The following is a 52,582-nucleotide window of genomic DNA, read 5'->3' on the forward strand; positions in this document are numbered from 1 at the left end:
GCGCGGCCAGCAGCCCGACCGCCGCGCTCGCGGCGGTCGGGCTGCTGGCCGCGCTGGCGATCCCGGTGCCGCAAAGCGCGCTCGCCCCGGCGGAGGTGGTGGCCGCGCAGCCGCGGGTCGTCGCCGCGCCGATGGACGGGGTGATCGCCGAGGTGCACGTCGCCCCCAACCAGTCGGTCGAGGCCGGGCAGAGACTGTTCACGTTCGACGCCACGGAGCTGCGCAGCCAGGCCGCCGTCGCCCGGCGCGCGCTGGCGATCGCGCAGGCGGAGCTGCGCCGGGCCAGCCAGGGCGCGTTCGCCGACCGGGAGGAAACCGCCAAGCTGCGCGTGCTGGAGACCAAGCGCGATCTGCGCGCGGCCGAACTGGCGCAAGCGGAGGACCGGCTGTCCCGGGTCACCGTCACCGCCGACCGGCCCGGCGTCGCGATCTTCACCGACCCCAACGAATGGATCGGACGGCCGGTGCGCACCGGCGAGCGGGTGATGCAGGTCGCCGATCCAAGCGAGACGCGCCTGCGCATCGATCTGCCGGTCGCCGACGCGATCCAGCTCAGCCCCGGCGCCCGGGTCGCGCTGTTCCTGGACGTAGCCCCGCTGCAGCGGATCCCGGCCGAATTGGCGCAGGCGAGCTACGAGGCCACGACCACCCCGGACGACGTGCTCGCCTACCGCGTCTACGCCGACTTTCCGCAAGGGACACCGCCGCGGCGCCCGGGCCTGAAGGGCACGGCCAAGCTGTACGGCGCGCAGGTGCCGCTGGCGCTCTACCTGTTCCGCCGGCCGGTCTCGGCCGCGCGGCAGTGGCTCGGGCTGTGAGCCTGGCGTCGGCCGGCCCGGCGACGCCCGCCGGCGGCGCGGCCGCGGGCGGTGCGCAGCTGCCGGACGCCCTGCCGGCGCTGCGCCCGGACCTGGAGCTGCTGGCGGCGCCGCGGGCAGCCGACGGCAGTCCCAGCTGGACGATCCACGACCCCGTCCGCAACAGCTTCTTCCGGATCGGCGACGCGGCGTTCCAGCTGCTGGCGCACTGGGACCTGGGCGACCCCAAGAGCGTCCTGGAGCGGGTCAATGCCGCCACCCCCGTGCGGGTCGACGCCGGGCAGCTGCAGCAGCTGTTGCGCTTCCTGGCCGCCAACCAGCTGATCCAGACGGGCGGCCAGGCCGGCCTGCAGGACCACCTGGCGCGCCTGGCCCGCACCAAGCGCAGCCCGTGGAGCTGGCTGCTGCACCGCTACCTGTTCTTCCGCATCCCGCTGGTCCGCCCCGACGGTTTCCTGGCCGCCACCCTGCCCGCCGTCCGGCCGCTGATGCGCCGCGGCTTCGTGCGGCTGTGCCTGCTGTTGGGCGGGCTCGGCATCCTATTGGCGCTGCGGCAGTGGGAGGCGTTCACCCACACCTTCCTGAGCTTCCTGACCTGGCAGGGCGCGCTCGCGTTCGCGGCCACGCTGGCGGTCACCAAGGTGCTGCACGAACTGGCGCACGGCTACATGGCCAAGGCCTACGGCTGCCGCGTGCGCAGCATGGGGATCGCGTTCCTGGTGTTCTATCCGGTGCTGTTCACCGACACGACCGACGCCTGGCGGCTGGTGTCGCGCCGGCAGCGGCTGTTGATCGGCGCGGCCGGCATGCTGGCGGAGGTGATGCTGGCGCTGCTCGCCACCTTCGCCTGGTCGTTCCTGCCCGACGGCCCGCTGCGCTCGGCCGCCTTCCTGCTGGCGACCGTGACCTGGACGATGACGCTTCTGGTCAATCTGAACCCGTTCATGCGGTTCGACGGCTATTATCTGCTGTCCGATTGGCTGGGGGTGCAGAACCTGCAGGCGCGCGGCTTCGCGCTGGGCCGGTGGAAGCTGCGCGAAGCGCTGTTCGGCTTCGGCGAGCCGGCGCCGGAAAAGTGGGACCGGCGCACCGCGCGGCGCCTGCTGCTCTACGCGTATGCGACCTGGATCTGGCGGTTCTTCCTGTTCCTGGGCATCGCGATCCTGGTCTATCACTTCTTCTTCAAGGTGCTGGGCCTGTTCCTGATGGCGGTCGAGCTGGCCTGGTTCATCGGCCGGCCGATCGCCCTGGAACTGGCGCAGTGGTGGCAACGGAGACGGGCGATGCGCGTGAACCGCAATACCGGGATAACCCTGGCCGCGCTTGCCGGGCTGATCGTCCTGCTCGCCTGGCCGTGGCAGAGCCGGGTGGCCGTCCCGGCGGTGCTGCAGGCGGGCGATCACGCCGCCCTGTTCCCGCCGGTGTCCGCCCAGGTGGTCGAGGTCGCGGCCCGGAACGGCGCGCAGGTGGCCAAAGGCGCGCTGCTGTACCGGCTGGACGCGCCCGACTTGACGCACGAACTGCGCCAGACGCGGCGGCGGATCGATCTCGCCGAACAGCTGCTGCGCCGCCAGGCGGCGAGCGCGGCGACGCTAGAGCGCCTGCCGGTGCTGGAACAGGAGCTGGCGGCCGACCGCACCCGGCTGGCCGGCCTGCAGGCCCAGCAGGCGCGCCTGACGGTGCGCGCCCCGATCGCAGGGCGGTTGAGCGACGTGCCGCCCGAACTGGCGGTCGGGCAGTGGATCGGCCGGCAGCAGGCGCTCGGCCGGGTGATCGGTCGGACGCCGGCCCGCCTGCGCGGCTACGTGCGCGCAGGCGACGTGACGCGTTTCGCGGTCGGCGCGCCGGGGCGCTTCTATCCCCAGGACCCGGCGCGCGCGCCGGTCGAGGTGCGGGTCAGCGCGCGCGAAACGGTCAACACCAGCCGGCTGGAGATCCCCTACCTCGCCGCGGCCCACGGCGGTGGGATCGACACCGAACGCCGGCGGACCCGCGACGCCGCCGCGGAGATCGCCGGCACCGGCCTGGTGCCGCACACGCCGGTCTACCGGGTCGACATGACGCCGCTGGAGACGCTTGCCGCGCCCGCACAGGTGGTCCCCGGCACGGTCATGGTCGACGGCGCGGCGCGCAGCCTGATCGGCCGGGCCTGGCGCAGCGCGGCCGCCGTGCTGATCCGGGAAAGCGGGTTCTGAACGCCAGCCGCGCCGCGGCAGTCGTTACCGCCGCGCGATGATCCAGACGGCGTGCACGATCCCGGGGATATAGCCGAACAGCGTGAGCAGGATGTTGAGCCAGAAGTGCCCGCCCAGGCCGACCTGGAGGAACACGCCCAGCGGCGGCAGCAGGATGGCGAGGATGATGCGTACGAGGTCCATGCCAAGGTAAATGTAGACGCCCGCCGGGCGCTTCAAGACGCGCCGCGCCGCCGCACCGCGGGGATTCACTCGTTTGGGCTCCAAATCGCTGCTTGCACCGGGACGGCGCGGGCGGGCACCGTTGCGATCCGGCGTCGCGCCGGCCACGGGGTTTCGGCGGTCCGTCCGGTCTCCGACCTCGCCGGCCGGTGCCGCGCGCCCTATGTCACCGCCCACGGCACGGACGCGCGATCCGCGCGGCCGCCGCAGCTTGATCATCCGACTGCCCAGGAGCCGGCCATGACCGACCATGCCGGGCCGCGCACGGCTTCGACCGACGCGCCCAGCCCCGCGACGCAGCCCCCCGATACCGACGTCAGCCAGCCCTGGGAGGACGACAACCAGGCCTGGTGGGACTGGTACGTCTCGCTGGCGGAAAACGAAGATACGCCGGGCGAACTCCAGCAGCTGGACCCGCTGCCGGATCTGGACCTGCCGGATGACGAGGCGGTCGCGCGCGAACTGCGCGCGCCCTACGAGCTGACCCAGGCGGACCGGGACTATTTCGCCGCGAACGGCTACATCAAACTCAAGGGCGTGATGTCGCCGGGGGTGACGCTGCGCCTGCGGTACGAATTGGTCCGGATCCTGGCGGAGACGTTCGAGACCCAGCTGGACGGCGGGGCCGAGAACCGCTTCCTGAGCGCGGAGATGGTCTGGCTGGACAATCCGCTGATCCGGGAATACGTGCTGAGCCCGCGGATCGCGCGGATCTGCGCCGAGCTGCTGAACGTCGACGGGGTGCGGCTCTACCACGACAACGTGTTGTCGAAAGAGCCGGGCTGCGGGCGCACGCCCTGGCACTACGACGACCACCACTTCCCGCTCGACACCCACGACGTGGTGACCGCCTGGGCGCCGGCGCAGGCCATTCCGATGGCGATGGGCCCGCTCGCGTTCGCCAAGCCGATCGACGTCTACAAGCTGGTCGAGGCGGTGCAGTTCGACAAATCCAACACCAGCTACGACCGCAAGGTCGCCGAGGTGTTCCGGGACAACAACGTCGCCGTCGACGACAGCCCGTTCGAGCTCGGCGAGGTCAGCTTCCACCACAACCTCAGCTTCCACACCGCCAAGGGCAATCACACCACCCGCAGCCGGGTGATCCTGGCCAACACCTATTACGCCGACGGGGCGCGCGTGGTCGATTCCCCGACCATGGTGTCCGGCGACTGGCAGAAGTTCATGCCGGGCGTCGGCCCGGGCGAGGTCGCGGCGAGCGAGCTGAACCCGGTGTGCTGGCCGGTCGACGGCCGGGCGCGGGGCGGACCGCGGCGGCGATGAACCAGACCTTCGAACGCTCCTGCCACCACTGGAGCGAAGCCAAGCGCGCCGAGATGGAGGCGTTCTACGCCCTGGCCACCGCGGACTACCGCGTGCTCGCGGAGGCGATGGACTGGCGCGCCTGGCTGCAGGCACGCCAGGCGGCGGCCGGCGACCGGCCGCTGCGGCTGCTCGACGTCGCCTGCGGCTCCGGCAAGTTCCCGGTCGCGCTCGCCGAGCATGGCGGTGTCGGCGACGCGGCGATCCAGCCGGTCGCCTACTCCCTGCTCGACCCGTCCGCCTTCTCGATCCAGGAAGCCCGCGCCGCCCTGCCCCACCCGTTCACCGCCGACCGGACGTACGAGACGGCGCTGCAGCAGCTGGACTGCCCGCGCGGGGCGTTCGACGTCGCCTGGGCGACGCACGCCCTCTACGCCGTTCCGCCGGCGGAGCTGGACGCGGCGGCCGGGCGCTTGCTGCACGCACTGGGCGATAGCGGGGTCGGCGTGATCGCTCAGTCTGCGGCAACCGGGCACTACATCCGCTTCCACATAGATTTTCTGGCGGCGTTCGGCGGCGACCCGGCGCAGCTTTACAGCAGCGCGGAACAGCTGCGCGGCGCGCTGGAAGCCCGCGGGGCGACGGTCGAAACCCGGGAGATCGCCTACGAGAACGGCGTGCCCGACAGCGCGCGCGCCCAGGTCGAGGGGTTCCTGCAGCGCTGCGCCTTCGACGACCGCTTCACGCTGGCGCAGATGCGCGCGACCGAGCCGCTGGCGAGCTACCTCGCCCCCTGTCTGCGCGACGGTCACTGGCGCTTCCCGCAGCGCGTCCACCTGATGTTCGTCACCCCATGAGCCGCGTGACCGACCGCAGCGGCGCCGACCGGCCGATGCTGGACACCGCCTGGACGCGCAGCCTCGCCCGTGGAGAAGCGCCCGACGGGGCCAGCCTGCAGGACCACCTGCTGGCCGTGCACGGCGCCAACGCCGGCTTTACCGAGGCCTGCGCCAGCCGCTGCCAGGACGATCGCGGACGCAGCAGCTACGCCTGGCTGGCCGAGGCGATCGATCCGGCACGCCACCGCGACGTCCTCGACCTCGCCTGCGGCAGCGGGCCGCTGCTGGAACTCGCGCACGCGCGCCATGGCGGCCGCCTGCGCCTGACCGGGGTCGACATGAGCGACGCCGAGCTGGCGCTGGCCCGCGCGCGGGTGCCGGACGCCGGGCTCTCCCTGCGCCGCGGCGTCGCGCAGGACATGGCGTTCCTGGCCGACGCCAGCCAGGACGCGGTGCTGTGCCACTGGGCGCTGACGCTGATGGACCCGGTCGCCCCGGTGCTGCAGGAAGTCCGCCGGGTGCTGCGGCCGGGCGGCACGTTCGCCGCGATCGTCGACGGCGAGATCGACGACGCGCCCGGCTACCGCGCGGTGCACGACCTGATCTACGGCTGGGTGCAGCGCGCCTACCCGGCCTACGGCCGGTTCGACCTGGGCGACGTGCGGGTGCGCGACACCCAGGCGCTGGCCGCGCTCGCCCGGGAGACGTTCGACGACGCGCAGGTGCGCATCGAACCATCGGTGCTGTACCTGAGCGACCCGCCGGAGACGCTGGCGCGCGAGGCGGCCGGCTTCTTCTACGCCGCCTTCGTGCTGTCGGCCGAGGCGAACGCGGCGATGCTGGCCGACCTCGCCCAGCTGCTGCGGGAGACCGGCGGCGCGCAGCCGACCTTCGCCATGCCGATCAATCGGCTCGTGGTGACCCGGGCGCCGGACTAGAGCAAGATGCTGAGAGGTGCAGCCACTTTTCAGCTGAATCTTGCCCTCTCTTCAAGCCGTTAGAGCAAAATTCAGTAACAGGGGCAAAAGCCCGGGCAGTTGACGACCTGATTTGAGTTGGGGTCGCGGCGAGGGTGTATCTGATGACGAGGGTTTGCGGGCTTAGGAGGGGGCGCGCGCTCGGATCAGATCGGGCAACGGTTCGACCGGCTGGCTGCCTGGGATGCCCAGGCGACCGCCGAGGTACTGCCAGGCCGACACCCCGAGCTTGTCGCAGGTCCTGAACACGCCCAGGAAGCCATCGCGACAGTCGCGTCCGCGATCGCTGCGGGTGCCCCCGGAGATTTTCCGCCGGATCACCTGGCTGCGGATGTCGTTCTCCGAGGCGTTGGTGTGCAGCGGCACCTCGGGTCGTTCGAGGACCATCAGCAGGGCGTCCTGGTGGGCGAGCAGCCGTTGCAGGAGACGGTCGAGCGTGGCGACCCCGGTGCGCTGGTTGAACAGCCGCGCGAACCGCGCCTTGAGATCGGACTTGCGCTGGCTCGACGGGGCTGCGGCGTAGGCTTTCAGGTCGGCGTACAACCACCAGATCCGCTGACGGATCCGTGCGACCGCCTGACGTTGCGCGGCGGTGAAGGTGGCCAGGCCGTGAACCAGGCGCTCGGCGTGACCCCAACACAGCACATGTCTGGCGATGCGGAACTGCCTGGCGCCGTCGCTCAGAACCACCGTGCCGCCCAGTAGCCCGTGGTGCGTGATGGCGCCGTAGACTGCGCCCTAGGTGGCGATCCGTACGGGATCGGGATGCACCTTCAGCCGATCCAGGCCGAGCTGCGCCAGATGCGCCTGCCAGCTTTCGCTGTCCGGGAAATCCGCCTGACCCGCGGCCAACATCGCGGTCACCTCTTTCGAGAGGCCGCGCCTGGCCATGTAGGCGAGCGCCCCCGGGGGTGATCACATAGTCGCCGTGACCGGCGCGCAGGATCTCCAGGAAGTTCAGCCAGCTCTTCGTGTTGGTGGTCGCGAACGCGGTAAAACGATCGTCGCCGGTCTGGGTGCAGTCGCCGTTGCGTGCCTGATGCCGGGCACCGGTGTCGTCGACACGCACCCAGGCCGCCGTGGCGACGCCGGCGCGCAGCACGTCCTGCGCTGCTTGCACAATCCCGCCCGTCCGCCCTTCGCCATGACCCAACAGAATCACGCCCCCATACCGGATGCACCCAAAGATGAGTCCCAACACCCCCAGATGCCCGGTGTTTTGCCCCGGTTACTGAGCAGCCGCCGACAGGCGGCGTGTCGAAGCATGCCTGACGGGGGCTGAAGCGCAAGCGCTCTACCCCGCCGGCTGGCCGTCGTCCTCGGAGCTGGCGTGGTCGCTGTCGAGGCCGCCCTTGAAGACGCGGCTGGCGTAGATGTCGGGGGCGTCGATGGTCGACAGGGCCGCGGCGTCGAGGGGGCCCTCGGCGGTTTCGAACAAGCGCATGGCCTGGCGCAGGCGCGCGCGGTCGAGCGCGTTGCGCACGCTGCGCGCGTTGGCGAAATGCGGCTGCGCCCGGCGCTTGGCGATGTAGTCCTTGAGCGCCTGTTCGCCCGCCTCGGTCAGCTGATAATGCTGCTCACCCAGCATCAGCTTGGCGATCTCCAGCAGCTCGTCGTCCTGGAAGTCCGGGAAGTCGATGTGGTGGGCGATCCGCGAGCGGAAGCCCGGGTTGGACTGGAAGAATTTCGCCATCGCACCGGTGTAGCCGGCCAGGATGACCACCAGGTCGTCGCGGTGGTTCTCCATCACCTGCAGCAGGATCTCGATGCACTCGTGGCCGTAGTCGCGCTCGTTCTCCGGGCGGTAGAGGTTGTAGGCCTCGTCGATGAACAAGACCCCGCCCATCGCCTTCTTCACGACCTCCTTGGTCTTGGGCGCGGTATGACCGATGTACTGCCCGACCAGATCGTCGCGCGAGACGTTCACCACGTGCCCGCGCCGCAGGTAGCCCAGCCGGTGCAGCAGGTCGGCCATGCGCATCGCGACCGTGGTCTTGCCGGTGCCGGGGTTGCCGGTGAACGACATGTGCAGCGTCGGCGTCTCGTGGGTCAGGCCCATGCGCGTGCGCGCCCGCTCCACCAGCAAGAGCGCCGCCGTCTCGCGGATCCGGCGCTTGACCGGCTGCAGGCCGATCAGCTCGCGGTCGAGCTCGTCCAGCACCTGCTGCACGCCGGCGTTCTGCCACTCGGCGTTCAGGTCGACGGTGTCCGGCGCCGGGCTGGGCGCGGGTTCCGCCGGCTGCTGAGCCTGGTCGCCCGGCGCACCCGGCTGCTCACCGCCGCCGGGCCCCTGGTTGCGCGGCCGGCGGCTCGGGCGCTGCGGATCGAAGTCGTCGGCCATGGGTGTGGTCCAAATCTCACCTGAGTGATCCCCCTGCTCCACTGGGAGGCGGGGTTAGGGGAGGAGGTTGCCGCAGACGCTGATGCCGCGGGCATCCTCCTCTCCCGGCCCTCTCCTCCCATTCGAGGAGAGGGGTGACTTGGCGCTCCGTTCGAAACGCGCCCTACCCGCTTAGCGGTAGCGCTGGCCTGGCGGGTGGGCGCTGGCGTAGGGCTGCAGGGTGTACTGCTGCCGGCGCTTCTCGGTCTCCGTGCGCTCCAGCCGGAAGCCGGGCTCCTCCGCCGGGCGGTGGGCGATGAAGGACAGACGCGGCGCCTCCCAGCCGTGGCTGTTATCGAACGCCACCACCCGGATGTAATAGGTCGCCAGCTGCGCGCGGGCTTCCTTCAGCTCCTCGATCAGGGCCTGGGCGTCGGGATTGTCGAACATCGGCCGGTTCCACATCTCCCAGTAGGTGTTCCGGGGATGCGGATCGTCGGTGTACTCCAGGCTGACCGCCCAGCCGTTGTCGATGCAGTACTGCACTTGCCGGTAGATCTGGTCGTCGCTCAGGTCGGGCAGGAAGGAGAAAGTGCCCTGGGTCAGTCGCATGATGCTCCTCCGCGAGCTTTCGCGTGGCGGTTACGCCCGTGTCCGCGCGTAGCCGTCAGGCGGTTGTCGGCGTGGTGACGTAGTCCGGGCTGTCGGTCGAGGCGTAGTCGAACGTGACGTCGCCCCAGGTATCCAGCGCCTTCTGCAGCGGCGTGCACCACTTGGCCGCCTCGCGCAGGATTTCCGGCCCTTCGTTCCAGGTGTCGCGGCCTTCGTTGCGCGCCAGGATCATCGCCTCCAGCGCGACGCGGTTGGCGGTGGCGCCGGCCTCGATGCCCATCGGGTGGCCGATCGTCCCGCCGCCGAACTGCAGGATCGTGTCCTCGCCCAGATAGTGCAGCAGCTGGTGCATCTGCCCGGCGTGGATGCCGCCGGAGGCGACCGGGAAGGTCCGGTTGAGCGAGGCCCAGTCCTGGTCGAAGAACAGGCCCTTCTCCAGGTTGCGCGGATTATGCTCTTCCCGGCAGACGTCGTAGTAGCCCGCCGTGGTCATCGGGTCGCCCTCCAGCTTGCCGACCACCGTGCCGGCGTGGATGTGATCGACGCCGATCAGACGCATCCACTTGACGATCACGCGGAACGACACGCCGTGCGTCTTCTGCCGGGTGTAGGTGGAGTGGCCGGCCCGGTGCAGGTGCAGGATCATGTTGTTGCGCCGGCACCAGTTGGCGAGCGACTGGATGCCGGTGTAGCCGACCACGAGGTCGACCATGACGATCGGCGAGCCGAGCTCCTTGGCGAACTCCGCGCGCTCGTACATCTGCTCGATGTCCGGGGCGGTGACGTTCAGGTAGGTGCCCTTGACCTCGCCGGTCGCCGCCTCCGCCTTGTTGACCGCTTCCATGCAGTACAGGAAGCGGTCGCGCCAGTGCATGAACGGTTGCGAGTTGATGTTCTCGTCGTCCTTGGTGAAGTCGAGCCCGCCCTTCAGCGCCTCGTAGACCACCCGGCCGTAGTTCCGGCCCGACAGGCCCAGCTTCGGCTTGACCGTCGCGCCCAACAGCGGCCGGCCGAACTTGTCCAGCCGCTCGCGCTCGACGACGATGCCGGTCGCCGGGCCGTTGAAGGTCTTCACGTAGGCGACCGGGAAGCGCATGTCCTCCAGCCGCAGGCCCTTCAGCGGCTTGAAGCCGAACACGTTGCCGATGATCGAGGCGGTCACGTTGGTGATCGACCCGGGCTCGAACAGGTCCAGGTCGTAGGCGATGTAGGCGAACCACTGGTCTTGCGTGCCCGGCACCTGCTCGACGTGGTAGGCCTTGCCGCGGTACTTGTCGTAGGCGGTCAGGCGGTCGGTCCAGACCACCGTCCAGGTCGCGGTCGAGCTTTCGCCCGCCACCGCCGCGGCCGCCTCGATCGGATCGACGCCGTCCTGCGGGGTGATCCGGAAGACCGCCAGGATGTCGGTGTCCGCGGGGTCGTAGTCCGGGCGCCAGAAACCCATGTCGCGGTAGTTCAGGACGCCTTCCTTGTAGCGCTCCTTGGTGCTGAGCGGCTGGTTCGAGGAGCCTTCCATCGGTGTTCTCCCTTGCGTCGGTTCTGGGCGCGGGCGGCTGAGCGGCCCGCGTGCGGCGCTTCGCCCTGGCCGGCTCAGTGCGCGCGCCGGGCGCGTTCGACCAGCCGGCGGATCATCGGCGTCAGGATCAGCTGCATCGCCAGATCCAGCTTGGAGCCCGGGATCACGATCGAGTTCGCGCGGCTCATCCAGCTGCCCTGAATCATCGAGATCAGGTAGGGGAAGTCGATGCCGCGCGGATCGCGGAAGCGGATCACCACCAGGCTCTCGTCCGGGGTCGGGATCCAGCGGGCGACGAACGGGTTGGACGTATCCACCACCGGCACGCGCTGGAAGTTGATGTCGGTCTGGGTGAACTGCGGGCAGATGACGTTCACGTAGGAGTGCATCCGCCGCAGGATCGTGTCCGCCACCGCCTCGGTGGTGTAGCCGCGCGCGGCGTGGTCGCGGTGGATCTTCTGGATCCATTCCAGGTTGATCACCGGCACCACGCCGATCTTGAGGTCGGCGTGCCCGGCGATATTGATGTCCTGCGTCTTCACCGCGCCGTGCAGGCCCTCGTAGAACAGCAGGTCGCTGTCCGGATCGAGCTCCTCCCAGTCGGTGAAGTACCCGGGGTCGACGCCGTACCGCTCGCTCTCCTCGGCGGAGTGGACGTAGTGGCGGGTCCGCCCGGTCCCGGTCTCGCCGTAGGACCGCAAGCTCTCCTCCAGGTCCTTCAGCCGGTTCGCCTCGATCGAGAAGTGGCTGAAGGTATTGTCGCCTTCATCCGCCCGGCGCTGCAGCTCGGCCTTCATGTCGAAGCGGTTGTAGCGGTGGAACGCGTCGCCCTCGATCGACGCGGCTTTCACGCCCTCGCGCCGGAAGATCTGGTCGAAGGTGTGCTTCACGGTGGAGGTCCCGGCGCCCGACGAGCCGGTCACCGAGATGATCGGATGGCGGATCGACATCGCCTATCCTCCCGTCTCTTTTTTGTTGGTTAGCTCCGGAACAGCCCGCGCTCGGCGAACAGCGGCGACTGGGTGCGCTCGAAGCTGGGATCGGTGTAGTACTTGGCGACGCGCTCCACCTTGGTGAGCGATCCGATCACCAGCGGCGTGCGCTGGTGCAGTTCGACCGGGGTCTTGTCGAGGATACGCTCGGTCCCGTCGGTCGCGCCGCCGCCGGCCTGCTCGGTCAGCAAGGCCATCGGCGCGGCCTCGTAGATCAGCCGCAGGCGGCCATTCTGGTAGCCGCGGCGCTGGTCGTTCGGATACAGGAACACGCCGCCGCGCATCATGATGCGGTGCACCTCCGCGACCAGCGAGGCGACCCAGCGCATGTTGAACTTCTTGCCGCGCGGGCCGGCCTCGCCCTCCAGCAGGTCGTCGACGAACGCGCGGATCGGCGGATACCACTCCTTGTAGTTGGAGACGTTGATGGCGAACTCCTTGGTCTCCTGCGGGATCGCGATGCCGCGTTCGACCAGGCGGAACTGCAGCGTCCGGGGATCCAGGACGTAGGGGTCGGTCCCCTCGCCCAGCGTGATCATCAACGAGGTGTGCGGGCCGTAGACAAAGTAGCCGGCCGCGATCTGCTCCCGCCCGGGCCGGAAAAGAGACGACTCCGCGCCGCCCTGCGAGGTCGGGTAGACCGAGAAGATGCTGCCGATCGAGACGTTGAGCTCAATGTTCGACGAGCCGTCGAGCGGATCGACCGCGACCGAGATCGGCGCCGCGGGATCGAGCTTTTGAACCTGCTCGTCCTCCTCGCTGGCGTAATAGGCGACCGGCGCCTTGCGCAGGGCATCCAGCAGCAACTCGTTGGCGGTCACGTCGAGCTTTTTCTGCGTGTCGCCGGCGGCGTTCTCGCCGTCCATTTCCCCGGCGATCTGGCCGCCCAACGGGCCCCAGCCGATCTGTCGGGAAATCTCCGCGGCGGCGTTGCACATCCGCTGGATCGTCTCCGCGGTGGCGCGGCGCTGTTCGTCCTGCCCCGCCCAGCGGTTCAGGTAATCCTCCAGCGTCGCGCGCGTCTGGGCGGCTGTGACCTCGGGCTCGCTCGCCATGTTCGTCCCTCCCGTCTCGTGTGGCGTCCGGTCGGCGTGACGCGCACGGGTCTGCGCGCCGCCTCCACCTGTGGGAGTGCGCCGACACGCCCGTCGCGCGCAAGCCTTTCGCACGCCGCGGCACGCCGTGCGACCAGGAAGCCCAGGGCCCAGCGCCGCCCTTTCGATCACGCGGGCACTTTGGCGCTTTGCCTTACAAAACAAAATTTAATAATCTAGAAGCCACATTAAGGGGAACTAATGGCCGACCTACGCAGCCTATCGCTCCGCCAGCTCCGCGCCTTCGCCGCGACGATCCGCAACGGATCGGTGACCGCCGCGGCGCACGAGCTGTGCGTCACCCCGCCCGCCGTGACCACCCAGCTGAAGATCCTGGAACGCAGCGTGGGCGCGCCGATCTACACCCGCGACCGGGACGGGCTGGAGGCCACCCAGATCGGTCTGGAGATCCTGGAAGCGGCCAACGACATGGACGCGGTGGTGGAACGCTGCCGCAGCCGGATCGAGGCGCTGCAGGCGGGGGCCACCGGGGCGGTCACGCTGGGGGTGGTGTCGACCGGCAAGTACTTCGCCCCGCGGCTGGTCGCGGCGTTCATGCAGGCGTATCCCAACATCCGGGTGCACCTGTCGATCGGCAACCGCGACGACATCATCTCCGGCCTGGAACGCCGGCAGTACGACCTGGCGATCATGGGCCGGCCGCCCAAGCACGTCGAGGTCGCGCAGGACACGCTGGGCGACCACCCCTACGTCCTGATCGCGCAGCCGGACAGCTGGCTGCTCGAAAAGGACGCGGTCACGGCGCAGGACCTCGCCCAGTGCACCTTCCTGACCCGGGAGGAGGGCTCGGGCACGCGCACGCTGATGTGGCGCTTCCTGGACCGGCTGGAGAGCGAGCGGCCGTTCCACGTCTACGAGATGGGCACCAACGAGACGATCAAGCAGGCCGTGATGGCCGGGCTGGGCATCGCGATCATCTCCGCCCACACGGTTCATACCGAACTCGCGGAAGGTAAGCTCGCCAGCGTCAAGGCGCCGGGCCTGCCGGTCAAACGGCAGTGGTACCTGATCCGCCGGGCCGACCGCGACCCGACCAATACCGCGCGCGTGTTCCAGGACTTCGTGCTGTCCCGGCGCGGCGACTTCCTGCCCAAGACGCCGGTGGCCGACGGCTAAAGCAAGACCCGCGCACACAGCGCTCGCCGCCTCAACACCAGCCGCCTACCCGGCTGCCCCTGGGGCGGAACCGGCGTGCGCGCTGCCCGCACACCCAACACCCCATCACCGACGCCCCGAACCGAGAGGAGGTCACCCGTGCCCTTCGACGACCTGATCCGGATCGCGCCCGGCGAGCTCTTGACCGTCGTCGCGACCGCGCTTGCGATGTACGCGGTGGTGCTCGCCTGCGCGCGGCTGGCCGGCGTGCGCAGCTTCGCCGAGATGTCGAACTTCGACATCGCGATCACGATCGCGATCGGCTCCACGATCGCGACCACGGTGGTCGCGGACAGCCCGGCGCTGAGCCGCGGAATCGCGGGCATCGTCGCGCTCTACGCGCTGCAGCTCGCGGCCTCGGCGCTGCGCGGCCGCTACCGGCTGGCGGAGATGGTGCTGGACAACCGGCCGATCCTGGTGATGGGCCCCGGCGGCCGGCTTCTGCCCAGCAACATGGCGGTCGCCCGGATCACCGAGGACGACCTGCGCGCCACCCTGCGCAGCGCCAACGTGCACAACCTGACCCAGGTTCAGGCGGTGATCATGGAGGGTACCGGCGACATCCACGTGCTGCGCTCCGACAGCGATGCGCCGGTCGACCGCTGGTTGCTGCAGGGCGTGCGCGATTACGAGCCGCGCGGCGGGCTCGACGCGGTCTGCCGGCCTGCCGAGCGCTGAGCCGCGCGCCGACGGGCACGTGGCGCCTCAGGCGTGCCCGGCTGGCGTCGCGGCTCGGCTGCGCTTGGCCCAGCCGACGAAGTCCGCCGCACGCCCGCGAAAGCGCTGCACACCGGATTCCGCCAACTCCACGTCGACCGTGCGCGGCCGCACGTCGTCCTGGGTCACGACGACATGCGCCTCGGGGGCGTCGGCATCTGGTTCGTCCGCGCCGATCAGATCGAGCCTGACCCCGTGTTCGGCCGCGGCGCGCACCAGGCTGGTCGCCAGGAAGCCGGCGTTCAGCCAAGTCTCCGGCTCGAAGTCGGCGTCGCCGGCGCGCGCCCCCCGGCGCGAGCGAATGCGCCGCGATCGGGTGCCACAGCTGGCGGCAGCCCTTGATCGCGGCGTCGATCATCAGCGCCAAGTTGTGCGGTCCGGCGACCTCGCCGACCAGGCGGTGGGTGTCGTGGCGGCCGTGGACGTCGATCCTGGTGGCGGTCAAAACCGGTCGGGTCTCCTGATCCGGTGGGTGGGCTCGCCTGCGCTTGCTCCAACCTGACGCCCGCAGCGGGCGCGGACGCACGCGAACGGCGACTGGCGCCAGAACGGCGTGTCGGCCACGCTGCCCACGCCGTCCACGGGATCGCAACACCCCGTCTGCCGTTGCGCTTCGCGGCCAGACGAGAGCCCGTCGGGGCCGCGCCAAGGCGAGGCGCCGAAAGCCACGGCCACGTGCGAAACCGCTCAGAGCCGAAAACGCTTGTATAGAAACACCTTTCACGCGACGCCGTACGCGCACCTATGCTTCAGGCGCATATTTGGCATTAAAAAAAATCCGAGCGCCTATACGGAAGTATACACCGATCACGACTGCCAATCGGGCCGCGGACCAGCGACAAGCGCACTTCCGATGACCCAATTCGACGCGTACTAGCCTTCCGTGCATTTGACGATAAGCAACGATTTCTAAACCATGCGAGTGCTAAATCGCAGCCGCACAACTGGAAAGACATACCCAATGGCCGGCCGACAGACCTCGTCCAAGCACGCGATCCTCAGCAACCTGGACGATTCCGCGCATCCGACCTCGACCGGCGGGATCGACGCCAATGCGCTCAGTGCGTGTGAACGCGCGATCTTCGACCGGTGGGCGGACCGCAACGGTCACGTGGCCGACCGCGACATCGACACGCTGCTGCGCCAGAACCTGATTCTCCGCCGTTTGATCGCGGACCTGGTCGCCAGCGCCGGCCGGCCCAAGCCCGGCCAGCGAGCCGCCGGCTATATCGCCGAGGTTCCGACCGATGTGATCGAGCAAGTCGGCCAGCACGGCGACTTCAGCCACATCGAGGACATCGAGACGGCCTGCAAGAGCTGGTACTAGAGCAAGATGCTGAAAGGTGCAGCCACCTCTCAGCATCTTGCTCTCTCTTCAAGCAGTTAGAGCAGAATTCACGATCAAGGTCGACTCGACCTTGATCGATTTTGCTCTAGAGCTACGTTCGGTTTGTCGAAGATAGAGCGGAGAGCGATCGGCGGTCAGCGCCCGTCGACCACCAGCCGCAGGCCCAGCAGCGCCAGGAAGCCGCCGCAGGTGCGGTCGATCCAGGCCTTCGCCCGGGCGTAGCCCCGGCGCAGACGCGGCACGCCGAAGGCGTAGGCGACCCCCGTGTACCAGCCGACCTCATTGGTACAGACGATCGCGATCACCGCGGCCTGGACCCAGGGCGACGGATCGGCGGGCAGCAGCGTCACGAAGATCGACCCGAAAAAGACCGCGACCTTCGGGTTCGCCAATTGCGTCAGCAGGCCCAGCCGCACGGCCGCGCGCGGCCCCTGCGCGGCCCCTGGGCCGCCGTCGCCGTCGGTCGCCAGCGTCCCGTCGATCGCAATCGGTTCGCGCGCGTGGCGCCACATCATCACCGCGATGTAGAGCAGGAAGGCCGCACCCGCGATCTTCATCCCGGTGTAGAGCCAGGGTGCAAGCGCGAACAGCACGCCCAACCCGAACAGCGCGGCGAGCGACCAGACCAGCGTCCCCAGTCCGAGCCCGCAAGCGACCCGCGTGCCCTGCCCGCGCGATCCGGCGATCGCACTGCGCACCACCACGAGCAGACTTGGCCCCGGAGAGATCACGGCCAGCAGATGCACGAACCAGAGCGTGGCGAGCGCGGCCAGCGTTTCCATACCCGAAGTTTCCAATCGCGAACACGCGGACGCGGGAGGCGCCCGGCAACGGACCGCGCTTATGCCGCGCGGATCGGTGTCTGTCGAGCCGGTTCGATCCGGTAGGACGAACCGCGGGCGGATCAGCCGGCGCTGTTGCCGGTCTCGGCGACCTGGGTCGGCGTGTCCTGCACAACCAGACAGTCCATGCCGCGGCGCTTCAACCGCGTGCACGCCCGTTCCGCCGCCCCAACGGTGAGGCCGACGACGCGCGCCCGGTACAGATCGTCTCCGCGCAGATGCGCCACCCGCCGGATTCCCCCGGCCAGCGCCTGACGCGCCTCTTCCAGCGCGCGCTTGGCGATCCGCTCGGCGGCCGGCTTGCTGGAGAACGCCCCGACCTGCACGGCGTAGCCGCCGCGTTCCGGTTTGGCGTGCGGCACCGGCGGCATCCGCGCCGGCAGCTGCTTGAAGCCGGCATCCAGCAGGTGCGCCACCCGACGGTCGCGCGCAGCCGGGCTGCGCCCGCCCAGGGCCACCGCGATCACGCGCCGGCCGTTACGCTTGGCGGAAGCCACAAGGTTGTAACCCGACGCGTCGATATAGCCGGTCTTGATCCCGTCGACCCCGTCGTACCGGCCCAGCAGGTTATTGTGGTTGCGGTAGACCCGCCCCTGGTAGCGCATCCGCTCGATCGAGAAATACTTGTAATAGCCCGGAAAGTCGTCGATCAGGGCGCGCGCAAGCTGCGCCATGTCTTCCGCCGTGGTCACCTGATAGGGATGCGGCAGGCCGGACGCGTTGCGGAACTTGGTATCGTCCAGACCGAGCCGCCGGGCCGTGGCCGTCATGTCCATGGCGAAGTCCCACTCGGTGCCGGCCAGATGCTCGGCGATCACCACCGCGGCATCGTTGGCCGATTTTGTCACCAGCGCCTTGATCGCGGTTTCAACGGTGATCCGGTCGCCGGCGTGCAGGCCAAGCTCGGTCGGCGGCATCTCCTGGGCGTGCGGGGAGACGTACATCTTTTCGTCCAGCTGCAACTCGCCCGCCGCCAGCGCGTCGAACACCATGTAGAGGGTCATCATCTTGGTGAGCGAGGCTGGATAGTGCTGCATCTGCGGCCGGTGCGCCTCGATGACCGCCCCGCTCGCCGCGTCGACCACGATCCAGGCGCGCTCCGCCGCGCTCGCCGGCCGGGTCGCCAGCACACCCGTGAGCAGCACGCCCGCCACCAACGGCACCGACACGGCGAGAGTCCGCGCGGCCCGCTTCAACCCATTTTTCAAAACCGCCCCCGAAATGCCTGTTTACCCCACACGATTACTGGATACATCATCCTTATCAGACCGACCACGCCGATGGCCAGCGGCAACCCAGCCAACCGGCGACCGGACAGCGGCGCGGGGGTATACCGCATGGGGCGGGTTTGACCTGCCGGCCCGGGTGCGCGATACCGCCGGTATGAACGCGAAACGTCCGCCCGCGCGGCCGCCGCGCGCGGTGCTGCTGCTGACCGGCCTGCTTGCCGTCGCGCTGACCGGCTGCGCCAGCGACTCGCTGATGATGCGCGGTGGCGGCGGGCCGATCGAGGTGCTGCAGAACCTGTGGGCCTGGTTCACCGAGGCCGGCCGCTGGAACGGCAACGACGGTATTCCCAACCGGGTGGTCGAGCATCTCTATTACACCGTCGTCTCGCTGGCGATCGCGCTGGCGATCTCGCTGCCGGTGGGGATCGGGCTCGGCCACCTTGGCAAGGGCGGACTGTTCGCCATCAACGTGTCCAACATCGGGCGTGCGGTGCCGGAGTTCGGGATCGTGATCCTGGTGTTCATCATCGCCGGCTACGGCGAGCTCCCTGTGATCGTCGCGCTGGTCGCGCTCGCCATGCCGCCGATCGTCACCAACAGCTACGTCGGCATGCGCGACGTCGACCGGCAGGTCACCGGTGCGGCGCGCGGCATGGGTATGACCGGCTGGCAGCGGCTGACCCAGGTCGAACTGCCGCTCGCCTCGCCCGCGATCATGGCCGGCATCCGAACCTCGACCGTGCAGGTGATCGCGACCGCCACGATCGGCGCCTACGTCGGACTGGGCGGGCTCGGGCGGTATATCATCGACGGCCTGGCCCAGCACCGCATGGACAAGGTGCTGGGTGGGGCGGTGTCGGTCGCGGTGCTGGCGATGGCGGCGGAGCTGTCGCTGGCGGGCCTGCAGCGGGTAATCGTGCCCAAGGGCATCCGCACCATGCGCGCCGGGGCCACGCCGTAGCGTTGGCGGCCGGCGGTTTCGTTGACAGCGCGCAACGCCACGCCACCTTTCCGGTGACACACCGCAACAGACCGGGGCAGACTGCGCCTGCGCGCGCGCCAGCCAATGACCAGCACGCGGGCCCGGCGGTCGGTTGCCGGTTAACTCGGCACCGGTCGGCGGACCTAGCGCAAAATCGATGAAGGTCGAATCGACCTTCATCGTGAATTTTGCTCTAACTGCTTGAAGAGAGAGCAAGATTCAGCTGAATGGTGGCTTCACCTTTCAGCATCTTGCTCTAGAACGACGGCCGGGCTAGCAAACAAGATTTACCGCCAACAGGGAGGCCTTCCATGACCCGCCTGACTACGCTGACCCAGCGTCTGCTGGGCCGCACGCTGCCGGCGATCGCCGGCGTGGCCGCCATCGCCGCCGGGACGCTCGCCGGGGCCGGCACGGCCAAGGCCGACGACACGCTGATCGTCGGCTCCACCAACTTCCCCGAGCAGCTGATCCTCGCCAACATGTACGAGGACATCCTGGAGGCGCGCGGCATCGTCGACGTCGAGACGCGCCTGAACCTGGGCTCGCGCGAGATTGTCTTCCCGGCCCTGCGCAACGCCGAGATCGAGGCGCTGCCGGAGTACACCGGCGCCCTGCTCGCCCATCTCACGGCCGGCGAGACCCAGGCGCGCACGCCGGAGGCGGTGCTGGCCCAGCTGCGCAAGCACCTGCCGGAGGGAATCGTCGCGCTCGAGCCGTCGCCCGCGCAGGACAAGGACGCGCTGGTCGTGCGCCCGGAGACGGCGGAGAAATACAACCTGACCACCGTCTCCGATCTGGCCGACGTGGCGGGCAAGTTGATCGTCGGCGGGCCCCCCGAGATGAAGACCCGCGAGGCCGGCCTGCCGGGCCTGAAGGACGTCTACGGCATCGAGTTCGCGGAGTTCCGCTCGCTCGACGCCGGCGGACCGCTGACCAAGAACGCGCTGAAGAACGGCGATATCGACGTCGCGCGGATGTTCACCACCCAGGGGGCGATCGACGAGAACGGCTGGGTCGTGTTGAAGGACGACAAGAACCACATCCCAGCCCAGAACCTGATCCCCGTGATCCGGTCGGACGCCCTGACCCCGGAGATCGCGGCGGCCCTGAACGAACTATCCGCCGCGCTGTCGACCGAGGCGCTGACCAAGCTCAACGCCAAGGTCGGGGTCGACAAGATGGACCCCGAGGTGGTCGCCGAACAGTGGTTGAAGGCCGAGGGCCTGATCTAACGGCTTTAAGAGAGAGCAAGATTCGGCTGAAAGGTGGCGTCACCTTTCAGCGTCTTGCGCTAGGCCGGTTTGTGGCCCGGATGCCCACAGTCCGCCGCACGCCCACCCCGACCAGTGCCAGGCGGTTCAAGACGCCATGATCCGTTTCGAGAAGGTGACCAAGCGCTTCGCCGACGGCACGACCGCGGTGGACGCCCTCGATCTTGAGATCGCCGACGGCGAAACGGTGATGCTGGTCGGCCCGTCGGGCTGCGGCAAGACGACCTCGCTGCGGCTGATCAACCGCCTGGAGGAGGCGACCGGGGGCCGCGTTCTGGTGAACGGCCAGGACGTGTCGCAGGTCGATCCCACCCAGCTGCGCCGCGGCATCGGTTACGTCATCCAGCACGCCGGGCTGTTCCCGCACCGCCGGATCGAGGGCAACATCGCGACCGTGCCCCGGCTGCTCGGCTGGGCGCGCGCCAAGATCCAGCCCAAGGTCGACGACATGCTGGAGACGGTCGGGCTGGACCGCACGGTCGCGCAGCGCTTCCCGCACCAGCTGTCGGGCGGCCAGCAGCAGCGCGTCGGCGTCGCCCGCGCGCTCGCCGGGGAGCCGCCGGTGCTGCTGATGGACGAGCCGTTCGCGGCCGTCGACCCGATCGTGCGCGCCCGCCTGCAGCAGGAGTTCCTCGACCTCAAGAAGCGGGTGCGCAAGACCATCGTGTTCGTCACCCACGACGTCGACGAGGCGATCAAGCTGGGCGACAAGATCGCGATCCTGAAGGAAGGCGGCCAGCTGGCGCAGTACGGCCGGCCGGTCGAGATCCTGGCCCGCCCGGCCGACAGCTTCGTCGCCGACTTCGTCGGACGCGAGCGCACGCTCAAGCGCCTGGCGCTGATGACCGCGGACAGCCTGGACGTCACCCCCGGCAACCCGGTCGATCCCGACGCCGACGCCGAGCGCGTCGGCGCCGCGGCGGCCGAAGCCGGCCAGCCGTGGGTGCCGGTGGTCGGTGAAGACCGGCGGTTCCAGGGCTGGTGCGACAGCCGCCGGCTGGTCAACGGCCACACCGCCGGCCAACTCGCAGGCGGCCTTAGCATCGCCACCGTCGGGCCCGGCGATACGCTGCGCACCGCCCTCGACGCCGCGCTGTCGGCGGAGAGCCGGTCGGTCGTGCGGGTCGACGCGGCCGGCAATTATCTGGGCGTGATCACCCTGGAGCGGATCGCGGAGGCCGGGCTGTGGAGCTGATCCGCTGGTCCTGGGTCGGCAGGCACCTGGACGACATCGGCTGGCTGTTCGTCGAACACATCCAGCTGGCCGGCCTGGCGCTGGTGTTCGGCTTCGCGATCGCGTTTCCGCTGTCGCTGATGGCGCTGCGCTGGCCGCGCCTCTACGGCCCGCTCCTGGGCTTCACCGGGGTGTTGTTCACAGTTCCCTCGCTCGCCCTGTTCATCCTGCTGATCCCCTACACCGGGCTCTCCAAGGCGACCTCGCTGATCGGGCTGACGATCTACACCCTGCTGATCCTGGTGCGGAACATCGTCGAGGGGCTGCGCGGCGTCTCCCCGCACGTGCTGGACGCCGCCAAGGCGATGGGCCTGACCCGCACGCAGCGCCTGTTCCAGGTCGAACTGCCGCTGGCCCTGCCGATGATCATGGCCGGCATCCGGATCGCGGCGGTGACCACCATCGGGCTGGTCACCGTGACCGCCCTGATCGGCCAGGGCGGCCTGGGCCGGCTGTTCATCGACGGCTTCACCCGGGACTTCGCCACCCCGGTGATCGTCGGCTTCGTATTGTCGGTCGCGCTCGCGGTGGTGGTCGACCTGCTGCTGGTCCGCCTGCAAAGCGCGCTGACGCCGTGGCACGACGAGGCGGGGCGCTAAACGGCACCAAGCGGCGCGGCCGTCCTCCGCGCAAACCGCGCGCTTGATACACTGCCGTGTCGAACGTACGCGTGCGGCAATGCCTATGGTTGGAGACCTGCCATGAAAGTTCTCGTCGCCCTGCTGGCGGTCGCCGTCGGCGGTCTGTTCGTCGGCGCCGAAGACGCCTCCGCCCAGCTCTCGGTGGATCGGGTGATCGTGGATTTCGCGCCGGGCGAACCGCGCCGTCAGGACATCCTGGTCACCAACACCTCCGACGAGGTCGCGTACGTCCAGGTCGAGCCCCGGGTGATCCAAAACCCTGGCAAGCCGACTCAGGACAGCGTCACGATCGCCGATCCGCGCGAGCGCGGCCTGCTGGTCAGCCCGGAGCGGCTCAAACTGCCGCCCGGCGCGCGCAAGCGCGTGCGCTTCGCCCTGCTCGACCGTCCGAGCGAACGAGATCGCATCTACCGGGTCTCGATCCGCCCGGTCGTCGGGGAGCTAAAAAGCCAGGAGACGGCCGTGAAGGTCCTGGTGGGCTACGACGTGCTGGTGATGGCCCGTCCGCGGAACGCGGACCCCAACCTGAACACCCGGCGCGTCGACGGAAAGCTGATGGTGCGCAACACCGGCAACACCAACGCCCTGCTGTTCCGCGGCGAGCCGTGCGCGCCGGATGGCGGCGACTGCGTCGACCTGCCGTCGAAGCGGATCTACGCCGGGGCGGACTGGTCGACCGGGCTGCCCTACGACACGCCCGTGGAATACCGGGTCAAGGTCGCCGGCAACCCTGACGGTCGTGCCGGAATAGGCCGGGCGCACGTCGGGGCCGCGCCGATGGCTGCGCCGGGATCTGCGCCGCCGTGCAGGGCGCGGACGAAAGCGCGCCCGCACCCGCATTGCACCCCCGCCGGTTAAGCGCCACCCTCGCGCCGGCTTTGTAATCCGAACCGGCATGCGAAGGGGCCTGTCATGGCGAACGCGAATTCGAAAAAGGTGATCTACGCCGCGCTCGCCGGCAACGCGCTGATCGCGGTGACCAAGTTCGTCGCGGCGGGGATCACCGGCTCCTCCGCCATGCTGGCGGAGGGGATCCACTCGGTGGTGGATACCGGCAACCAGGGGCTGATGCTCCACGGTACCGCGCGGGCGAACAAGCCGGCGGACGCCAAGCATCCCTTCGGCTACGGCCGGGAGCTGTATTTCTGGGCGTTCGTGGTGGCGATCCTGATCTTCGCCGTGGGCGCGGGCGTGTCGCTCTACGAGGGCGTGGCCAAGGTGCTGCACCCGCACCCGGTGACCAGTCCGGCGGTGAACTACGTCGTGCTGCTGCTCGCCATGGCCTTCGAGGGCTGGGCCTTCTCGGTCGCCTACAAGGAGTTCCAGCAGATCAAGGGCGAGCGCGGCTTCATCCAGGCGGTGCGGGAGAGCAAGGACCCGACCGTGATCACCGTGCTGTTCGAGGATACGGCCGCGCTGAGCGGGCTGGTCGTCGCGTTCCTCGGGGTCGGCATGGCGCACCTGTTCGGCTGGCCGGTCATGGACGGCGTGGCCTCTATCGTGATCGGGCTGATCCTGGGCGCGACCGCCTTCCTGCTCGCCTACGAGACCAAGGGCCTATTGGTGGGCGAAGCCGCCTTGCCGCGGGTGACCGCCGGGATCCGCGGCGTGGTGCGCGAGGAGCCCGACGTCGAGCGGCTGAACGAGGTGCTGACCCTGCAGCTCGGCCCGGACGACGTGCTCGCGACCGTCAGCGTCGAGTTCGCCGACGGCCTGCCGACCGGCCGGATCGAGCAGACGGTCGCCCGCCTGGACGCGGCGATCAAGAAGGCCCAGCCGGAGGTCACGCGCGTCTACATCGAGGCCGCGACCGCCAGCTAGTCTCACGATGAAGGCCGACTCGACCTTCATCGATTTTGCTCTAACTGCTTGAAGAGAGAGCAAGATTCAGCTGAAAGGTGGCTTCACCTTGCAGCATCATGCTCTAACTGACCGCCGGGGCCTGTTCGACCGCGCTCTCCAGCTCAAAGAAGCTGGGCTGCACCGCCGTGGGCACGTTGCCGCGGCCGATCTCGACGGCGAGCTGTGGGCCCGCGCCCTGCGCGATCGCGACCAGCACGTCCTTGGTGACATGGTAAAAGCGGCCGTCCTCGTCGACGATCTGGGCAAGCCGCGTCGCGAGCGGTCCGACAAAGCCGTAGGCCAGGAACACGCCCAGGAAGGTGCCGACCAGCGCCCCGCCGATCATCTTGCCCAGCACCTCCGGCGGCTCGTTGATCGAGGCCATGGTCTTGATCACGCCCAGCACCGCGGCGACGATGCCCAGCGCGGGCAAGGCGTCGGCCATCGTCTGCAGGGCGTTTGCCGGGGTCATGTCCTCGGCGTGGTGCTTTTCCAGAAGCCGGTCGATGTACTCGTCGATCTGATGGGGATCTTCGAGGTTGAGGGTCATCATCCGCAGCGTGTCGCAGATCATCGCGACCGCGAAGTGGTCCTTCAGGATCTTCGGATAGGTCTGGAAGATCGGGCTGTCGGCCGGCTGCTCGACGTGCTGTTCCAGACCGAGCGCGCCCTTCTTCTTGTAGACGTTGGCGAGCGCGTACAGCAGGCACAGCAGGTCCTGATAATCCGCCTGCTTCCACTTCGGCCCCTTGATCACGCGCATGATCCCCGCGAGCGCCTGCTTCACCGTCTTGATCGAATTCGCGATCAGCAGCGCGCCGATGGCGGCCCCGCCGATCATCATCAACTCGAAAGGCAGCGCCTTCAAAATCACCGACAGCTTGCCACCGGCCAACAGATAGCCGCCGAATACGCCCACCAGGACAATGCCCATTCCACCGATCGACAGCACGTCTCTCACCCCCTTCGCCGGTCTCGTCTCGCTCGGACGCCCGCGTTTCGCGGTGCGCCATTGGTGCACTGGTTGGGTTACCTTTGGATTAAAACAGACGCCGGCGGTCTCCCGAGACGGCCACTATCCCTTTGGTCGCCCGGACACGGGCAAACCTATACGACTGTCGGGCTAGCCAGCGCACAAGCGAAAGACGTAATTTGACCTCAATGCCGCGGAGCCGACGACCGCGGCATTCCAGCCCCCACTTGACCGCCCGCAGGACACCCGCCGCATGGCCACGCAAGCCCACCCGCATCGTTTCGCCCTCGTGCTGGTCGTCGACGACGACGACCTGGTCCGCGACATGGTGGCGGCCAGTCTGACGCGCGCGGGCTATCGGGTCGTCCTGGCGGCGGACGGATCGGCCGCGATCGACCAGCTGGGGGCGCGGACGCCGGATCTGATCCTGACCGATCTGTTCATGCCGAACTGCGACGGGATCGAGCTGCTGCGCTCCGGCCTGCTACGCACCTCGGACATCCCGGTGATCGCGATGTCGGGCGGCTACGCCGGGATCGACCTGCTGGGAGCGTCGCGCACGCTGGGGGCGACGGCGACGATCGCCAAGCCGTTCCTGCCAGGCGAACTGATCGACCTGGTGCGCGGGACCCTGGACCCAGATGCGGCCGCGTCGGCGGATCGCGCCTCGACCGCCGGCCCCGGGCTCGGCCGTCCCGGCCGCGGCGGCAAGGCCGCAGCGGACTGCCACTGAACCGTCCGACGCCGCACGCCGCGCAGCCGACCGCCGCGGGCGGCGGGGCTCCCGCGCGCACGTCAGCCGTGCCCCGCGCCCACCGCTCGGGCAGAGGCGTTGATTCCACCCCCCGCCGCGTGGTCAAAGAGGTGGTGAGGTCAAGGCGTTGGGCGGCGCCGCGCGGCCGCCGCCGATGCGCTCACGCCGTTCCGCGCGCCCGATTTTTGGGAAAGCCGCCGCCATGATGAAGCCCTGGGATGTGCTCGCGATCCTGATGTACGGCCTGGTCGCCGCGCTCGCGGCGCTGGCCGCAGAGAGCACGAACATCCTGGACGTGGTCTTCTGGGGTAGCTTCGGCGTCGGCGCGTCGCTGTTCCTGGCCGGCCTGTTCAAGCGGATCTTTCTGGCCCGCGCCCGGGCGTTGCCCGAAGACATCGCCGACGTCGCCGAGGTCGAGGTCAGCCGCCTCAACGCCTCGATGACCATGGGCTTCCTGCTCGCCGCGATCAGCGGCGGCATTCTGTACGTCGTGTAGGGCGCAGGCGCGTACGGGTACGCGTACGCCCGCCGCGAACGCAACCCGCCCGCCAAACGCAAACGGCGGGCCGCAGCCCGCCGCGCGCCCTCCAGAACGTCAGACCGCCTAACCCGACGGCTAGAGCAAGATGCTGAAAGGTGGAGCCACCTTTCAGCTGAATTTTGCTCTAGGTATTGTTAATGCATAGTGATCGAGTCTCGGCCGACGATCTGGATGCCGCTGAGATGGGGTCGCCGTAGGCACGGGGAACGGACGGCGCAGCCGCAACCCCGACGGTGGCGCGGGCCACGGAGGTTCGGGGGACTGGGGGAATGGTGGGCCTGCAAGGACTCGAACCTTGGACAAGTCGATTAAGAGTCGACTGCTCTACCAACTGAGCTACAGGCCCATCGCTCGGCGCGGGTGATAGCAAGACGGGCGGGCTTTGTGAAGGCCCGAGTTCGGGCGCCCGCACGGATTTTCCCGCAGGCCGCCGCCCGGCCGGGCAATATCCGGCCGAACCGCCGGCGCGGAGATGGGCCGGCCATGGATCGCCCAACGGCCCGGCGACACGGCGCGTCAGTCCTCCTCGCCCAGGCCGCGGCGCGGAATCCGCACGTCGCGGTGGACGTAGACCGAGATCACCAGGCCGAACGAGATCATGATCGCCAGCATCGCGCTGCCGCCGTAGGACACCAGCGGCAGCGGCACGCCGACCACCGGGATCAGGCCCATCACCATGGCGATGTTGATGAACACGTAGAGGAACAGGTTCGCCGTCAGCCCGATCGCCAACAGCCGGCCGAACTGATTGCGCGCGCGCAGCGCGATCGCGAAGCCGTACAGGATCACGATGGCGTAGAGCACCAACAGCGCCACCCCGCCGATCAGGCCGAACTCCTCCGCCAGCATGGTGAAGATGAAGTCGGTCTGCTTTTCCGGCAGGAAGTTCAGGTGCGACTGCGAGCCTTCCAGCAGGCCCTTGCCGAATATCCCCCCGGCGCCCAGCGCGATCTTCGATTGCAGGATGTGATAGCCCGCCCCCAGAGGGTCGCTTTCCGGGTTCAGGAAGGTGAGCACGCGCTGCTTCTGGTAGTCGTGCAGGAACTGCCAGGCGACCGGCACCGCGCCGGTCCCCAATGCGGCGACCACGCCGAACTTCCACAACCGCACCCCGGCGGCGAAGAACAGCACGCCGGAGACCATGATCAGGATCAGCGAGGTGCCCAGGTCGGGCTGCTTGAGCACCAGCACCGTGGGCAGCGCGACCAGCACCAGCGGCCCGATCAGCTTGGTCGGGCGGACGATCTCCTCCTCCGATATGCCGTGGAAAATGCGCGCCAGCGCCAGCACGATCGCGACCTTCATCACCTCCGAGGGCTGCAGGGTCAGCGGCCCGATCTGAATCCAGCGCTGCGCGCCCATGACGACCTCGCCAAGGACCTCGACCGCGACCAGCAGCAGCACGCCGACCAGATAGATCGGATAGGCCCAGCGGAACCAGAAGCGCACGTCGAACATCGCCACGATCAGCAGCACGACCAGGCCGCCGGCGAAGCGTATGGCGTGGCGCCGGGCCCACGGCTGCATGCTGCCGTCGGCCGCAGAATACAGCATCACGCAGCCGATCGCCGCCAGGATCGCGATCAGCAGGATCAGCCCCCAGTTCACCTGGAGGAACTTCTGGCCGAGGCTGAGCTCGGGATTGCGGTTGAAGCCGGCGAGGCTCATGGCGTGGCTCTGGCGTGTCCCGGTGGGTCTGGCGCGTTGGGCATGCGACCTGGCGGTGGCGGCGCGGTCAGCCGCGCCGGATCGGCGGCGCGTCGGCGACCTGCTCGGGCGAATCGTTGGCCAGCGGGTCCAGGCGCTGGGCCTCCGCCAGCACGTCGCGGCCGATCGGCGCGGCGGACTTGCTGCCGCCGCCGCCGTGCTCGACCACCACCGCGACCGCGTAGCGCGGGGCGTTCACCGGCGCGTAGGCGACGTAGAGGCCGTGGTCGCGCCGGCGCCAGGGCAGGTCCTCGTTGTCGATCACGCCCTGTCGGCGTTCGGCCATGGTAATCCGGCGGACCTGCGAGGTGCCGGTCTTGCCGGCCATGTGCCAGCCGTCCCGGGTGATCCGCTTGGAATAGGCGGTGCCGCCCGGTTCGTTGACCACGGCGTCCATCGCGTCGCGGATCAGCGCGAAGTCCGCGCCGGGGATATCCAGGGCCGCGAACATCGGCTCCGGCGCCGGCGTGCCGGGGCCGGGGCCGCCGCGGGTTTCCGCGACCTGCTGGGCGGCGTCGACCGCCTGGGCGCGCGGGCCGTCGTCGGCGCGCGGCTGCAAGTCGCGGCGGAAGTGCGGCACGACCGCCCGGCCACTCGCCAGCCGGGCGGTCATCACCGCCAGCTGCAGCGGGGAGGTTAGAACGAACCCCTGCCCGATCGCGGAGACCAGCGTCTCGCCGCCCTGCCACGGCTCACCGATCTGGGCACGCTTCCAGGCCTTGGTCGGGATGGTGCCGCCGCGCTCGCCCGGCAGATCGATGCCCGTCTTGTCGCCCAGGGCGAACCTGCGCGACATCGCGGCGATCTTCTCGATGCCCACCCGGCGCGAGAGGTCGTAAAAGTAGACGTCGCAGGACTCCTTGATCGCGGCGTGCATGTCCATCTCGCCGTGCCCGTAGTTCTTCCAGCAGTGGAAGCGGGCGTTGCCGAGATCGTAGTGGCCGGGGCAATAGACGGTTTCTGCCGGGTCGATACCCGCCTTCAGCGCCGCCAGCGCGACCATCATCTTGTAGGTCGACCCGGGATTGTAGAGCCCGGCGGTCGCCTTGTTGATCAGCGGGTGCAGCGGATCGTTGCGCAGCTTGCGCCAGTGGCTGGCGGAGATTCCCAGATTGAAGAGGTTGGGGTCGAACGACGGCACCGAGCCCATCGCCAGCACGCCGCCGGTGGCGATGTCCAGCAGCACGACCGAAGCGCTCTTCTCCCCGGACAAGCGCTGCTGGACGTAGGTCTGCAGCTGCTGGTCCAGGCTCAGCACCAGGTCCTTGCCGGGCGTGCCCTCCTCGCGCTTGAGTTCGCGGATCGTCCGACCGACCGCGTTGACCTCGATCGTGCTGGTGCCCGCGCTGCCGCGCAGCTTCTCGTCGTACTCTTTCTCCAGCCCGTTCTTGCCGATCTTGAAGCCCGGCAGCTCGAGCAGCGGGTCCTCGGCGGCCTTCAGCTCGGATTCGGAGACGGCGGCGACGTAGCCCAGCACGTGCGCCATCTCCGGGCCGAAGGGGTAGGCGCGGGTCTGGCCGACATCGATCGAGATGCCGGGCAGGTCGGGGGCGTTGACCTCGATCCGGCTGACGGTCGCCCAGTCCAGGTATTCGCGCACGGTGACGGGGACGAAAGCGCGCTTCTTGCGCACCTCGGTCATGATCCGCGCGCGCTCGCCCGCGCCAAGCTCGATGATCTGCGCCAGGCGGTCGAGCGTGCGCTCGACATCCTTCGCCTGCTCGGCGACCAGCACCACTTTGTAGTTCTGCTCGTTGGCGGCGAGCGGCTGGCCGAACCGGTCCAGGATCCGCCCGCGCGGCGGCGGCAGCAGCCGCAGGGAGATCCGGTTGTCCTCGGCCAGGGTGGCGTACTTGTCCGCCTCGACGACCTGCAGATAGTACAGCCGCGCCGCGAGCGCGCCGAACAGCAGCGCCTTGCCGCCGCCCAGCAGCGCGGCGCGCCGGGAGAAGGTCTTGAAGCGGCTATGGTCCTCGTTCAGCAGCGCCATAGAACTCGTGATCTCGCCCTCTCGAACGCGTCGGTTCAACCCGACGCCGCGCGCGTTAGTCTAGAGCAAGATGCTGCAAGGTGAAGCCACCTTTCAGCTGACTCTTGCTCTCTCTTCAAGCAGTTAGAGCAAAATTCACGATGAAGGTCGCCTCGACCTTCATCGATTCTGCTCTAGCGCAGGATCGCGCGCTGGACCTGCGCGAACAGCCAAGCCAGCGGCGGGTAGGCCGCCACCGTCGTCATGAACTGAAACACCGCCGGCCGGGGGCCGATCAAGGCGCCCGCCAGCACGGCGTTCAGCAGCCACAGCAGCACGCTCGCCCCCAGCGCGATGATCGCGAAGCCGGCCCAGACGACGAAGAACGACCGGCTGATGAAAAACCGCCGCTGGGCCGCGATCAGCGCGTGCACCAGCAGCAGGATCAGCACCCCGACGCCGAGCGCCGTGCCGCTCGCCAGGTCGTGATACAGCCCGACCAGGAACGCCGCGGCGGCCGGCATCAGGTCGGGGCGGTGGACCGACCAGTAGTACACGCTGATCAGCGCCAGCCAGGGCACGATCGGGGCGAAATCCGGGATCTGGTAGGGCACCAGCGTCAGCGTCACCAGCAGCAGGGTCAGCAGGACCGGCGTGACCTGGCGCGCGATAAGATCGATGCGCTGCCAGAAGCTCGTCTTCACGCGGGAACTCCAACCGTGCTGCGTAACCATGGAGCGCCATCTTCAGTGGCTTTCGACCGGCGTTCGGCGGGACGCCCTTAGCATCGGCGTGCCGCCGGGCGCCGCCCGGCGGCCGGGTCGGCCGCCGCTACTCCTCGGGGGCCTTGGCCTGGACCGCGCGCTCGGTGAGCGTACCGCCCTCGCCCGCCCCGCTGGGCAGCTCCGGCAGGCTGTCCGCCGGGCTGTGACGCGGCGTTCCGGGCGGCTTGGGGGCTTTCGCGCCGTCGGTCATCAGGATACCGGGCATCCGGTAGTCGACCACGCGCAGGAACTCCATCCGGTTCCAATCGGCGAACGGCGCCACGCGGACGCCGGATTCGCCGGCCCGGGCGACCCGGCCGACCGGCAGGCCCGGCGGGAACACGCCGCCGTGGCCGCTGGTGACGATCCGATCGCCGGTTTGCGGACGCGCCTCTTCCGGCAGGTAGCGCAGGCGCGGATTGGCGGTGTTGTCGCCGGCCAGGATGCCGCGGAAGCGGCTGTCGGCGATCACCACCGGAATGCGGGAATTGATGTCGGTCAGCAACAGGATGCGCGCGCTCCGCTGGCCAACCTCGGCGACCCGGCCAGCCAGGCCGTCGCCGGCCAGCGCGGCCTGCCCCTTCTCGACGCCCTGGGCCGCCCCGGCGTTGATCAGCACGGAGCGCACGAACGCGCCGCCGGTGTCGGCCACCACGCGCCCGGTCGTGTAACTGGTGCTGGGCTCCGGCGCGACGTTGAGCAGCTGGCTCAGCGCGGCGTTTTCCGCCTGCAAGCGCCGGGCTACCGTCTGCCAGTGCTGCAGCCGGGCGTTTTCCTGCCGCAACGCGGCGTTCTGCGCGCGCAGGGCGGCCAGTTCCTGGCCTTCCCGCAGCAGGTTGGCGACCGAGGCGATCGGCCGCGAGACGACGTCGAGCACCGGCGTGACCGCGTCGGTGATCGCCGTGCGCGCGCGCTCGACGAAGACCGTGTCCGCCTTGCCGACCAGCATCAGGGCGAACGCCGCGCCCACCAGCAGCAGGAAAGCAAAGCGCTGCGCCCATGCCCGTATTGGCGTCGCGAGGGTCAGCAACGTTCCTGCCGGTCGTCTCACGCGGGGCCTCCCGACTGCCGCACACTGGATCCGAATCGGCCAAGGCGCATGTTGGAGTTCACTTCCAACGTAGACAACAACGGTTAAGGATTAAACAACGGACGTGCGGCGCGCTAGGATTTTTCGCGATTCACCTAGTACATCGAAATGAGGACGTTCTTGAGCGTCTTCATTTCTTCCAGGCAACGACCGGTGCCGAGCGCCACACAGGACAGCGGATCGTCCGCGATCGAAACCGGCAGGCCGGTCGACGCGCGCAGGACATAGTCCAGGTTGCCCAGCAGCGCGCCCCCGCCGGTCAGCACGATGCCCTTGTCGACGATGTCCGCCGCCAGCTCTGGCGCGGAGTGCTCGAGCGCGACCTTCACCGCCTCGACGATCGCGCCGACCGGCTCGGCCAGCGATTCCGCGATCTGCCGTTCGGAGATCACCAGTTCCTTAGGCACGCCGTTCATCAGGTCGCGCCCCTTGATCTCCATGGTCCGCCCCTCCTCGCCGTGCTCGGGCGGACAGGCGGAGCCGATCTGCTTCTTGATCCGTTCGGCCGAGCCCTCGCCGACCAGCAGGTTATGGTTGCGGCGGATGTAGGCGATGATCGCCTCGTCCATCTTGTCACCGCCGACCCGCACGGAGCGCGAATAGACGATACCGCCGAGCGAGAGCACCGCGACCTCGGTGGTGCCGCCGCCGACGTCGACGACCATCGAGCCGGTCGGCTCGGTCACCGGCAGGCCGGCGCCGATCGCGGCCGCCATCGGCTCCTCGATCAGGAACACCCGGCGCGCGCCCGCGGCCTCCGCGCTTTCCTGAATCGCGCGGCGCTCGACGGCGGTGGAGCCGGAGGGCACGCAGACGATGCATTGCGGCGAGGCGAAGGAGCGTCGGTTGTGCACTTTCCGGATGAAGTGCTTGATCATCTCCTCGGCGACTTCGAAGTCGGCGATCACGCCGTCGCGCAGCGGCCGGATCGCCTGGATGTTGCCGGGCGTACGGCCCAGCATCATCTTCGCTTCGTCGCCGACGGCGAGGACCTGCTTCTTGCCCTTCTGCTCGGCGATCGCCACCACCGAGGGCTCGTTCAGGACGATGCCGCGGCCCTTGACGTAGACCAGCGTATTCGCGGTCCCGAGGTCGATCGCCATGTCCGCGCTGAGGACGCCGAGAAGACGGGAAAACATAGTGGCTCTGAAACTCCCTGGGACCACGCCTGGGCCGCGCGCCGCCGTCCGGGACGGAGTCGCCGGATCACCCGCAGCCGATTCACTTGATCGAGAGTGTGCCCTAAATGGTTAACGCACGCTAAAGGATCGCGCGCCCGATTAACGATTTCTCCCCCGGCCCGGCAAGGATTTTGTCGACAGATGGGGGGTAGAGGCGCGGAAGTTGGACGCCGGGCACAGCAGCGCCCCAAACGGTAAGCCCCTCTCCCTCGAGGGGAGAGGGAGGGACCCACGCGCCGTCAGGCGCGTGGGAGGGTGAGGGTGAGACTCCTCGGATATAGCCGGGGAGTCTCACCCTCACCTGTCCTCTCCCCTTAAGGGAGAGGGACCCGCCGCGGCGCTGTGCGAGCATGGCGTTTGGCTGGACGCCGTCAGAGTTGATTCCCTCTCCTCCCACGCGGAGGAGAGGGAACCCGCCGATACGCCGTGCAACAGCATGCCTTACGCGCTCAGCGCGTCCGCGGCTTCTTCCGGCGGGACGGACTTCTGGCGCTTCACCATCAGCTTGTTGAGCGCGTTGACGTAGGCGCGGGCGGAAGCGACCAGGGTGTCGTAGTCGGCGCCCTGGCCGTTCACGGTCTTGCCGTCCTCTTCCAGGCGCACGGTCACCTCCGCCTGCGCGTCGGTGCCGCCGGTGACCGCGTGCACCTGGTACAGCTCCAGCGTCGCCTCGTGCGGCCAGATCTGCCGGATCGCGGTGAAGGTCGCGTCGACCGGGCCGGAGCCCTCGGCGGTGACGCGCTTGCGCGCGCCCTCGACCTCCAGCTCCAGGTCGGCCGTCTGCGGCCCGTCGTTGCCGCAGTTGATGCCTAAGCGCACGAACCGGATGTGGTCGTTGTGGCGCAGCACCGCGTCGTCGACCAGCGCCAGCAGATCCTCGTCGAACACCTCCTTCTTGTGCTCGGCCAGGTCCTTGAAGCGCTGGAACGCGTCCTTGAGCTCGTTATCCGACAGCTCGTAGCCCAGTTCCTTCAGCTTGGTCTTGAACGCGTGCTTGCCGGAGTGCCGGCCCATCACCAGCGTGGAGCGCTTCAGGCCGACGCTCTCCGGGGTCATGATTTCGTAGGTCTCGGCGTTCTTCAGCATGCCGTCCTGGTGAATGCCGGACTCGTGCGCGAACGCGTTCCTGCCGACGATCGCCTTGTTCGGCTGCACGTTGAAGCCGGTGATCCCGGAGACCAGGCGCGAGGCCTTGGTGATGTAGGTGCTGTCGACGTTGGTGTCGTAAGGCATCATGTCCTGGCGCGTCTTGAGCGCCATGACGATCTCCTCCAGCGCGGCGTTGCCGGCGCGCTCGCCGATCCCGTTGATCGTGCACTCGACCTGCCGGGCGCCGGCCTCGACCGCGGCCAGCGAGTTGGCGACCGCCAACCCCAGGTCGTTATGGCAGTGCACCGAGATGATCGCCTGATCCATGTTCGGCACGCGGTTGCGCAGCATCCGGATCAGGTCGCGGAACTCGTCCGGCACGGTGTAGCCGACGGTGTCCGGAATGTTGATCGTGCGCGCGCCCGCGGTGATCGCCGCCTCCACGCAGCGGCACAGGAAAGCGTGGTCGGTCCGCGTGCCGTCTTCCGGCGACCACTCGACGTTCGGGCACAGGTTGCGGGCGTAGGTGACGCTGTCGATCACCGCCTGATAGACGTCCTCCGGGTCCATCTGCAGCTTGTACTTCATGTGCAGCGGACTGGTGGACAGGAAGGTGTGGATGCGCGGATTGGCGGCGTGCTGCAGCGCCTGCCACGCCCGGTCGATGTCCGCGGGGCGGGCGCGCGCCAGGCCGGCGACCTGGGCGTTCTGCACCACCTGGGCGATCTCGCTGACCGCCTCGAAGTCGCTGTTGGAGGAGACCGGGAAGCCGCCCTCGATGACGCCCACGCCCATGGCGTCGAGCACCTTGGCGACCTGGACCTTCTCCTCCTTGTTCATCGAGCAGCCGGGCGACTGCTCGCCGTCGCGCAGGGTGGTATCGAAGATGGTGATGTGGTTTTCGCCGAAGCGTCGATCGTGCGCCGGCGTGGTGTGGTTTTCGGGCTGCGTCGTCATGGCGGTGTCTCGCGTCCTTCCTCGTCCCGTCGGCGTCCGGGCCGGGTGCGCCAGGCTGGCGGCACACGTCGCGGCGGCCCTTGGCCGGGTGGCCCGGTCACGATCCTGGATCGGCCAGGCGACCTGGTGCCACAAAATGTCGGTGATTTCGACTGTTGGCCGATTTCGACTGGGGTGCTGCTTGTCGCCGTCTCCCCCTGAACGCCCGCACCCCGGCGACTGACGCGCCAGAGCGTTCAGGGGCAGATAAGCAGCAGGAGGGTGTCGCCGAGGAGACGGTCGGCGGGCAGACGCACACCGTCGCGCGCCAGCCCGGCGGCCGGGGCCGCGGCGGCGAAAACGCTCCGATCGGTGGCGGCGGTCTGCTTCACCATGATCCTCGAAGTCGGCGAAACGCGCGGGCCTAGCGTGGACCGAACACGTCAGCCGCGCCTATGCACGACGTCAGTTGTAACCTCGCAAGGCCGCGCGCGACAACAGGTAATCGCGGCGGCGGTTCGCAAAGCCCGAACGCCGCTACTCGCCGGCCTGGGGGGCGTGCCGGCCGCCTTGGGGCGCCTGCGGGCCCGTCTGCGGCAGCCGGCAGAAGCCCTGCGGCGGCACGTCGAGGGCGGCGTTGAACTTGCTCGACATGTTCTGGAAGGCGATCAGCCCGGTCAGCTCGACCACCGCGTCCTCGTCGAAGTGCCGGCGCAGTTCGGCGTGGATCGCGTCGTCCGGCTCTTGGTCGGAGCGGGTCACCGCCTCGGTGTAGGCGAGCGCGGCGCGCTCGGTCTCGTCGAACAGGTTGCTGTTCCGCCAGTCCTCCAGCGCGCCCACCTTCTCCTCGCCGATCCCGCGCTTCATCAGCGTGGCGGAGTTGACGTCGACGCAGAAGCGGCAGTGGTTGATCTGCGACACCCGCACCGTGACCAGCGAGCGCAGCGCGGGCTCGAGCGGGTTGCGCGCGCGCTCGATCATGCCGTAGAGGAACGCCACGCCCATGAACAGCTTGGGCGAGCGGCCCCAGACCAGCCCCGGCTCCAGCACCTGCCCGTACTTGCGCTTCTGCTTCCAGAAGAACGGCCGGATGTACCAGGGATACTCGCTGACCGGCTTGGTGGTGACGCGCATCCGGGCCCTCGCCTCTCTCGTGAACGCTGCCTTGGCAGATGGGGCACCGGCGCCAGGGCTTCAACGCGCCGCAGGGTCACGCATGCGTGACGGGGAATGCGTCAGGGCGCGGGGTGGATCGCCGTCAAGCATGCGTCGAGACGCGCCCCTCGCGGGCCGCTCCGTAGCATGAAGTTATATTAAAGTATTGAATGCCCAACAACTGCATCCTGAGGAGGTTGGCGAAGCCAACCGTCTCGAAGGATGCCTGACGGGTGGCGCGGCGGGTGCCCTGTCCTCTGTGAGAGGAAAGGGACAAGGTGAGGTGGTGCAACATGGATGGCGCGGGCACCCGTCCTTCTAGCCCAATTCAACCCACATGCGTCGAGATTCCATAAATCGGATTTCCTAATGGGGCAGACCTGTCGCTCCGTGCGGCTCGGATTCTCCCTCGACAAAACATTTGTCTCTGTGTTTTCCTTGAGGCTAACATGGAGGAACCAATGACAAACGTTTCGCAAACCGAGAGCAAAACGACCATCCGAAACCAGCTTCAGCGTGCAGCAGTGGAAGCGCTGGAGCAAAACGGTTGGACCGTCGAGCGGATGCCCGGGACCGGTAAGTCTAGTCTCCGGCGCATCAAGAAAGGAACTGACGCCCGGATCGTGTCGATTCGAACGACACAAGACCAGTGGATCGCTTTCCCTAGGATCAACGAGCGTGATGAGTTCGGAACGTTGCCTAAAGTCGACTTCGTCGTCGCCTCGTCAGTCGATGATCGTCACCATCCAAAGACCGCTCTAGTGCACCTTTTGGATGGCGACGAAATGCGGGAACGGTTCGCACGCGCCGTCAAAGCGCGGAAAGCCGCAGGTTACGCGCTACAAGTTGGAAGAGGAATTTGGATTTCTCTCTACCAAGAAGAAGCGACAAGTCCGGTAACACGCGTAGGCGCGGGCGCGGGAAGGCAAACGCCGCCCATCGCCCGCATCCCCTTACAGAACGTCGGACACCAAGACCTCAGTTCCGTGGATGAGGTCGACCGCGATGACGAAACCGCGCGTCTAACCATCCCCGAAGCAAAAGCGTTATTAGCAGAGTCTTTTGGCGTCGACCCCTCAAACGTCAAAATTACTATCGAGGCTTAATATGGTTTGAAAACAACTGAGTCGTCAAAGATTGGTCATGGCGCTTTCGCGCTGGTACCCACGACTAACTTAAACGCCTACACGGCAGTGGCCCGCTCAGGCAGCCAAACCGCCCTACACAGCGTGTACGCTGCCCGAAGTATAGAATAGTGCGCGGACGGCCTCCTCCCTTTCGGCGGAAAGGGACGGACACCGTAAGGTGGTGCGACGGGGATTTGCCGCGCGTTACCTCCTCTCCCTAGCCCTCTCCTCCCACGTGGAGGAGAGGGGATAAATTCGTAGAGCGCCGCTACTGCGCCGCCTGCTTCTGGCCCGCGCCCTGGCTCTTGCCGGCCTTGAGCGCAGCCTGGGCGGCGGCGAGGCGGGCGATCGGGACGCGGAAGGGGGAGCAGGAGACGTAGTCCAGGCCGATCTCCTGGCACTGCGCGATCGAGTCCGGGTCGCCGCCGTGCTCGCCGCAGATGCCGAGCTTGATGTCGGGGCGGGTCCGCCGGCCGCGCTCGGCGGCCAGTTCGACCAGCGCGCCCACGCCGTGCGGGTCCATGGTGATGAACGGGTCCTGGTCGATGATCCCCTGGTGCTCGTAGGACGGCAGGAAGGACGCGGAATCATCGCGGCTGATGCCGTAGGCGGTCTGGGTCAGGTCGTTGGTGCCGAACGAGAAGAAATCGGCATACTGCGCGATGTGGTTGGCGGTGATGCAGGCGCGCGGCAGCTCGATCATGGTGCCGACCAGGTAGTTCACCCGGCGGCCGTGCTTGTCCATGACCTCGCCCGCGATCCGGTCGGTCAGCGCGCGCAGCTGCTTCAGTTCGCGGTCGATCGCCACCAGCGGGATCATGATCTCGGGCTCGACCGTCTCGCCCTCGTCCTGGGCGACCTGGCAGGCCGCCTCGAAGATCGCGCGGACCTGCATCTCGTAGATCTCGGGATAGGTCACGCCCAGCCGGCAGCCGCGGTGGCCCAGCATCGGGTTGGTCTCGCGCAGGCGGTTGGCGCGGGCCCGCACCTCCTCGACTGGGAGCCCGGTCGCCTCCGCCATCTCCTCCATCTCCGCGTCCTCGCGCGGCAGGAACTCGTGCAGCGGCGGGTCGAGCAGGCGGATCGTCACCGGCAGGCCGCGCATGATCCGGAACAGCTCGGCGAAGTCGTCGCGCTGCATGGGCAGGATGCGCTCGAGGGGCTTGCGCCGGCCGTCCGCGCTGTCCGCCAGGATCATCTCGCGCACCGCCAGGATGCGGTCGCTTTCGAAGAACATGTGCTCGGTCCGGCACAGGCCGATGCCCTCGGCGCCGAACTTGACGGCGGTACGCGCGTCGTTCGGCGTCTCGGCGTTGGTCCGCACCTTGAGCTGGCGGATCTCGTCGGCCCAGCTCATCAGCGTGGCGAAATCGCCGGACAGCTTGGGCTCCACGGTCGGCACCCGACCGCGCATGATCTCGCCGGAGGCGCCGTCGAGCGTGATGGTGTCGCCCGCCTGCAGCTGGACGTCGCGCACCCGCATCGTGCCCGACGTGTAGTCGATCCGCAGCTCGCCCGCGCCGGCGACGCAGGGCCGGCCCATGCCGCGCGCGACCACGGCGGCGTGGCTGGTCATGCCGCCGCGGGTGGTCAGGATCCCCTCGGCGGCGTGCATGCCGTGGATGTCCTCGGGCGAGGTCTCGACCCGGCAGAGGATCACCTTCTCGCCCTTCTCCGCGCGCGCTTCCGCCTCGTCGGCGGTGAACACGATGGTGCCCGACGCCGCGCCCGGGGAGGCCGGCAGGCCGCGCGAGATCACGTCCTTTTCCGCCTCCGGATCCAGGGTCGGGTGCAGCAGCTGGTCGAGCGAGCCCGGGGTGACCCGCTGGACCGCCCGCGCCTGCCCGATCAGACCGTCGCGCACCATGTCGACGGCGATCTTGAGCGCGGCCTTGGCGGTGCGCTTGCCGGTGCGGGTCTGCAGCATGTAGAGCGTGCCGCGCTGCACCGTGAACTCGATGTCCTGCATGTCGAGGTAGTGGGACTCGAGCTTGGCGCGCACGTCGCACAGCTGGCGGTAGACCTCCGGCATGGTCTGTTCCATCGACGGCAGGTCGGTCTCGTTCTTGTGCCGGCTGTGCTCGGTCAGCGGCTGCGGCGTGCGGATGCCGGCGACCACGTCCTCGCCCTGGGCGTTGGGCAGGTATTCGCCGTAGAAGTCGTTGTCCCCGGTCGAGGGGTCGCGGGTGAACGCGACACCGGTCGCGCAGTCGTCGCCCATGTTGCCGAACACCATCGCCTGCACGTTGACGGCGGTGCCCCACTCCTCGGGGATGTTGTGCAGGCGGCGGTAGGTCTTGGCGCGCTGGTTCATCCAGGAGCCGAACACCGCCCCCACGGCGTCCCACAGCTGGGCGTGGACATCCTGCGGGAACGGCCGGCCGACGTCTTCCTTGACGATCGCCTTGTACTCCTCGATCAGCTCGCGCCAGTCGTCGGCGGACAGCTCGGTATCGAGGGTGACGCCCTTGCCGTCCTTGTACTGCTCCAGCGCGTCCTCGAAGCGGTGGTGTTCGCAGCCCAGCACCACGTCGCCGAACATCTGGATGAACCGGCGGTAGCTGTCGAAGGCGAAGCGCTCGTCGCCCGACTTGCGCGCCAGGCCGGCCACCGTGTCGTCGTTGAGTCCAAGGTTAAGGACGGTGTCCATCATCCCCGGCATCGACACCGGCGCGCCGGAGCGCACGGAGACCAGCAGCGGGTTCTCGGGATCGCCGAAGCTGTGGCCGACCTCCTGCTCGACGCTCTGCAGCGCGTCGCGGACCTGCTGCGCCAGGGCGTCCGGATAGTCGCCGTGCTGGATCTGGTAGGCGCAGACCTCGGTGGTGATCGTGAACCCGGGCGGCACCGGCAGATGCAGCGAGGCCATCTCGGCCAGGTTCGCCCCCTTGCCGCCCAACAGCTGACGCATGTCCTCGCGGCCGTCGGAGCCGTTCGGACCGAAGCTGTAGACCCACTTGGTCATGGTCTCTTCCTACCCTTCGATTTTCGAGAAGTCGGCGACCTGGGCCAAGGTCGTCCCGATCCGCTTCAACAGGCGTAAACGGTTGGCGCGCAGGGTTTGATCCTGCGCGTTGACGGTGACGCCCTCGAAGAACGCATCGACAGGCGCCCGCAGGTCGGCCAGCGCCCGCATCGCCGCCTGGAAGTCCTCCTGCGCCAGGGCCGCGTTCGCCTGGTTCGCGGCGGTCGTGAGCGCGCGGTAAAGCTCCGCCTCGGTGGCCTCCTGGAGCGCGTCCTCGGCGACGTGCGTGTCGTAGGCCTGCTTGTCCTTCTTTTCCTCGATCCGGACGATGTTGGCCGCCCGGCGGTACGCCACCAGCAGGTTGGCCCCGTCGTCCGTCTCCAGGAAGGCGCGCAGCGCGTCCACCCGGGCGAGCAGGCGGACCAGGTCGTCCTCCGGCCCGCCCTCGGGCCGCTCGACCGCGAACACCGCGGCGATCAGGTCGTGGCGCACCCCGCGGTCGCGCAGCACCACCTTCAGCCGGTCGGTCAGGAACGCCAGCACCTGATCCGCCACGGTCGCGGGGGCGGAATTCCTGCGTACCGCCTCCGGCAGCAGGCCGTGCGCCTCCTTCAGCGCGGCGCGCAGGCCGACGCGCAAGCCGTTATCGGTAATCAGCCGGACCACGCCCAGGGCCGCGCGGCGCAGGGCGTAGGGGTCCTTGGAGCCGGTCGGCTTCTCGTCGATGGCGAAGAAGCCGACGAGCGTGTCCAGCTTGTCGGCGAGCGCGACGGCAACGCTCGCCGGCGCGCTCGGACAGGCGTCGGACGGGCCCAGCGGGGAATAGTGCTCGGCGACCGCGCGCACGACCTCGCGCGCCTCGCCGTCGGCCTCAGCGTAGTAGCTGCCCATCAGGCCCTGCAGCTCGGGGAACTCGTCGACCATGCCGGTGACGAGATCGGCCTTCGCCAGATAGGCGCCGGAGCGCGCCTTGTCGCGGTCGGCGCCCACCGGTTCCGCGAGCCCGGCGGCCAGCGTCTGCATCCGCTCCACCTTGTCGTGCAGCGTGCCGAGACGTTCCTGGAACACCACCTGGTGCAGTTGCGCCACGCGGTCGCGCAGCGGCTGCTGCCGGTCGGTCTGCCAGAAGAACTCGGCATCCGCCAGGCGGGCGCGCAGCACCCGCTCGTTGCCGGCGACGATCGCCGCCCCGTCGTCCGGTGTCTCGATGTTCGCCACCACGATGAAGCGATTGGCGAGTTGTCCGTCCGGCGTCTCGGTGGCGAAATACTTCTGGTGGGTGCGCATGGAGACCTGCAGCACCTCCGGCGGCAGGGCCATGAAGCGGTCCTCGATCCGCCCCAGCAGCACCACCGGCCACTCGGTCAGGCCGGCGTTCTCGTCTAACAGGCCGTCGTCGGGGCGCAGGCGCAGGCCGGCATCGCCCGCGGCGCGTTCGGCCGAAGCGCGGATCCGCTCCCGCCGGTCAGCGTGCGACAGCACGACGCCGGCGCGCGCCAGCTTGTCGCGGTAGTCGTCGAAGTCGGCTACCGCGAACCGCTCCGGCGCCATGAAGGGATGGCCGCGGGTCTGGGTGGTGAACTCCAGCGCTTCGCCGCGGCCGAGGTCCAGGCGCCCCGGCACCGCCGCGCCGTCGAACAGCGCCAGCACGCCGTGCAGCGGGCGGACGTAGCGCTGGGTCGTCTCCGCCCAGCGCATCGACTTCGGCCAGGGCAGCTCCATCGGCAGCTCGGCCGCCATCTCCGCCAGCACCTCGGCCGTCGGCCGGCCGGCGATCTCACGCACGTGAAACAGGAAGGTGCCCTTGTCGGTCTCGCGCCGCTCGGCCTGGTCGATGGCGTTGAGGCCGACCGAACGCAGGAACCCTTCAATCGCCTTCTGCGGTGCGTCGACCTTGGGGCCTTTCTTTTCCTCGCGGGTGTCCGGCTGCTTATCCGGCAGGCCGTCGACCACCAGCGTCAGCCGCCGCGGGGTGACGTAGCTGGCCAGCGTCTCGTAACTCAGGCTGGCGGCCTTCAGCTTCTCTTGCGCCAGCTTCTGCAGATCGGCGCACGCCTTGGCCTGCATGCGCGCGGGAATTTCCTCGCTGCGCAGCTCGAGCAGGAACTGGGGCATCAGGCCGCCTCCCCGGCGCCGGTCGTGGCCGTCCGGCTGGCCAGCCAGGCCTCGCAGCAGCCCTTCGCCAGATTGCGCACGCGGCCGATGTAGCTCGCCCGCTCGGTCACCGAGATGACGCCGCGCGCGTCCAGGAGATTGAACAGGTGGCTCGCCTTCATGCACTGGTCGTAGGCCGGCAGCGACAGCGGCGGGTCGCGCCGCAGCAGGTGGTTGCAGGCGTTCTCGGCATCCTGGAAATGGCGGAACAGCACGCCCGTGTCCGCTTCCTCGAAGTTGTAGGCGGAGAACTCGCGCTCGTTCTGCAGGAACACGTCGGCGTAGGTCTTGCCGCCCCGGTCCTTCGGCACCCCGTCCCAGTCCAGGTCGAAGATGTTCTCCACCCCCTGGACGTACATCGCCAGGCGCTCCAGCCCGTAGGTCAGCTCCAGGGACACCGGGTCGCAGTCGATCCCGCCGACCTGCTGGAAATAGGTGAACTGACTGACCTCCATGCCGTCGCACCAGACCTCCCAGCCCAGGCCCCAGGCGCCTAGCGTCGGGCTTTCCCAGTCGTCCTCGACGAACCGGATGTCGTGGGCGCGGGTGTCGATTCCGATCGCGCGCAGCGAGCCGAGGTAGAGGTCCTGGCCGTCCTTGGGCGACGGCTTCATCAGCACCTGGAACTGATAATAGTGCTGCACCCGGTTGGGGTTTTCGCCGTAGCGCCCGTCGGTCGGCCGCCGGGACGGCTGGACGTAGGCGCAGTTCCAGGTCTCCGGCCCGAGCGCGCGCAGCGTGGTCGCCGGGTGAAAGGTGCCCGCGCCGACTTCCATGTCGTAGGGCTGCAGCAGCACGCAGCCGCGCTCCGCCCAATAGGTCTGCAGCTTCAGCAGCAGGCGCTGGAAACAGGTCTCGGGGTCGTGGTGCTGGGGGTCGCGGCCTTGGCTGCCGGCTTCTGCGGGCATCGCGTCGTTTGCCTAGCGGTTCGCCGGGGTCTTCAGCCCCCGCCGATCGAGCGGGGCTGCCGCCGGTTTTGGTGCACTGCGGGAACGGCGCGGACCTTAGCCGCGACGATACGCCGAATCAACGCCGCACGTCGGGGACGTTTGGGGCGGGAAACGTCGGTATCGGTGGGTTCCCTCTCCCTTGACGGGAGAGGGCTAGGGTGAGGGTGGGACTCCCGGGCGATCTCCGAGGAGTCCCAGCCTCACCCGCCCACGCCCTGACGGGCGCGGGCCCCTCCCTCTCCCCTCAAGGGCGAGGGGATTTAGCGCCGGGCGTACAAACGCGATCAATACGGACAGTCGGGCCGGCCGCAGTTGCGGGCGCCCTTGGGCGCGACGTAGGCCATGCAGGCCGGGCACTGCACCATGTCCTGCGCCTTCTCCCGGCGCTTGGGCGGATCGACCGTCTCGCCGTCGCGCCGGCGCTCGACGCGGTCGCGCGCCTCGGCGTTCTTCTCGCGCTGGTATTGCAGGCGCGAGACGTACTTGAAGCCGAACCAGACGGCCGCGATCACGCCAGCGAGGACGAGCAGTTTCGAAAACGAGAACATAGCCGCATTTGGCCCACGCGCCGCGTGCCGGTCAAGCGGCCGCGGCGGCGCGCCGCCGCCCTACAGACCGTAGCGCGACCAAAGCGCGCGCTCCTCGGCCGCCGACATGAGGTCGCCCGCCCAGTTGCCGGCGCCGGAGCCGGCCGGCAGGGCACCCAGCGACGCGCTGCCCAGCTTGCGCTTCAGCCAGGACTGCTTGGGCTCGATTACCGGCAGCTGCACCTTCTCGCCGTACTGGCCCTGGAGGGTTTGGCGCAGTTCGCCGATGCCGTCGATCAGGCCCAGCTGGTAAGCCTGCGCGCCGGTCCAGAACGCGCCCGAGAACAGCTCCGATTCCTGCGCCTGAAGCTTGCCCTGTCGGCGGTCGCGGACCATCGCCTTGAAGTGCTCGTGGATTTCCGCCTGGATCTCCTTCAGCCGGGCGACGTCGTCCGGATCTTCCTTCTGGAAGGGGTCCAGGATCACCTTCTTCTCGCCACTGGTGTAGACGCGGCGTTCGACGCCGTAGCGTTGGATCAGGTCCTGAAACCCGAAGCCGGCGGCGACCACGCCGATCGAGCCGACGATCGAGGCCTTGGAGGCGTAGATCTCGTCGCCCGCGCAGGCCAGCCAGTAGCCGCCGGACGCCGCCACGTCCTCGCAGAAGACGTAGACCTTGAGGTCCTTCTCCCGGGCCAGCTGGCGGATCCGGCCGGCGATCAGCTCCGACTGAACGGGCGAGCCGCCCGGCGAGTTGACCGCGAGCGCGACCGCCTTCGCACCGGGCGTGGAAAAGGCACGCCGGATCGGATCGGCGAGCGCGCTTGCGGTGAGCCCCGAGCGCAGCGCCCCGCCCTGCCCGATCACGCCGTTGAGGCGCAGGACGGGGACGACGGGTTTGCGGCCGGCGAGGCGTCGAAGACCGGGAATCCGGGAGAGGAGCTTGCGTACCATGGCGCCTAAATGGGGCGCACGCCGGGCCTTTGCCAAGGGCCGGGCGACTGGGAAAGACGGACACCGGCGCCCGCGCTTGGAGAAAACCGCCGCGCCGGGTCCCCTGTCCTCTTCTTGGCGGGAGCGGGCGTTATCCGAGCGCGAGCGGAGCGGCGTCCTCGAACACGGCGCGGGCCTGCGGCGTAAAGCCGCCGTCGGCGTGCAAGCTCAGACCGGCGGATAGCGTTGCGGGCCCGCCGACGCCGACCCGGCCCTGGACGAGCACCCGCTTGGCCGGCTTGCCGGCGGTCGGCCAGAGCGGAAACGTCACGAGGGCGCCCGCGACCCGCGCCATCTCGGCCAGCACTTCGGGCAGGCGGTCGGCGCGGTGGATCACGGTCAGCGTGCCGCCGCGCCGGGTCGCCCGGGCCAGCGCCGCGATCCAGTCGGGCAGGCGCGCCGCGCCCTCCACGTTGGCGGCCGCGCGCAGCCGGTCGGCCGGCGCGTCCGCGGTGCCGGCGGCGAGATAGGGCGGATTCGCGAAGGCATGGTCGAATCCGCCGCGCGCCACCGGGGCCGGCGGGTCCAGCAGGTCGCCCGCCTGCACCGCGAACCGGTCGGCCGCGCCGTTCGCCGCGGCGTTGGCGCGGGCCAGCCGGGCCAGCACGGTTTCCCGCTCCAGCCCGGTCACCTGCCCGCCCGGCACCCGCGCCAGCAGGCACAGCGCCGCCGCGCCCGCGCCGCAGCCGAGTTCCAGCGCCCGCTCGCCGTCCCGCAGCGGCACCGCCGCGGCCAGCAAGACCGGATCGACCGCCGCGCGGTAGCCCGTGGCGGGCTGCGCCAGCGCGACCCGGCCGCCCAGCAGGCGGTCGTGCGTGACGGCTGGCTCGCCGTCGGGTTGTTCGGCCGGCGGGGTCACCAGGCACTGTACTCCTCGCCCGCCTCGTCGAGCACGCGGCGGGCGCGTTCCAGGTCCTCGGCCAGCACGCACAGCCGGCGCGGGATCGCGCCGATCGACCCCTCGACGATCGAGGTGTGGGTGTCCAGCACCACCGCCTCGATCCCGGAGTCGGCCAGCAGCGCCTGGATCCAGGACAGCTTGACCGGATCGTTGGTGCGCAAGAGTTCGCGCATGTCTCTGTCTCATACCCATGCTCGACCCCGCGCCCGGACGCGTTCGCCAGGCGCGGTGGCGGTCGGCGTTTCATGCTCCGTGCGGGGGTTTGGCGCAGTTGGCCTGCCCTTGACCCCCCTGGAATGCCCTCTATGCTCCCGCTCAACGCCGGAGACCCGCAGGCCTAGTGCGGCATACCCGAGGCTGGCAAACCAGATAAATCGACGCCGACCAGAAGACGACGGGCGAGGAGCCGGGACGTGGCCGTGGCCCCCGACGCGAACAAGCAGGCCCCGGGCAAGGCACCGGGCACGGATACCGAGAAGGGCGACGCCAAGCAGGGCATCGCGCCGCTGCAGAAGCTGTGCGCGGACGACCTGCAGGCCGTCAACGCGGTGATCCGCGAGCACATGCAGTCGCCCGTGGCGCTGATCCCGCAGCTGGCCGGCCACATCATCGCCGCCGGCGGCAAGCGCCTGCGCCCGCTGCTGACGCTGGCGAGCGCGCGGATGTGCGGCTACCAGGGCCGGCGGCACATCGGCCTCGCCGCCAGCGTGGAATTCATTCATACCGCGACCCTGCTGCACGACGACGTGGTCGACGAGAGCGAGCTGCGCCGCGGGCTGGATACCGCGAACTCGGTCTGGGGCAACCAGGCCAGCGTGCTGGTCGGCGACTTCCTGTTCTCCCGCGCCTTCCAGCTGATGGTGGCGGACGGGTCGATGCGCACGTTGGAGATCCTGTCCAACGCCTCCGCGATCATATCGGAGGGCGAGGTCCACCAGCTGATCACCACCAACGACACCGACACCAACGAGCAGGCCTATCTCGAGGTGATCGAGGGCAAGACGGCCGCCCTGTTCGCCGCCGCCTGCCAGATCGGCGCGGTGATGGCCGAACGCTCGCACGACGAAGAGCAGGCGCTGCGCCGCTTCGGCACCGGCCTGGGCATGGCGTTCCAGCTGGTCGACGACGTGCTCGACTACTCCGCCAAGCAGGAAGCGCTCGGCAAGAGCGTCGGCGACGACTTCCGGGAGGGCAAGATCACCCTGCCGGTGGTGCTCGCCTTCGAGCGGGCGGACGGGGACGAAAAAGCGTTCTGGCGCCGCTGCCTGGAGGACATGGACCAGCGCGACGGCGACCTGCCGCACGCCATGCAGCTGCTGCAAAAGCACGACTGCCTGAACGACAGCCTGGAACGCGCCCGCGCCTATGGCCGCGACGCCCGCAGCGCGATGGACGTCTTCCCCGACGGCGAGATCAAGCAGGCCCTGATCGACGCCCTCGATTTCTCGATCGAGCGGGCGTACTAGAGCAAGCTGAAGGTCGACTCGACCGTCATCGATTTTGCTCTAGCCCGGGCGCTTTTCTCCTCCAGTTCGCACACCGGTACGGCGGATCCCCTCTCCTTCACTGGAAGGAGAGGGCCAGGGTGAGGGAGGTCTGCACACCATAGCACCCTGCCCGCGGCGGTGCTTATCCATCTGTCGTGGCGCGACGAGCCGGGGCAACCACCTCCCCCTGGCCCCCTCCTCCGATCGGAAGAGGGGGAACCCGCCGACGCGCCCCGCCCTATCGCCGCGGCCGCACCAGGATCGGCCCGTAGAGCGCCACGTACAGCGCGAAGCCGGCGATCCAGGCGAGCGCGCTCGCGCCCAATAGCTCCAGGTACCAGCCGCCCGACATCGGCGCCGCGATCCGCAGCACGGCGGCGAGCGCGATCGCCGCGAACAGAACGGCCGAGCCTGTGCCGGCCGTCATCGTCCGGCCGGTGTGGCCGAGCGTCGCCCGGGTCATCACCGCTACCGGCATCAGCCCCATCGCGCCGGCGGTCAGGGCGTGTAGCGCCGCCGTCGCCGGCACCGCGTCGCCGAGCGCCGCGAGCGCGATCAGCCCCAGCCCGACCGGCAGCCAGGCGTAACCGACGTGCAGCACCAGCAGCAGCGGCTCGCGCCAGGTCCGGTGCCCCTGCCAGCGCGCCAGCCGCCAGGCGTTGGCGAGCGCAGCCGTGCCCGCCAGCGCGCCGGTGGCCGCGTGGCCCGGATCGGCCGTCCAGGCGGCGGCGGCGAGGCCGGTCAGCGCAACCGCCGCGCGGTCGGACATCGTCGCGGACGCCGGCCGGTGCAGGCGATCGCGCTTGGCCAGCCAGTTGCGCGTGAACGAGGGCACGATCCGCCCGCCGACGAGCGCGATCAGGAAGGCGTAGGCCCCGATCGCGAGCCGGAGCCCGTAGCCGGCGTCGAGCCCCGCCACCGGCTCCAGGTGCACCAGCGCGTTCGCGCCCGCCACCAGCAGGCTCGCGCCGACCACGGGCAGGTTGCGCCAGTTGCGCCCGGCGACCACTTCGCGCGCCAGCACGGCCGGCAGCGCCAGGAAGAACAGCAGGTCGAGCGCCATCGCCGCCGGCGCGCCGATCGCCGCCGACACCGCGCAGGCCACGCGGCCGAGCACCCACAGCCCCACCAGGCCGGCCAGCGGCCGGCCCTGGAGCGGCATCCGCCCGGTCCAGTTGGGCACGGTCGTGGCCAGGAAGCCCGCCTTGGCGGCGCCGACGAAGCCGAACAGCATCGCATGCGCGTGCCAGACCGCGGGCTCGAACGCGGTCGGCAGCGGTCCGCCCCGCAGGATCGCGCCCGACCACAGCAGCATGCCGGCGACGGCCCAGACGCCCGCGGCCAGGAAAAACGGCCGGAACCCCTGCGACAGCACCGCTGGCCCGGCGTACGCCTTGTACCGCGGGATCGCGGGCCCGCCGCGCCGCGCCATCGAAAACCTCCACGCGCCCTATAACTTCATGGAGACGCTAAGACCGGACGGCGCGGCGGGCAATGGGCTGAGCTAAATATGCCAACACGAAAGAAGCCGGCTCCCGCGAGGCGGGAACCGGCTTCCACCGTAAGCTCTTTTTGGTCGGGGCGGCTGGATTCGAACCAACGGCCTCCGCCTCCCGAAGGCGGCGCTCTGCCAGGCTGAGCTACGCCCCGTCAGCGCGGGCGTGTATATCGCTTGACGGAGATGCTGACAATGGGCGCGTTGAAGTTTTCGTGCAAGCCGCCGCGCGCCTGTCGGCCTCCGCAGCGCCGCAATCCGGGGGCGCCGGCTCCAGGCCTCGGCGACGCTTGGCGCGGCTCGCTGCCGGGCGTAACCTGGAGGGGTCGATACCTCTTCGAAAGCCCGCAGGACAGCCGAGCCAAGCCATGCAGCAGGACCGCCCGAACTCCCCCGCCGCGCGCGACGTCGCCTATCACTTTCATCCCTACACGGACGCGCGCGCGCACGAGCAGCACGGCCCGATGATCATCACCAAGGGCGCGGGCTGCACCGTCACCGACGACAGCGGCAAGCAGTACATCGAGGGGCTGGCCGGCCTGTGGTGCACCGCGCTCGGCTACGGTCAGGAGCGGCTGATCCGGGCGGCGGAGGGGCAGATGCGCGAACTCGCGTACTACCACTCGTTCGCGCACAAGGTCCCGCCGGCGACGATCGAACTGTCGGAAAAGCTGCTGCAGATCGCGCCCGGCAAGATGGGCAAGGTCGCCTACGCCAACTCCGGCTCGGAAGCCAACGACACCGCCGTCAAGTTCGTCTGGTACTACAACAACGCCCGCGGCCGGCCGGAGAAGAAGAAGATCATCTCCCGCAAGCGCGGCTACCACGGGATCACGATCGCCTCCGGCTCGCTGACCGGCATTCCGAAGAACCACATGGACTTCGACCTGCCGATCGCGGGCGTGCGCCACGCCGGCTGCCCGCACTACCACGCCGAAGCGCACGCCGGCGAGAGCGAGGACGCGTTCAGCCAGCGCCTGGCCGACGAGCTCGACCAAATGATCCAGGACGAGGGGCCGGAAACGGTCGCCGCGATGATCGCCGAGCCGGTGATGGGCGCGGGCGGCGTGGTGGTCCCGCCGGCCGGCTACTGGGACAAGATCCAGCCGGTGTTGAAGAAGCACGACGTGCTGTTGATCGCCGACGAGGTGATCTGCGGCTTCGGCCGGACCGGGCAGATGTTCGGCTGCCAGAGCTTCGGCATCGATCCCGACATGGTGACCTGCGCCAAGGCGCTGTCGAGCGCCTACGTGCCGATCTCCGCGATCATGATGCGCGACGAGATCTATCAGGCGATCGCCGACAACACCCACAAGATCGGCACGTTCGCCCACGGCTTCACCTATTCCGGCCATCCGGTGGCCGCGGCGGTCGCGCTGGAGACGCTGAAGATCTACGAGGAAATGGATGTCGCCGCCCGGGTGCGCGACCTGGCGCCGCGGCTGCAGGACGGCCTGCGCGCCTACGCCGACCACCCGCTGGTCGGCGAGGTCCGCGGCATCGGGCTGATCGCGGGCGTCGAGCTGTTGGCCGACAAGGCCACGCGCACGCCGTTCGATCCGGTCGGCAAGGTCGGCGGCTACATCGACGCGCGCTGCCGCGCGCATGGGGTGATCCTGCGCAACCTGGGCGACACGCTGGCGTTCTGCCCGCCGCTGGTGATCGAGCCAGCGCAGATCGACCAGATCGTGGCCGCGTTCGGCGCCGCGCTGGAGGAGACCTGGGACTGGGTGCAGCGGGAAGGCCTGGCCGCGGCGTAACCCCAGCCCAGGGCGATCGAGCTAGTCCGACCGGAAGTGTCAGGTTTACTTGTCACCGCCAAATCCACGCTGTGTCAACTCAGCGCGACAGTTTGGTCTTGGCAGCGCGGCAAACAGACGGCACACTGATCCCAGCTACACGGTGCCGGGGTTGCGGAAAACCGGTGCGCGACGCAAGCGCACACCGGGCTGCCGCAGGCCTCATCCAGGCACCATGTCAACGCAAGTCGACACGGATCGCACGGCGACACCCAGGACAGCGATCGGCGGACCAATCCGCGCGCGATCGGCCCTAAAGGACCGCCGGGCACGCATCCGAAGGACGCGGCGCACGCGGGCATGGTCCCGCACGCCGGGTCCGCCGAGCATCGGGGCGAGGTGGCACCATGGACTACGGGCAGTTCTTCAAGGGCAAGCTGGACGAGCTCAAGCAGGAGGGGCGCTACCGCTACTTCGCGGAGCTCGAGCGTTGCGCCGGGGACTTCCCGCACGCCCTCCACCACGGCAAGCCGGAGGTCGGCCAGGTCACCGTCTGGTGCTCCAACGACTACCTCGGCATGGGGCAGAACCCGAAGGTTCTGCAGGCGATGCACGACGCGATCGACCGGTGCGGCGCGGGTGCCGGCGGGACCCGCAACATCTCCGGGACCAACCACTACCACGTCAAGCTGGAGCGCGAGCTCGCCGCCTGGCACGGCAAGCAAGGCGCCCTGCTGTTCACCAGCGGCTACGTCTCCAACATGGCGTCCCTCGCGACCCTGGGCGCGCGCCTGCCGGACTGCGTGATCCTGTCGGATTCCTACAATCACGCCTCGATGATCGAGGGGATCCGCCACTCCCGCGCCGAGAAGGTGATCTGGAAGCACAACGACGTCGCGGACCTGGAGCGCAAGCTGGCGGAGATCGATCCCAGCCGGCCCAAGATCGTGGCGTTCGAGAGCGTCTACTCGATGGACGGCGACATCGCCCCGATCGCCGAGATCTGCGACGTGGCGGAGAAGTATAACGCGCTCACCTACCTCGACGAAGTGCACGCGGTGGGGCTCTATGGCCCGACCGGCGCGGGCGTCGCCGAGCGCGACGGCGTCAGCCACCGCCTGGACATCATCGAGGCGACGCTGGGCAAGGCGATCGGCTGTGTCGGCGGCTACATCACCGGCAGCGCCGAGATGGTCGATTTCGTGCGCTCCTACTCCTCGGGCTTCATCTTCACCACCGCCCTGCCGCCGCACGTCGCGGCCGGCGCGCTGGCGAGCGTGCAGCACCTGAAGGAGAGCCAGATCGACCGGGAGCGCCATCAGGAGCGCGCCGCGACGCTGAAGCGCAAGCTGGCCGCCGCCGGGCTTCCGGTGGTGCACACCGAAAGCCACATCGTGCCGGTGATGGTGTGCGACCCGACGCTGTGCCGCGAAGCCTCGGACCTGCTGCTGGAGCGCCACGGCATCTACGTCCAGCCGATCAACTATCCGACCGTGCCGCGCGGCAGCGAGCGGCTGCGTTTCACGCCCAATCCCTGCCACTCGGATGCGGACATGGATCACCTGACCCAGGCGCTGGTCGACGTCTGGGACCGGCTGGGTCTGCGCCAGGCGGCGTAGGGCGCTTTTGGGCCCGCGATTCCCGCCGCCGTTTCGCGACCCGACCACCTCCCTGACGGCCCGTCCCGAGAGAGGGGCCGGCTTCTGTCGCACTGGGCGGGCGCCGGGACATCCGTCACCCGCCCTTCGACACGCCGGCCTCCGGCCGGCTGCTCATACCACCGGCTTCGGAAGCTGACTCGATAGCGGGGATTCCCAGCGACGTGTCGCATATGTTGGGCTTTAGGCAAGCTGACCGACAAGATGACTGGGAGGAGCTTGCCATGCCCGCACCGGTCCCGCTGCGGGCCGACTATTCCGCCGAGGAGCTGCGCAACGAGGCCCGGCATGCCT

General features: G+C 69.1%; 48 protein-coding genes and 2 tRNA genes. 20 read left to right on the forward strand and 30 right to left on the reverse strand.

Annotated elements, in window-relative coordinates:
• Together CKO28_RS10460 and CKO28_RS28850 are read left to right on the forward strand one after the other, a co-directional pair.
• A partial coding sequence (locus tag CKO28_RS10460) for an efflux RND transporter periplasmic adaptor subunit (protein ID WP_200340725.1) occupies window positions 1–818 on the forward strand: 818 nt, incomplete at its 5' end.
• The gene (locus CKO28_RS28850) at window positions 815–3,013 is read left to right on the forward strand and encodes a site-2 protease family protein (RefSeq protein ID WP_200340726.1); all 2,199 of its coding nucleotides are present in this window, start codon (window positions 815–817) and stop codon (window positions 3,011–3,013) included. The genes CKO28_RS10460 and CKO28_RS28850, both read left to right, overlap by 4 nt.
• Window positions 3,014–3,037: 24 nt before the next feature.
• Here the strand turns inward: CKO28_RS28850 and CKO28_RS10470 are convergent, their stop codons facing one another.
• Window positions 3,038–3,265 carry a YqaE/Pmp3 family membrane protein gene (locus CKO28_RS10470; protein ID WP_437127626.1) on the reverse strand — a complete coding sequence of 76 codons (228 nt, stop codon included), beginning with the start codon at window positions 3,263–3,265 and terminating at the stop codon, window positions 3,038–3,040.
• A gap of 210 nt (window positions 3,266–3,475) precedes the next feature.
• Here CKO28_RS10470 and CKO28_RS10475 point away from each other — a divergent pair, with 210 nt between their 5' ends.
• Genes CKO28_RS10475 through CKO28_RS10485 form a run of 3 tightly spaced genes read left to right on the forward strand, consistent with a single transcriptional unit; the run spans window position 3,476 to window position 6,275 of the window.
• On the forward strand, window positions 3,476–4,519 hold the full coding sequence (locus tag CKO28_RS10475; protein ID WP_200340727.1) for a phytanoyl-CoA dioxygenase family protein: 1,044 nt from the start codon (window positions 3,476–3,478) through the stop codon (window positions 4,517–4,519).
• Window positions 4,516–5,355 (forward strand): class I SAM-dependent methyltransferase, encoded by an 840-nt coding sequence (locus CKO28_RS10480; RefSeq protein WP_200340728.1) that lies wholly within the window; start codon window positions 4,516–4,518, stop codon window positions 5,353–5,355. Before CKO28_RS10475 ends, CKO28_RS10480 begins: the two co-directional genes overlap by 4 nt.
• Window positions 5,352–6,275, forward strand: a complete 924-nt coding sequence (locus tag CKO28_RS10485; protein WP_200340729.1) for a class I SAM-dependent methyltransferase — start codon at window positions 5,352–5,354, stop codon at window positions 6,273–6,275. The genes CKO28_RS10480 and CKO28_RS10485 overlap by 4 nt, the downstream gene beginning before the upstream one ends.
• A 162-nt stretch (window positions 6,276–6,437) precedes the next feature.
• Here CKO28_RS10485 and CKO28_RS10490 read toward each other — a convergent pair whose 3' ends face one another.
• The 7 genes from CKO28_RS10490 to CKO28_RS10520 form a co-directional block, all read right to left on the reverse strand.
• Complete coding sequence (locus CKO28_RS10490; protein ID WP_200340730.1) at window positions 6,438–7,004, reverse strand: IS66 family transposase; 567 nt, start codon at window positions 7,002–7,004, stop codon at window positions 6,438–6,440.
• A 48-nt stretch (window positions 7,005–7,052) separates the two neighbouring features.
• A complete protein-coding gene (locus CKO28_RS10495; protein WP_200340731.1) occupies window positions 7,053–7,205 on the reverse strand; it encodes a hypothetical protein in 153 nt (50 codons plus the stop codon).
• A gap of 403 nt (window positions 7,206–7,608) precedes the next feature.
• The gene (gene cbbX / locus CKO28_RS10500; protein ID WP_200340732.1) at window positions 7,609–8,655 is read right to left on the reverse strand and encodes a CbbX protein; all 1,047 of its coding nucleotides are present in this window, start codon (window positions 8,653–8,655) and stop codon (window positions 7,609–7,611) included.
• Window positions 8,656–8,826: 171 nt separating this feature from the next.
• Window positions 8,827–9,246 (reverse strand): ribulose bisphosphate carboxylase small subunit, encoded by a 420-nt coding sequence (locus CKO28_RS10505; RefSeq protein ID WP_200340733.1) that lies wholly within the window; start codon window positions 9,244–9,246, stop codon window positions 8,827–8,829.
• Between the two features lie 55 nt (window positions 9,247–9,301).
• Complete coding sequence (locus CKO28_RS10510) at window positions 9,302–10,762, reverse strand: form I ribulose bisphosphate carboxylase large subunit (protein WP_200340734.1); 1,461 nt, start codon at window positions 10,760–10,762, stop codon at window positions 9,302–9,304.
• A 74-nt stretch (window positions 10,763–10,836) separates the two neighbouring features.
• Window positions 10,837–11,712 carry a phosphoribulokinase gene (locus CKO28_RS10515; protein WP_200340735.1) on the reverse strand — a complete coding sequence of 292 codons (876 nt, stop codon included), beginning with the start codon at window positions 11,710–11,712 and terminating at the stop codon, window positions 10,837–10,839.
• Window positions 11,713–11,741: 29 nt separating this feature from the next.
• On the reverse strand, window positions 11,742–12,809 hold the full coding sequence (locus CKO28_RS10520; RefSeq protein WP_200340736.1) for a class 1 fructose-bisphosphatase: 1,068 nt from the start codon (window positions 12,807–12,809) through the stop codon (window positions 11,742–11,744).
• Between the two features lie 240 nt (window positions 12,810–13,049).
• Here CKO28_RS10520 and CKO28_RS10525 point away from each other — a divergent pair, with 240 nt between their 5' ends.
• Together CKO28_RS10525 and CKO28_RS29125 are read left to right on the forward strand one after the other, a co-directional pair.
• Window positions 13,050–13,985, forward strand: a complete 936-nt coding sequence (locus CKO28_RS10525; RefSeq protein ID WP_200340737.1) for a LysR family transcriptional regulator — start codon at window positions 13,050–13,052, stop codon at window positions 13,983–13,985.
• A gap of 138 nt (window positions 13,986–14,123) precedes the next feature.
• The gene (locus CKO28_RS29125) at window positions 14,124–14,702 is read left to right on the forward strand and encodes a YetF domain-containing protein (protein WP_200340738.1); all 579 of its coding nucleotides are present in this window, start codon (window positions 14,124–14,126) and stop codon (window positions 14,700–14,702) included.
• A 27-nt stretch (window positions 14,703–14,729) separates the two neighbouring features.
• On the opposite strand, the gene CKO28_RS10535 is transcribed toward CKO28_RS29125, so the two are convergent.
• Window positions 14,730–14,957, reverse strand: coding sequence for a hypothetical protein (locus CKO28_RS10535; protein WP_200340739.1), 228 nt, complete (start codon window positions 14,955–14,957; stop codon window positions 14,730–14,732).
• A 745-nt stretch (window positions 14,958–15,702) separates the two neighbouring features.
• On the opposite strand from CKO28_RS10535, the gene CKO28_RS10540 reads away from it, so the two are divergent.
• Window positions 15,703–16,068 (forward strand): hypothetical protein, encoded by a 366-nt coding sequence (locus CKO28_RS10540; protein ID WP_200340740.1) that lies wholly within the window; start codon window positions 15,703–15,705, stop codon window positions 16,066–16,068.
• Window positions 16,069–16,223: 155 nt separating this feature from the next.
• Here CKO28_RS10540 and CKO28_RS10545 read toward each other — a convergent pair whose 3' ends face one another.
• Both CKO28_RS10545 and CKO28_RS10550 read right to left on the reverse strand, forming a co-directional pair.
• Entirely contained in the window at window positions 16,224–16,871 is a 648-nt protein-coding gene (locus CKO28_RS10545) for a LysE family translocator (protein WP_200340741.1), read from the reverse strand.
• A gap of 122 nt (window positions 16,872–16,993) precedes the next feature.
• Window positions 16,994–18,100 carry a serine hydrolase gene (locus CKO28_RS10550; protein ID WP_200340742.1) on the reverse strand — a complete coding sequence of 369 codons (1,107 nt, stop codon included), beginning with the start codon at window positions 18,098–18,100 and terminating at the stop codon, window positions 16,994–16,996.
• Between the two features lie 214 nt (window positions 18,101–18,314).
• On the opposite strand from CKO28_RS10550, the gene CKO28_RS10555 reads away from it, so the two are divergent.
• The 6 genes from CKO28_RS10555 to CKO28_RS10580 all read left to right on the forward strand — a co-directional run bounded on the left by CKO28_RS10555 (window position 18,315) and on the right by CKO28_RS10580 (window position 24,112).
• Window positions 18,315–19,121, forward strand: coding sequence for an ABC transporter permease (locus CKO28_RS10555; RefSeq protein ID WP_200340743.1), 807 nt, complete (start codon window positions 18,315–18,317; stop codon window positions 19,119–19,121).
• 332 nt (window positions 19,122–19,453) lie between these two features.
• A complete protein-coding gene (locus CKO28_RS10560) occupies window positions 19,454–20,377 on the forward strand; it encodes an ABC transporter substrate-binding protein (protein WP_200340744.1) in 924 nt (307 codons plus the stop codon).
• Between the two features lie 136 nt (window positions 20,378–20,513).
• Window positions 20,514–21,611 carry an ABC transporter ATP-binding protein gene (locus CKO28_RS10565; protein ID WP_200340745.1) on the forward strand — a complete coding sequence of 366 codons (1,098 nt, stop codon included), beginning with the start codon at window positions 20,514–20,516 and terminating at the stop codon, window positions 21,609–21,611.
• A complete protein-coding gene (locus tag CKO28_RS10570; RefSeq protein WP_200340746.1) occupies window positions 21,602–22,249 on the forward strand; it encodes an ABC transporter permease subunit in 648 nt (215 codons plus the stop codon). The genes CKO28_RS10565 and CKO28_RS10570 overlap by 10 nt, the downstream gene beginning before the upstream one ends.
• A gap of 102 nt (window positions 22,250–22,351) precedes the next feature.
• Window positions 22,352–23,149: a hypothetical protein gene (locus CKO28_RS10575; RefSeq protein WP_200340747.1), complete on the forward strand. Its 798-nt coding sequence runs from the start codon at window positions 22,352–22,354 to the stop codon at window positions 23,147–23,149.
• Window positions 23,150–23,203: 54 nt separating this feature from the next.
• Complete coding sequence (locus CKO28_RS10580; protein WP_200340748.1) at window positions 23,204–24,112, forward strand: cation diffusion facilitator family transporter; 909 nt, start codon at window positions 23,204–23,206, stop codon at window positions 24,110–24,112.
• A 103-nt stretch (window positions 24,113–24,215) separates the two neighbouring features.
• On the opposite strand, the gene motA is transcribed toward CKO28_RS10580, so the two are convergent.
• A complete protein-coding gene (gene motA, locus CKO28_RS10585; RefSeq protein ID WP_200340749.1) occupies window positions 24,216–25,085 on the reverse strand; it encodes a flagellar motor stator protein MotA in 870 nt (289 codons plus the stop codon).
• A 274-nt stretch (window positions 25,086–25,359) separates the two neighbouring features.
• On the opposite strand from motA, the gene CKO28_RS10590 reads away from it, so the two are divergent.
• Together CKO28_RS10590 and CKO28_RS10595 are read left to right on the forward strand one after the other, a co-directional pair.
• Window positions 25,360–25,839: a response regulator gene (locus tag CKO28_RS10590; RefSeq protein ID WP_200340750.1), complete on the forward strand. Its 480-nt coding sequence runs from the start codon at window positions 25,360–25,362 to the stop codon at window positions 25,837–25,839.
• A 223-nt stretch (window positions 25,840–26,062) separates the two neighbouring features.
• Window positions 26,063–26,356, forward strand: coding sequence for a hypothetical protein (locus CKO28_RS10595; protein ID WP_200340751.1), 294 nt, complete (start codon window positions 26,063–26,065; stop codon window positions 26,354–26,356).
• A gap of 315 nt (window positions 26,357–26,671) precedes the next feature.
• On the opposite strand, the gene CKO28_RS10600 is transcribed toward CKO28_RS10595, so the two are convergent.
• From CKO28_RS10600 to CKO28_RS10640, 9 genes are all read right to left on the reverse strand, one after another.
• A tRNA-Lys gene (locus CKO28_RS10600) sits at window positions 26,672–26,747 on the reverse strand.
• 170 nt (window positions 26,748–26,917) lie between these two features.
• Window positions 26,918–28,069 carry a rod shape-determining protein RodA gene (gene rodA, locus CKO28_RS10605; protein WP_200340752.1) on the reverse strand — a complete coding sequence of 384 codons (1,152 nt, stop codon included), beginning with the start codon at window positions 28,067–28,069 and terminating at the stop codon, window positions 26,918–26,920.
• A 67-nt stretch (window positions 28,070–28,136) separates the two neighbouring features.
• On the reverse strand, window positions 28,137–30,098 hold the full coding sequence (gene mrdA, locus CKO28_RS10610; protein ID WP_200340753.1) for a penicillin-binding protein 2: 1,962 nt from the start codon (window positions 30,096–30,098) through the stop codon (window positions 28,137–28,139).
• A gap of 173 nt (window positions 30,099–30,271) precedes the next feature.
• A complete protein-coding gene (mreD, locus tag CKO28_RS10615; protein ID WP_200340754.1) occupies window positions 30,272–30,781 on the reverse strand; it encodes a rod shape-determining protein MreD in 510 nt (169 codons plus the stop codon).
• 127 nt (window positions 30,782–30,908) lie between these two features.
• Window positions 30,909–31,892 carry a rod shape-determining protein MreC gene (mreC, locus tag CKO28_RS10620; RefSeq protein WP_200340755.1) on the reverse strand — a complete coding sequence of 328 codons (984 nt, stop codon included), beginning with the start codon at window positions 31,890–31,892 and terminating at the stop codon, window positions 30,909–30,911.
• 134 nt (window positions 31,893–32,026) lie between these two features.
• Entirely contained in the window at window positions 32,027–33,070 is a 1,044-nt protein-coding gene (locus CKO28_RS10625; protein ID WP_200340756.1) for a rod shape-determining protein, read from the reverse strand.
• Window positions 33,071–33,553: 483 nt separating this feature from the next.
• Window positions 33,554–35,158: a 2-isopropylmalate synthase gene (locus tag CKO28_RS10630; protein WP_200340757.1), complete on the reverse strand. Its 1,605-nt coding sequence runs from the start codon at window positions 35,156–35,158 to the stop codon at window positions 33,554–33,556.
• A gap of 236 nt (window positions 35,159–35,394) precedes the next feature.
• Window positions 35,395–35,532 (reverse strand): hypothetical protein, encoded by a 138-nt coding sequence (locus CKO28_RS10635; protein ID WP_200340758.1) that lies wholly within the window; start codon window positions 35,530–35,532, stop codon window positions 35,395–35,397.
• Between the two features lie 142 nt (window positions 35,533–35,674).
• Window positions 35,675–36,271 carry a carboxymuconolactone decarboxylase family protein gene (locus CKO28_RS10640; RefSeq protein WP_200340759.1) on the reverse strand — a complete coding sequence of 199 codons (597 nt, stop codon included), beginning with the start codon at window positions 36,269–36,271 and terminating at the stop codon, window positions 35,675–35,677.
• Between the two features lie 482 nt (window positions 36,272–36,753).
• Between CKO28_RS10640 and CKO28_RS10645 the strand changes: the two genes are divergently transcribed.
• Window positions 36,754–37,398: a hypothetical protein gene (locus tag CKO28_RS10645; protein ID WP_200340760.1), complete on the forward strand. Its 645-nt coding sequence runs from the start codon at window positions 36,754–36,756 to the stop codon at window positions 37,396–37,398.
• A 289-nt stretch (window positions 37,399–37,687) separates the two neighbouring features.
• On the opposite strand, the gene ppdK is transcribed toward CKO28_RS10645, so the two are convergent.
• From ppdK to CKO28_RS10680, 7 genes are all read right to left on the reverse strand, one after another.
• Window positions 37,688–40,384, reverse strand: coding sequence for a pyruvate, phosphate dikinase (gene ppdK, locus CKO28_RS10650; protein WP_200340761.1), 2,697 nt, complete (start codon window positions 40,382–40,384; stop codon window positions 37,688–37,690).
• Between the two features lie 9 nt (window positions 40,385–40,393).
• Window positions 40,394–42,499 carry a glycine--tRNA ligase subunit beta gene (gene glyS / locus CKO28_RS10655; protein ID WP_200340762.1) on the reverse strand — a complete coding sequence of 702 codons (2,106 nt, stop codon included), beginning with the start codon at window positions 42,497–42,499 and terminating at the stop codon, window positions 40,394–40,396.
• On the reverse strand, window positions 42,499–43,446 hold the full coding sequence (locus CKO28_RS10660) for a glycine--tRNA ligase subunit alpha (protein WP_200340763.1): 948 nt from the start codon (window positions 43,444–43,446) through the stop codon (window positions 42,499–42,501). Before CKO28_RS10660 ends, glyS begins: the two co-directional genes overlap by 1 nt.
• A 326-nt stretch (window positions 43,447–43,772) precedes the next feature.
• Window positions 43,773–44,036, reverse strand: coding sequence for a hypothetical protein (locus CKO28_RS10665; RefSeq protein ID WP_200340764.1), 264 nt, complete (start codon window positions 44,034–44,036; stop codon window positions 43,773–43,775).
• A gap of 60 nt (window positions 44,037–44,096) precedes the next feature.
• Entirely contained in the window at window positions 44,097–44,969 is an 873-nt protein-coding gene (locus CKO28_RS10670; protein WP_200340765.1) for a S49 family peptidase, read from the reverse strand.
• Window positions 44,970–45,099: 130 nt separating this feature from the next.
• A complete protein-coding gene (locus CKO28_RS10675) occupies window positions 45,100–45,867 on the reverse strand; it encodes a methyltransferase (protein ID WP_200340766.1) in 768 nt (255 codons plus the stop codon).
• Window positions 45,864–46,082 carry a putative signal transducing protein gene (locus CKO28_RS10680; protein WP_200340767.1) on the reverse strand — a complete coding sequence of 73 codons (219 nt, stop codon included), beginning with the start codon at window positions 46,080–46,082 and terminating at the stop codon, window positions 45,864–45,866. Before CKO28_RS10680 ends, CKO28_RS10675 begins: the two co-directional genes overlap by 4 nt.
• Before the next feature lie 240 nt (window positions 46,083–46,322).
• Here CKO28_RS10680 and CKO28_RS10685 point away from each other — a divergent pair, with 240 nt between their 5' ends.
• Window positions 46,323–47,375: a polyprenyl synthetase family protein gene (locus tag CKO28_RS10685; RefSeq protein WP_338050101.1), complete on the forward strand. Its 1,053-nt coding sequence runs from the start codon at window positions 46,323–46,325 to the stop codon at window positions 47,373–47,375.
• Between the two features lie 259 nt (window positions 47,376–47,634).
• Here the strand turns inward: CKO28_RS10685 and CKO28_RS10690 are convergent, their stop codons facing one another.
• Together CKO28_RS10690 and CKO28_RS10695 are read right to left on the reverse strand one after the other, a co-directional pair.
• Window positions 47,635–48,828 (reverse strand): NnrS family protein, encoded by a 1,194-nt coding sequence (locus CKO28_RS10690; RefSeq protein ID WP_200340768.1) that lies wholly within the window; start codon window positions 48,826–48,828, stop codon window positions 47,635–47,637.
• 141 nt (window positions 48,829–48,969) lie between these two features.
• Window positions 48,970–49,046, reverse strand: a tRNA-Pro gene (locus tag CKO28_RS10695).
• Between the two features lie 213 nt (window positions 49,047–49,259).
• On the opposite strand from CKO28_RS10695, the gene CKO28_RS10700 reads away from it, so the two are divergent.
• Entirely contained in the window at window positions 49,260–50,651 is a 1,392-nt protein-coding gene (locus CKO28_RS10700) for an aspartate aminotransferase family protein (protein WP_200340769.1), read from the forward strand.
• A 386-nt stretch (window positions 50,652–51,037) separates the two neighbouring features.
• Window positions 51,038–52,249 carry a 5-aminolevulinate synthase gene (gene hemA, locus CKO28_RS10705; protein ID WP_200340770.1) on the forward strand — a complete coding sequence of 404 codons (1,212 nt, stop codon included), beginning with the start codon at window positions 51,038–51,040 and terminating at the stop codon, window positions 52,247–52,249.
• Window positions 52,250–52,582: the final 333 nt, after the last annotated feature.

This window comes from Rhodovibrio sodomensis (genome assembly GCF_016583645.1).
Classification (GTDB): domain Bacteria; phylum Pseudomonadota; class Alphaproteobacteria; order Kiloniellales; family Rhodovibrionaceae; genus Rhodovibrio; species Rhodovibrio sodomensis.

Bases quoted from the DNA above. Each gene is read 5' to 3' on its own strand.
- CKO28_RS10475 (WP_200340727.1), top strand. From the start codon at position 3,476: ATGACCGACCATGCCGGGCCGCGCACGGCTTCGACCGACGCGCCCAGC.
- CKO28_RS10480 (WP_200340728.1), top strand. From the start codon at position 4,516: ATGAACCAGACCTTCGAACGCTCCTGCCACCACTGGAGCGAAGCCAAG.
- CKO28_RS10485 (WP_200340729.1), top strand. From the start codon at position 5,352: ATGAGCCGCGTGACCGACCGCAGCGGCGCCGACCGGCCGATGCTGGAC.
- CKO28_RS10495 (WP_200340731.1), bottom strand. From the start codon at position 7,205: ATGGCCAGGCGCGGCCTCTCGAAAGAGGTGACCGCGATGTTGGCCGCG.
- cbbX (WP_200340732.1), bottom strand. From the start codon at position 8,655: ATGGCCGACGACTTCGATCCGCAGCGCCCGAGCCGCCGGCCGCGCAAC.
- CKO28_RS10505 (WP_200340733.1), bottom strand. From the start codon at position 9,246: ATGCGACTGACCCAGGGCACTTTCTCCTTCCTGCCCGACCTGAGCGAC.
- CKO28_RS10510 (WP_200340734.1), bottom strand. From the start codon at position 10,762: ATGGAAGGCTCCTCGAACCAGCCGCTCAGCACCAAGGAGCGCTACAAG.
- CKO28_RS10515 (WP_200340735.1), bottom strand. From the start codon at position 11,712: ATGTCGATCCGCCATCCGATCATCTCGGTGACCGGCTCGTCGGGCGCC.
- CKO28_RS10520 (WP_200340736.1), bottom strand. From the start codon at position 12,809: ATGGCGAGCGAGCCCGAGGTCACAGCCGCCCAGACGCGCGCGACGCTG.
- CKO28_RS10525 (WP_200340737.1), top strand. From the start codon at position 13,050: ATGGCCGACCTACGCAGCCTATCGCTCCGCCAGCTCCGCGCCTTCGCC.
- CKO28_RS10540 (WP_200340740.1), top strand. From the start codon at position 15,703: ATGGCCGGCCGACAGACCTCGTCCAAGCACGCGATCCTCAGCAACCTG.
- CKO28_RS10545 (WP_200340741.1), bottom strand. From the start codon at position 16,871: ATGGAAACGCTGGCCGCGCTCGCCACGCTCTGGTTCGTGCATCTGCTG.
- CKO28_RS10555 (WP_200340743.1), top strand. From the start codon at position 18,315: ATGAACGCGAAACGTCCGCCCGCGCGGCCGCCGCGCGCGGTGCTGCTG.
- CKO28_RS10560 (WP_200340744.1), top strand. From the start codon at position 19,454: ATGACCCGCCTGACTACGCTGACCCAGCGTCTGCTGGGCCGCACGCTG.
- CKO28_RS10565 (WP_200340745.1), top strand. From the start codon at position 20,514: ATGATCCGTTTCGAGAAGGTGACCAAGCGCTTCGCCGACGGCACGACC.
- CKO28_RS10575 (WP_200340747.1), top strand. From the start codon at position 22,352: ATGAAAGTTCTCGTCGCCCTGCTGGCGGTCGCCGTCGGCGGTCTGTTC.
- CKO28_RS10580 (WP_200340748.1), top strand. From the start codon at position 23,204: ATGGCGAACGCGAATTCGAAAAAGGTGATCTACGCCGCGCTCGCCGGC.
- CKO28_RS10590 (WP_200340750.1), top strand. From the start codon at position 25,360: ATGGCCACGCAAGCCCACCCGCATCGTTTCGCCCTCGTGCTGGTCGTC.
- CKO28_RS10595 (WP_200340751.1), top strand. From the start codon at position 26,063: ATGATGAAGCCCTGGGATGTGCTCGCGATCCTGATGTACGGCCTGGTC.
- rodA (WP_200340752.1), bottom strand. From the start codon at position 28,069: ATGAGCCTCGCCGGCTTCAACCGCAATCCCGAGCTCAGCCTCGGCCAG.
- mrdA (WP_200340753.1), bottom strand. From the start codon at position 30,098: ATGGCGCTGCTGAACGAGGACCATAGCCGCTTCAAGACCTTCTCCCGG.
- CKO28_RS10625 (WP_200340756.1), bottom strand. From the start codon at position 33,070: ATGTTTTCCCGTCTTCTCGGCGTCCTCAGCGCGGACATGGCGATCGAC.
- CKO28_RS10630 (WP_200340757.1), bottom strand. From the start codon at position 35,158: ATGACGACGCAGCCCGAAAACCACACCACGCCGGCGCACGATCGACGC.
- CKO28_RS10635 (WP_200340758.1), bottom strand. From the start codon at position 35,532: ATGGTGAAGCAGACCGCCGCCACCGATCGGAGCGTTTTCGCCGCCGCG.
- CKO28_RS10640 (WP_200340759.1), bottom strand. From the start codon at position 36,271: ATGCGCGTCACCACCAAGCCGGTCAGCGAGTATCCCTGGTACATCCGG.
- CKO28_RS10645 (WP_200340760.1), top strand. From the start codon at position 36,754: ATGACAAACGTTTCGCAAACCGAGAGCAAAACGACCATCCGAAACCAG.
- ppdK (WP_200340761.1), bottom strand. From the start codon at position 40,384: ATGACCAAGTGGGTCTACAGCTTCGGTCCGAACGGCTCCGACGGCCGC.
- glyS (WP_200340762.1), bottom strand. From the start codon at position 42,499: ATGCCCCAGTTCCTGCTCGAGCTGCGCAGCGAGGAAATTCCCGCGCGC.
- CKO28_RS10660 (WP_200340763.1), bottom strand. From the start codon at position 43,446: ATGCCCGCAGAAGCCGGCAGCCAAGGCCGCGACCCCCAGCACCACGAC.
- CKO28_RS10665 (WP_200340764.1), bottom strand. From the start codon at position 44,036: ATGTTCTCGTTTTCGAAACTGCTCGTCCTCGCTGGCGTGATCGCGGCC.
- CKO28_RS10670 (WP_200340765.1), bottom strand. From the start codon at position 44,969: ATGGTACGCAAGCTCCTCTCCCGGATTCCCGGTCTTCGACGCCTCGCC.
- CKO28_RS10680 (WP_200340767.1), bottom strand. From the start codon at position 46,082: ATGCGCGAACTCTTGCGCACCAACGATCCGGTCAAGCTGTCCTGGATC.
- CKO28_RS10690 (WP_200340768.1), bottom strand. From the start codon at position 48,828: ATGGCGCGGCGCGGCGGGCCCGCGATCCCGCGGTACAAGGCGTACGCC.
- CKO28_RS10700 (WP_200340769.1), top strand. From the start codon at position 49,260: ATGCAGCAGGACCGCCCGAACTCCCCCGCCGCGCGCGACGTCGCCTAT.
- hemA (WP_200340770.1), top strand. From the start codon at position 51,038: ATGGACTACGGGCAGTTCTTCAAGGGCAAGCTGGACGAGCTCAAGCAG.